This window comes from Streptomyces sp. MUM 2J (genome assembly GCF_022414535.1).
Classification (GTDB): Bacteria; Actinomycetota; Actinomycetes; order Streptomycetales; family Streptomycetaceae; genus Streptomyces.
In genome coordinates this window covers 1-56,248 of the sequence record NZ_JADWYM010000040.1, presented here as the reverse complement: position 1 = coordinate 56,248, position 56,248 = coordinate 1, and the positions used below count along the sequence as shown (strand labels likewise).

50 protein-coding genes and 3 pseudogenes (1 of these 53 cut by a window edge) are annotated in these 56,248 nt (G+C 73.7%); 34 read left to right on the top strand and 19 right to left on the bottom strand.

Annotation, left to right across the window (positions count from 1 at the left end):
• A protein-coding gene (locus I3F54_RS25975) for a trypsin-like serine protease (RefSeq protein WP_240121334.1) crosses the window boundary here: on the top strand, positions 1–741 show its 3' portion. The gene continues 132 nt to the left of window position 1, outside the view; only the last 741 of its 873 coding nucleotides appear in the window; its start codon lies beyond the left edge, outside the window; its stop codon occupies positions 739–741.
• Between the two features lie 573 nt (positions 742–1,314).
• Complete coding sequence (locus tag I3F54_RS25970) at positions 1,315–1,764, top strand: hypothetical protein (RefSeq protein ID WP_240121333.1); 450 nt, start codon at positions 1,315–1,317, stop codon at positions 1,762–1,764.
• A 12-nt stretch (positions 1,765–1,776) separates the two neighbouring features.
• Here the strand turns inward: I3F54_RS25970 and I3F54_RS25965 are convergent, their stop codons facing one another.
• On the bottom strand, positions 1,777–3,498 hold the full coding sequence (locus I3F54_RS25965; protein WP_240121332.1) for a hypothetical protein: 1,722 nt from the start codon (positions 3,496–3,498) through the stop codon (positions 1,777–1,779).
• 530 nt (positions 3,499–4,028) lie between these two features.
• Here I3F54_RS25965 and I3F54_RS25960 point away from each other — a divergent pair.
• On the top strand, positions 4,029–4,382 hold the full coding sequence (locus tag I3F54_RS25960) for an ArsR family transcriptional regulator (protein ID WP_240121331.1): 354 nt from the start codon (positions 4,029–4,031) through the stop codon (positions 4,380–4,382).
• A 342-nt stretch (positions 4,383–4,724) separates the two neighbouring features.
• Positions 4,725–6,074, top strand: coding sequence for a C40 family peptidase (locus I3F54_RS25955; RefSeq protein ID WP_240121330.1), 1,350 nt, complete (start codon positions 4,725–4,727; stop codon positions 6,072–6,074).
• Between the two features lie 161 nt (positions 6,075–6,235).
• Here I3F54_RS25955 and rpmG read toward each other — a convergent pair whose 3' ends face one another.
• Together rpmG and I3F54_RS25945 are read right to left on the bottom strand one after the other, a co-directional pair.
• Entirely contained in the window at positions 6,236–6,400 is a 165-nt protein-coding gene (gene rpmG, locus I3F54_RS25950) for a 50S ribosomal protein L33 (protein WP_240121329.1), read from the bottom strand.
• Positions 6,401–6,701: 301 nt separating this feature from the next.
• Complete coding sequence (locus I3F54_RS25945; protein ID WP_240121328.1) at positions 6,702–7,376, bottom strand: TetR/AcrR family transcriptional regulator; 675 nt, start codon at positions 7,374–7,376, stop codon at positions 6,702–6,704.
• 74 nt (positions 7,377–7,450) lie between these two features.
• Here I3F54_RS25945 and I3F54_RS25940 point away from each other — a divergent pair, with 74 nt between their 5' ends.
• Positions 7,451–8,470 (top strand): aldo/keto reductase, encoded by a 1,020-nt coding sequence (locus tag I3F54_RS25940; protein ID WP_240121327.1) that lies wholly within the window; start codon positions 7,451–7,453, stop codon positions 8,468–8,470.
• A gap of 351 nt (positions 8,471–8,821) precedes the next feature.
• A complete protein-coding gene (locus I3F54_RS25930) occupies positions 8,822–11,464 on the top strand; it encodes a SpoIIE family protein phosphatase (RefSeq protein ID WP_240121326.1) in 2,643 nt (880 codons plus the stop codon).
• Between the two features lie 69 nt (positions 11,465–11,533).
• Here the strand turns inward: I3F54_RS25930 and I3F54_RS25925 are convergent, their stop codons facing one another.
• Positions 11,534–12,010, bottom strand: coding sequence for a DUF3761 domain-containing protein (locus tag I3F54_RS25925; RefSeq protein ID WP_240121325.1), 477 nt, complete (start codon positions 12,008–12,010; stop codon positions 11,534–11,536).
• A 421-nt stretch (positions 12,011–12,431) separates the two neighbouring features.
• On the opposite strand from I3F54_RS25925, the pseudogene I3F54_RS32610 reads away from it, so the two are divergent.
• The 5 genes and pseudogenes from I3F54_RS32610 to I3F54_RS25905 all read left to right on the top strand — a co-directional run.
• Positions 12,432–12,587, top strand: a pseudogene (locus I3F54_RS32610) (DUF6415 family natural product biosynthesis protein); the annotation flags it as partial.
• 465 nt (positions 12,588–13,052) lie between these two features.
• Positions 13,053–15,848 (top strand): SpoIIE family protein phosphatase/ATP-binding protein, encoded by a 2,796-nt coding sequence (locus tag I3F54_RS25920; RefSeq protein ID WP_240121324.1) that lies wholly within the window; start codon positions 13,053–13,055, stop codon positions 15,846–15,848.
• 140 nt (positions 15,849–15,988) lie between these two features.
• Positions 15,989–17,353 (top strand): FAD-dependent oxidoreductase, encoded by a 1,365-nt coding sequence (locus I3F54_RS25915; protein WP_240121323.1) that lies wholly within the window; start codon positions 15,989–15,991, stop codon positions 17,351–17,353.
• A 205-nt stretch (positions 17,354–17,558) separates the two neighbouring features.
• A complete protein-coding gene (locus I3F54_RS25910) occupies positions 17,559–18,134 on the top strand; it encodes a hypothetical protein (RefSeq protein ID WP_240121322.1) in 576 nt (191 codons plus the stop codon).
• A 448-nt stretch (positions 18,135–18,582) separates the two neighbouring features.
• Positions 18,583–19,743, top strand: a complete 1,161-nt coding sequence (locus I3F54_RS25905; RefSeq protein WP_240121321.1) for a hypothetical protein — start codon at positions 18,583–18,585, stop codon at positions 19,741–19,743.
• A 438-nt stretch (positions 19,744–20,181) separates the two neighbouring features.
• Here the strand turns inward: I3F54_RS25905 and I3F54_RS25900 are convergent, their stop codons facing one another.
• Positions 20,182–21,291 carry a hypothetical protein gene (locus tag I3F54_RS25900; protein WP_240121320.1) on the bottom strand — a complete coding sequence of 370 codons (1,110 nt, stop codon included), beginning with the start codon at positions 21,289–21,291 and terminating at the stop codon, positions 20,182–20,184.
• A 578-nt stretch (positions 21,292–21,869) separates the two neighbouring features.
• On the opposite strand from I3F54_RS25900, the gene tgmA reads away from it, so the two are divergent.
• Positions 21,870–22,061, top strand: a complete 192-nt coding sequence (tgmA, locus tag I3F54_RS25895; RefSeq protein ID WP_240121319.1) for a putative ATP-grasp-modified RiPP — start codon at positions 21,870–21,872, stop codon at positions 22,059–22,061.
• Between the two features lie 17 nt (positions 22,062–22,078).
• Entirely contained in the window at positions 22,079–23,065 is a 987-nt protein-coding gene (gene tgmB / locus I3F54_RS25890; protein WP_240121318.1) for an ATP-grasp ribosomal peptide maturase, read from the top strand.
• A gap of 30 nt (positions 23,066–23,095) precedes the next feature.
• Here tgmB and I3F54_RS25885 read toward each other — a convergent pair whose 3' ends face one another.
• Together I3F54_RS25885 and I3F54_RS25880 are read right to left on the bottom strand one after the other, a co-directional pair.
• Positions 23,096–23,314: a hypothetical protein gene (locus I3F54_RS25885; RefSeq protein WP_240121317.1), complete on the bottom strand. Its 219-nt coding sequence runs from the start codon at positions 23,312–23,314 to the stop codon at positions 23,096–23,098.
• Positions 23,315–23,463: 149 nt separating this feature from the next.
• Entirely contained in the window at positions 23,464–23,742 is a 279-nt protein-coding gene (locus I3F54_RS25880; protein ID WP_240121316.1) for a DUF5133 domain-containing protein, read from the bottom strand.
• Between the two features lie 252 nt (positions 23,743–23,994).
• Between I3F54_RS25880 and I3F54_RS25875 the strand changes: the two genes are divergently transcribed.
• Positions 23,995–24,366 carry a hypothetical protein gene (locus tag I3F54_RS25875; RefSeq protein ID WP_240121315.1) on the top strand — a complete coding sequence of 124 codons (372 nt, stop codon included), beginning with the start codon at positions 23,995–23,997 and terminating at the stop codon, positions 24,364–24,366.
• A 35-nt stretch (positions 24,367–24,401) separates the two neighbouring features.
• Here the strand turns inward: I3F54_RS25875 and I3F54_RS25870 are convergent, their stop codons facing one another.
• On the bottom strand, positions 24,402–24,923 hold the full coding sequence (locus I3F54_RS25870) for a hypothetical protein (protein WP_240121341.1): 522 nt from the start codon (positions 24,921–24,923) through the stop codon (positions 24,402–24,404).
• Between the two features lie 168 nt (positions 24,924–25,091).
• On the opposite strand from I3F54_RS25870, the gene I3F54_RS25865 reads away from it, so the two are divergent.
• Together I3F54_RS25865 and I3F54_RS25860 are read left to right on the top strand one after the other, a co-directional pair.
• Positions 25,092–25,322: a DUF397 domain-containing protein gene (locus I3F54_RS25865; RefSeq protein WP_240121314.1), complete on the top strand. Its 231-nt coding sequence runs from the start codon at positions 25,092–25,094 to the stop codon at positions 25,320–25,322.
• A gap of 114 nt (positions 25,323–25,436) precedes the next feature.
• Entirely contained in the window at positions 25,437–26,357 is a 921-nt protein-coding gene (locus tag I3F54_RS25860) for a helix-turn-helix transcriptional regulator (RefSeq protein WP_240121313.1), read from the top strand.
• 94 nt (positions 26,358–26,451) lie between these two features.
• Here the strand turns inward: I3F54_RS25860 and I3F54_RS25855 are convergent, their stop codons facing one another.
• A complete protein-coding gene (locus I3F54_RS25855) occupies positions 26,452–27,270 on the bottom strand; it encodes an SAM-dependent methyltransferase (RefSeq protein WP_240121312.1) in 819 nt (272 codons plus the stop codon).
• Positions 27,271–27,816: 546 nt separating this feature from the next.
• Between I3F54_RS25855 and I3F54_RS25850 the strand changes: the two genes are divergently transcribed.
• Positions 27,817–28,917, top strand: a complete 1,101-nt coding sequence (locus I3F54_RS25850) for a PP2C family protein-serine/threonine phosphatase (RefSeq protein WP_374205966.1) — start codon at positions 27,817–27,819, stop codon at positions 28,915–28,917.
• Here the strand turns inward: I3F54_RS25850 and I3F54_RS25845 are convergent.
• Positions 28,883–31,168 (bottom strand): MMPL family transporter, encoded by a 2,286-nt coding sequence (locus I3F54_RS25845; RefSeq protein ID WP_240121311.1) that lies wholly within the window; start codon positions 31,166–31,168, stop codon positions 28,883–28,885. The two genes, I3F54_RS25850 and I3F54_RS25845, sit on opposite strands and share 35 nt — an antisense overlap.
• Before the next feature lie 249 nt (positions 31,169–31,417).
• On the opposite strand from I3F54_RS25845, the gene I3F54_RS25840 reads away from it, so the two are divergent.
• The gene (locus I3F54_RS25840) at positions 31,418–31,624 is read left to right on the top strand and encodes a hypothetical protein (RefSeq protein WP_240121310.1); all 207 of its coding nucleotides are present in this window, start codon (positions 31,418–31,420) and stop codon (positions 31,622–31,624) included.
• Between the two features lie 247 nt (positions 31,625–31,871).
• Here I3F54_RS25840 and I3F54_RS25835 read toward each other — a convergent pair whose 3' ends face one another.
• Positions 31,872–33,056: a sulfite oxidase gene (locus tag I3F54_RS25835; RefSeq protein WP_240121309.1), complete on the bottom strand. Its 1,185-nt coding sequence runs from the start codon at positions 33,054–33,056 to the stop codon at positions 31,872–31,874.
• 350 nt (positions 33,057–33,406) lie between these two features.
• On the opposite strand from I3F54_RS25835, the gene I3F54_RS25830 reads away from it, so the two are divergent.
• Together I3F54_RS25830 and I3F54_RS25825 are read left to right on the top strand one after the other, a co-directional pair.
• The gene (locus tag I3F54_RS25830) at positions 33,407–33,931 is read left to right on the top strand and encodes a hypothetical protein (protein WP_240121308.1); all 525 of its coding nucleotides are present in this window, start codon (positions 33,407–33,409) and stop codon (positions 33,929–33,931) included.
• On the top strand, positions 33,909–34,877 hold the full coding sequence (locus I3F54_RS25825; RefSeq protein ID WP_240121307.1) for a hypothetical protein: 969 nt from the start codon (positions 33,909–33,911) through the stop codon (positions 34,875–34,877). The genes I3F54_RS25830 and I3F54_RS25825 overlap by 23 nt, the downstream gene beginning before the upstream one ends.
• A gap of 17 nt (positions 34,878–34,894) precedes the next feature.
• On the opposite strand, the gene I3F54_RS25820 is transcribed toward I3F54_RS25825, so the two are convergent.
• On the bottom strand, positions 34,895–35,647 hold the full coding sequence (locus tag I3F54_RS25820) for a beta-phosphoglucomutase family hydrolase (RefSeq protein WP_240121306.1): 753 nt from the start codon (positions 35,645–35,647) through the stop codon (positions 34,895–34,897).
• A 60-nt stretch (positions 35,648–35,707) separates the two neighbouring features.
• Here I3F54_RS25820 and I3F54_RS25815 point away from each other — a divergent pair, with 60 nt between their 5' ends.
• From I3F54_RS25815 to I3F54_RS25790, 6 genes are all read left to right on the top strand, one after another.
• Positions 35,708–36,421 carry a nucleoside/nucleotide kinase family protein gene (locus I3F54_RS25815; protein WP_240121305.1) on the top strand — a complete coding sequence of 238 codons (714 nt, stop codon included), beginning with the start codon at positions 35,708–35,710 and terminating at the stop codon, positions 36,419–36,421.
• 209 nt (positions 36,422–36,630) lie between these two features.
• Entirely contained in the window at positions 36,631–38,268 is a 1,638-nt protein-coding gene (locus I3F54_RS25810) for a phospholipid carrier-dependent glycosyltransferase (protein WP_374205965.1), read from the top strand.
• Between the two features lie 300 nt (positions 38,269–38,568).
• Positions 38,569–39,516 carry a MurR/RpiR family transcriptional regulator gene (locus tag I3F54_RS25805; RefSeq protein ID WP_240121304.1) on the top strand — a complete coding sequence of 316 codons (948 nt, stop codon included), beginning with the start codon at positions 38,569–38,571 and terminating at the stop codon, positions 39,514–39,516.
• Between the two features lie 254 nt (positions 39,517–39,770).
• Positions 39,771–40,145: a hypothetical protein gene (locus I3F54_RS25800; protein WP_240121303.1), complete on the top strand. Its 375-nt coding sequence runs from the start codon at positions 39,771–39,773 to the stop codon at positions 40,143–40,145.
• Between the two features lie 685 nt (positions 40,146–40,830).
• The gene (locus tag I3F54_RS25795) at positions 40,831–41,649 is read left to right on the top strand and encodes a TetR family transcriptional regulator (RefSeq protein WP_240121302.1); all 819 of its coding nucleotides are present in this window, start codon (positions 40,831–40,833) and stop codon (positions 41,647–41,649) included.
• A gap of 158 nt (positions 41,650–41,807) precedes the next feature.
• Positions 41,808–42,221 carry a Zn-ribbon domain-containing OB-fold protein gene (locus I3F54_RS25790; protein ID WP_240121301.1) on the top strand — a complete coding sequence of 138 codons (414 nt, stop codon included), beginning with the start codon at positions 41,808–41,810 and terminating at the stop codon, positions 42,219–42,221.
• Between the two features lie 42 nt (positions 42,222–42,263).
• Here the strand turns inward: I3F54_RS25790 and I3F54_RS25785 are convergent, their stop codons facing one another.
• A complete protein-coding gene (locus I3F54_RS25785) occupies positions 42,264–42,647 on the bottom strand; it encodes a PPOX class F420-dependent oxidoreductase (RefSeq protein WP_240121300.1) in 384 nt (127 codons plus the stop codon).
• Between the two features lie 222 nt (positions 42,648–42,869).
• On the opposite strand from I3F54_RS25785, the gene I3F54_RS25780 reads away from it, so the two are divergent.
• The gene (locus tag I3F54_RS25780) at positions 42,870–44,243 is read left to right on the top strand and encodes a S1 family peptidase (protein ID WP_240121299.1); all 1,374 of its coding nucleotides are present in this window, start codon (positions 42,870–42,872) and stop codon (positions 44,241–44,243) included.
• A 132-nt stretch (positions 44,244–44,375) separates the two neighbouring features.
• Here I3F54_RS25780 and I3F54_RS25775 read toward each other — a convergent pair whose 3' ends face one another.
• The 5 genes and pseudogenes from I3F54_RS25775 to I3F54_RS25755 form a co-directional block, all read right to left on the bottom strand.
• A complete protein-coding gene (locus tag I3F54_RS25775) occupies positions 44,376–44,552 on the bottom strand; it encodes a hypothetical protein (RefSeq protein WP_240121298.1) in 177 nt (58 codons plus the stop codon).
• Between the two features lie 126 nt (positions 44,553–44,678).
• Complete coding sequence (locus I3F54_RS25770; protein ID WP_240121297.1) at positions 44,679–45,377, bottom strand: L,D-transpeptidase family protein; 699 nt, start codon at positions 45,375–45,377, stop codon at positions 44,679–44,681.
• 339 nt (positions 45,378–45,716) lie between these two features.
• Positions 45,717–46,348, bottom strand: a pseudogene (locus tag I3F54_RS25765) (MBL fold metallo-hydrolase).
• Positions 46,345–47,430, bottom strand: a complete 1,086-nt coding sequence (locus I3F54_RS25760) for an S-(hydroxymethyl)mycothiol dehydrogenase (protein WP_240121296.1) — start codon at positions 47,428–47,430, stop codon at positions 46,345–46,347. Before I3F54_RS25760 ends, I3F54_RS25765 begins: the two are co-directional and overlap by 4 nt.
• Before the next feature lie 318 nt (positions 47,431–47,748).
• A complete protein-coding gene (locus I3F54_RS25755; RefSeq protein ID WP_240121295.1) occupies positions 47,749–48,051 on the bottom strand; it encodes a hypothetical protein in 303 nt (100 codons plus the stop codon).
• Positions 48,052–48,225: 174 nt separating this feature from the next.
• On the opposite strand from I3F54_RS25755, the gene I3F54_RS25750 reads away from it, so the two are divergent.
• Positions 48,226–48,591, top strand: a complete 366-nt coding sequence (locus I3F54_RS25750; protein WP_240121294.1) for a nuclear transport factor 2 family protein — start codon at positions 48,226–48,228, stop codon at positions 48,589–48,591.
• Between the two features lie 308 nt (positions 48,592–48,899).
• Here I3F54_RS25750 and I3F54_RS25745 read toward each other — a convergent pair whose 3' ends face one another.
• Positions 48,900–49,559: a TetR/AcrR family transcriptional regulator gene (locus I3F54_RS25745; RefSeq protein WP_240121293.1), complete on the bottom strand. Its 660-nt coding sequence runs from the start codon at positions 49,557–49,559 to the stop codon at positions 48,900–48,902.
• Between the two features lie 173 nt (positions 49,560–49,732).
• On the opposite strand from I3F54_RS25745, the gene I3F54_RS25740 reads away from it, so the two are divergent.
• The 6 genes and pseudogenes from I3F54_RS25740 to I3F54_RS25715 all read left to right on the top strand — a co-directional run.
• Complete coding sequence (locus I3F54_RS25740; RefSeq protein WP_240121292.1) at positions 49,733–50,989, top strand: YncE family protein; 1,257 nt, start codon at positions 49,733–49,735, stop codon at positions 50,987–50,989.
• Positions 50,990–51,209: 220 nt separating this feature from the next.
• Positions 51,210–51,680 (top strand): (2Fe-2S)-binding protein, encoded by a 471-nt coding sequence (locus I3F54_RS25735; RefSeq protein ID WP_240121291.1) that lies wholly within the window; start codon positions 51,210–51,212, stop codon positions 51,678–51,680.
• The gene (locus I3F54_RS25730; RefSeq protein ID WP_240121290.1) at positions 51,677–54,037 is read left to right on the top strand and encodes a xanthine dehydrogenase family protein molybdopterin-binding subunit; all 2,361 of its coding nucleotides are present in this window, start codon (positions 51,677–51,679) and stop codon (positions 54,035–54,037) included. Before I3F54_RS25735 ends, I3F54_RS25730 begins: the two co-directional genes overlap by 4 nt.
• Positions 54,034–54,888: a xanthine dehydrogenase family protein subunit M gene (locus tag I3F54_RS25725; RefSeq protein ID WP_240121289.1), complete on the top strand. Its 855-nt coding sequence runs from the start codon at positions 54,034–54,036 to the stop codon at positions 54,886–54,888. The genes I3F54_RS25730 and I3F54_RS25725 overlap by 4 nt, the downstream gene beginning before the upstream one ends.
• A 24-nt stretch (positions 54,889–54,912) precedes the next feature.
• Positions 54,913–55,788, top strand: a complete 876-nt coding sequence (locus I3F54_RS25720) for a MoxR family ATPase (protein WP_240121288.1) — start codon at positions 54,913–54,915, stop codon at positions 55,786–55,788.
• A gap of 5 nt (positions 55,789–55,793) precedes the next feature.
• A pseudogene (locus I3F54_RS25715) lies at positions 55,794–56,248 on the top strand (hypothetical protein); the annotation flags it as partial.

The following is a 56,248-nucleotide window of genomic DNA, read 5'->3' as shown; positions in this document are numbered from 1 at the left end:
GTGGCCACCTGGGACGACGACTCCGATCCGGCCACCCCGGACCGCGTCGACTGGGTCTGCTCCGGCACGATGATCGACGCCGACACCTTCCTGACCGCCGCGCACTGCACCACGGACTGGCCGGACGGGGTGCGGTTCTACGTCTCCCTCGACCAGGACGTGCAGGCCGGGCTGGACGCCGCCGCACGGCAGCACCCCGGCGACCCTGCCGCCCAGGCGGGCGCCGTCGGCGTCCAGGGCACGGCGCACAGCCACCCCGACTACCCGGGGCCCGCCTCCGATCCGCACGACATCTCGGTGATCGAACTGCCCGCGCAGCAGGTCGCGGCCCGCTGGTCGTTCACCCCGGCCGCCCTGCCGACCGCGGGCCGGCTGAACGCCCTCGGCCCGCAGGGCCTGAACGCGACGGACTGGTCCGTCGCCGGGTACGGCACGCAGGAGGCCGTCAACGGCCCCGGTGGGCAGACGCATCCGGGCGGCGGCGTGCGGATGAAGGCGCCGGTCTCCTTCGACGCCCTCAACAAGTCCTGGGTGCGCCTGGCCATGACCGCCCCGCAGGGCAACGGCGGCGCATGCTACGGCGATTCGGGCGGCCCGAACTTCGCGGTGATCGACGGCCGGAGCGTCCTCGCGGCAACCACGATCACCGGTGACGGCCCGTGCTACGCCACCAACGTGTCCTACCGGCTGGACGCCCCGGGTGCGCGTGCCTTCCTGGCGCCGTTCGTCGCGCTGCCCTAGGGGGTGTTCCGAACGTCCGGTGCGGTGCCCGCGGTGTCCGGTGCGTGCTCTCGGCGTGCCGGACGAAAGACCTCGTACCGGATGTACCCGGGCTTACGGCCGGTGCGGCGAGAGTGCGTGCCGGGCGCCGCGGGTGCCGTGCGGGACTTTCGAAACACCCCCCAGGCCCGTACCGGGCGGCGTCCGCCGCCTGCCTCGGCCACCGGTCCCCTCGCCGCGCCGCCGCCGCGGCGAGGGGGGAGCCCGTACGACGGGCCGGAGGCCTGTCGGTGCCCGGCCGTGGTGAGGGCGAACCGGCGAACCCCGGTCACGGTGCGGGCCCACTGCGCCAGCGTCCGGCGTGCGGGGCACTCAGGGTGGTGCGCGGGGGCGCACTGCCCGGCCAACGGGCGGTATCCGTTCCTGCGCACGACGTGATGTGCCCGGAAGGGCGAGGAAGGTTCGCTCTGTCACACACGTTCGGCTTCGTGCGGCTGCGCTGTTCGAGTGGTGCGGTGCCGCGGGCGGTCGTAGCTTCGTGGGCAGGACGACCGCAACAGCAGGGGTGCGGGACAGGGCCGCCGGGGAGCAGCCATGCGTGGACACACGGTCAGGACGGCGATCGCGCTGGGCGCGGTCGCCTCGCTCGCGGCGGCGACGGGCCCGGTCGCGGCCTCCGCGCGGACGGACAGCCGGGCCGCCGCGCCGCCCCCGGTCCTCGTGGACTGCCTCTGGCACGCGCAGGTGCGCCCCGCGAACTTCGTCCTCGCCTGCGGGGACGGCAACAGCCGGCTGGTGTCGCTGCACTGGTCGCGCTGGGACGCGCGGTCGGCGGTCGCCGACGGGGTGAACACGGTCAACGACTGCAAGCCGTACTGCGCGGCCGGCCGCTTCCACGCCTACGCCGTGTCCGTGCGGCTGGACCACCCACAAACCTGGAAGAAGGACCCGAAGCTGCGGCACTACACGCGGATGACGCTCACCTACAAGAACGCCCGTCCCGAGCGCCTGGCACAGTCGGTCACCTACCCCCTGTGGAACTGAGCGCCCGGCCGGTCACCGGAACCGGTCCGCCGGCCCGGTCGGTCCGTCCGAGGAGTCGCAGCAGCCGTCCGCGGCGGTCCCGGTGGGCGGGACCGTCTCCAGACGGCAGAAGCAGGAGGACTCGATGGGCACGTCCGCAAGAGCGGTCGCGATCCTCAGCTGCTGGGCGACGATCTGTGCCTCCCCCGTCCTGCCGAGGCGGACCAGGCACTCGTGGAGACCGTGCAGGGCCCAGACGTTGCCGGGGTGCTGCAGCGGGCGCGGCAGGGCCCCGTCCAGGCCCAGGTCGGCGCGGTAGACCGCCTCGGCGTCCCGGACCCGGCCCTGTTCCAGCAGCAGGGCGCCCAGGGCGTGTCGGGTGGGCTGCATCCAGCCCCAGGGCTCGTCGTAGGGCAGGGTGTCGTCCAGTTCGACCGAGTGGGCGAGCGCGGCGAAGGCCGCCTCGTGGTCGCCCTTGCGGTACTCCAGCTCGCCGTCGAGCATCGCGGAGGCGATCGCGAGGATGTCGGCGCAGGTGTTGTTGAAGAGCATGCGCGTGGCCGGGACGCGGGCGACCGCGGCACGGAACAGGACGCGCTCCTCCTCCGCCTCCTCGATACGGCCGGTCGCCGCGAGGGCGACGCCGCGGGCGTAGTGGAGCATCGCGGTGGTCGTGCAGTACAGGGCGGGGTCGGCGGGCAGCGGCAGGCGGAGGATGTCGTCCCAGTGGCCGAAGCGGATCAGTACGTGGACGCGCATGGCGCCGAACGCCTCCAGCCAGTCGGCCATCGGAGGGCTCTGCACCCGCAGCAACTCCTCCGGAATACAATCCTCCAACTGTGCGGCGGCCTCCAGGGCGACCCGGGAGGCTCCCAGGAACATGGCGCCGTAGATCCTGAAGTGGTGGTTGTGCGCCCGGTAGAGGGTGTAGAAGTTCATCGCCCCCGAACGCGCGAGGTAGGTGGCGTCGGCGGCGACCGCGGCGGTGTTGTCGGAGACGACACGGCGGTAGTCACCGCACAGCACCTCCAGGTGCGAGGGCATGTGGAGCAGGTGACCGGCGTCGGGGACCAGACCGCGCAACCGGTCCGCGACGGGCAGGGCCACCTCGGGCGACGGGGACATCTCCATGAGATGGATGTACAGGTGCAGCGCACCCGGGTGGCGCAGACCTGCGTCGGTGGCCAGCACGCGGTCGAGGACCTCCTTCGCCTCCAGCGTCCTGGCTCCCTCCGCTGGCTCGCCGGTGCGCAGGTCCCACAGTTGCCATGGAGTGAGGTTCATCAGCGCGTCGGCGAACAGGGCGGCGATGTCCGGGTCGTCGGGGGCGAGGTCGTGGACGGCGCGCATCCGGTCGGCGTAGGGCGCGTTCCACACCGAGCAGTCCGGTGCGGGGCGAGCCTGCGGGTAGCGGGCCCTCAGCGCCTCGATCAGGGCACGCTCCACGGGGGTGGCACGCAGCGCCGCCGTGTGGGCGCGTTCGACCGCGGCGTGGGTGCGGTCGACGGTACGGGCCAGATCCTGTTCGTCGAAGAAGTCCCAGGGCTTGTTGTAGTTGGGGCCGAGTGCGTAGGCGATGCCCCAGTGGGCCATGGCGCAGTCGGGGTCGGCCGCTGCGGCGGCCTCGAAGCAGGCGACGGCCTCCTCGTGGTGGAAGGCGTACGTCCACACCAGCCCGCGGTCGAACCAGGTCTGGGCCTGCGGTGACGAGGTCGTCACCGGGCGGGTGTGGGTGCCGAGGTCGTAGTAGTCCATGCGTCCCTCCTGGCCGTGCTGCCGTGCTGCCGTGCTGCCGTGCTGCCGTGCTGCCGTGCTGCCGTGCTGCCGTGCTGCCGTGCTGCCGTGCTGCCGTGCTGCCGTGCTGCCGTGCTGCACATATACCGTGCGGACGGCGGGGAACGGGGCGGGCGCCGGGAACGCGCCGGGGTTTCGCTCCCGTGCCCTACGGGCGCGACCCGCACCGCCGAGGGAGACCTGAACGGCGGCGGCACCGGCCGACGGTCACCGCCTGCCGCGCAGGAGTGCGCGCGTCATGTCGGAGCAACGACGTCCGGCGTGACCGTGGACCACGTCCGCCGCCCCGGTCACGCCCCGATCCCGTGACGGTCCCGCAGTTGTCCGCCGCTGTCGCGGTCGGCGGCGCCGTCAAGCGCCTTCGGCGCCGCCCGGGCCGCTCGCGGCACGCTCACCCGCCCCGGTGTCCGCCCCGGGCTGTCACGTCCAGCGATACACCAGATCCACTGCGGGCTTTTGTTCACACGAACACCGGACCGTAGACTCGCCGCATGGAGGGAGTGCCGGTGTCGCACACGGGGTGGACGTTCCTCACCAATCACGCCCGGGTCCTGGCGACGATCGCCGACGACCACACCGCACGCATCCGCGACATCGCCGTGCACTGCCGCCTCACCGAGCGCGCGGTGCAGAAGATCATTGTCGATCTGGAGCGGGACGGGTACCTCTCGCACACCCGCGAGGGGCGCGGCAACGCCTACCGGATCGACCCGACCAAGGTTCTGCGCCATCCGGCCGAAGCCGGTCTCGGCCTCACCGTCGCCTCCCTCCTGTCGCTCCTCGTCCTCGACGAGGCGGACCGCAACCGGCGGGCCGCGCCGGGCCGGTCCGCCGGCACCGGCTGAAGGTTCGCGCCCACAACGCGACCGACCGTCACCGCATCTGTACGGCAACGCAAACATCACGAATACGTATCGGACATTCCTCGCCTCAACCTTCACACGAGGTACACACGTTGGCTAGGTTGACGCTCGGGTCGCACGGGAGACTCCGGCGAACTGCGCCGGGCCGCGCGGCCTCCGCCGAATCCGGCCCGCCACAGCGGGCGCCGCAGCCGGGGCTCGCCCCCCTGGCCTGCGTTCGGCCGACTGCCCGAGCGGCAGGTCAGCACGGCTAGTCCGTCCATGCGACCACTGCCGGGCCGACGGCCGGTACGGCAGGCGGAGCATGGGAGGAGCACGGCAGCGATGGCGCCGGAACGCAACTTGATCCCCACCGCCGGGCCCGCTCAGGGGCACGACACGCGTCTCGATCAGGCCGCCCCCTCCCGCGCGGCGCTCTCCGGGGACACCACCCCGATCGCGGAGGACGGCGGGCCCAGCCGGGAGGAGGTCCAGCAGCGCATCGCCGCCCTGTACAACCTCGCGGAGAACGACACCGGCACCTTCAACGCCACCCGCGCGAGGGCCGCGTCACAGACCCGGTCGGGCAAGGACCCGGGCGGGCGGTCCGCCTCGGCGCCGGGGGCATCGACCCGCCAGTGGTTCGACGTGGCGCGTGCCAAGCTGGGCCCGACGGTGCCGGCCGTACGGCCCGCGGAACGGACGCCGGCCGCTCCGGCCCGGCGTCGCGCGCTCCGGCCCGGGACCGACGCCCCGGAGCCGGCCCCGTCGCAGCCCGCGGAACGCCCCGGCCGCGGTCGGGCGGCCGCCCTCACGGGCGAAGCCGCCGCCGCGCTTCCGGCGGCGTCGCCCGGGCCCGGTCCGGAGCAGTCGCAGAGCCTGCCGGCCGTGGCCGCGCCCCCGGTGCTCCCGGAAGGCAGGACGGGGCGGCCCGGAACGGGCGCCGCGGAACAGCGGCAGCGCCGCTCTCCCGAGGAGGCCAAGGAGCGCACGCAGACCGGTCTCGCCGCCGCCCGCGCCCTGCTGTCCCGTCAGGTGGCGCAGGCTCAGGCACCGTTCGGTGACACCGGGTTCACCCGACTCGGGGGCTTCGACACGGCACCGGCCACCCCGGCGCCGCTCCCGACGTCCGATCTCGACACAGCGCGCCACGCCCCGAGCACACTGCCGCCCGCCGTGTCACCGCTGCCGCCCGGGACCGGCGTGTCCCTACTGCCCGAGACCGCCGTGGCCCTGCCGCCCGCCGTGTCACCGCTGCCGCCCGGGACCGGCATGCCCCTGCCGCCGGAGGTGCCCTCCGCGGCCCCGCTCCCGCAGGTCACCACCGCGGAGGCGACCCCGGACGGCAAGGCCGCGCCCGCCGTCGTCTTCGCCCGGGCACAGGCGGGCAAGCCCTGCGTGTGGGGCGCGACGGGGCCCGATTCCTACGACGGGGCCAGTCTGGTGCGCGCGGCGTGGCTGGCGGCCGGAGTCCTCCTGCCGCGGTCCGCGCACGACCAGGCGCTCGCCGGAGCGCCGGTCTCCCTGAGCTCCGCCCGCCCGGGGGACCTGGTGTTCTTCCAGGACACCCCCGACCACGTCGGCCTGTGCACCGGCGACGGCACGGTCGTGCACGCGCCCGGCCCGGGGGCGTTCATACGCGAGGAGCCGCTGCATCAGGCCGGCCCGGTCGACGGCGTCGTACGGCCGGGCTGACGGTCCGGCGCGGTGCGGCCGCGTCCCGTGGGAAGGTCCGGACTCGTCCGGATCCCTCCCTGCGCCTCGGTCGGCCGCGGGCCGCTCCGGGCCGGCCGTAACGTCGGTGGAAACGCTCCCGTGGGCGCCCGCGGTGTCCGCGACGCGCGTCGTGCCGGGGGTCAGCGTTCCTCACGGAAGAGCACGTGCTGCCCGGCCACGGGGTCGTACTTGCGCAGGACCAGCCGGCCGGGGTCGCTGAGACGGTTCTTGCGCGTCACATAGGTGACGCCGGTTCCGGCCGTCGACTTCAGCCGGACGACGGGGCGCGCGGTGCTGTGTGCCACGGGATCTCCTTTCGCGGACCGGCACCACCTGGTTGATCGGCGCATGCCAGTCACAGGCCCCTCAACGGCACTGCTCGCGAGGACATTCCCGCACCCGTGCGGACGCGGGCGCCACGGAGGACAGGGGGCGGGGGCCGGGTGCGTCCGGTGGCGCCGGGCACGGAGCCCGCGGTGCCGCGCAGGGCATCGCCCAACCGGCCAGGACCGGCATCCGACCGCCCTGCCCGCCGACCCGTGGACGGCCCTCACACCCCGGGCACCCGCTCCGGGCGCCCGGCAGGGCCCGCCGCCCGGAGCGGCACTACAGCGGCGGCGTCCGGAGCCCCGCGACGAGCGCCGCGACCAGTCGGCGGGCGTCGTAGCGGGGGTCGCTGTCGGCACCGATGCAAAGGTTTCCGACGCCGCGCATCAACTCGTACGCCCCCAGGTCGGAGCGGACCTCACCGGCATCGGCCGCGGCGTCGAGCAGGCGGGTGCACACGGGCACGAGCCGGTCGAGGAAGTACGCGTGCAGCGCCTCGAATCCGGCGTCGTCGGACCGCAGTACCGCGGCGAGGCCGTGCTTGGTGACCAGGAAGTCGACGAAGAGGTCGATCCACTGCGCCAGTGCGGCAGCGGGCGACGTGCTGCTCTCCAGCAGGTCCGGGCCGGCCTCGGCGCAGGCGTCGACCTGGTGCCGGTAGACGGCGATGATCAGGTCGGCCCGCGTCGGGAAGTGCCGGTAGATCGTGCCGAGCCCGACGCCCGCCCTGGCCGCGATGTCGCGCACGGGCGCATCGACGCCCGACGTGACGAAGACCGCGGCGGCGGCATCGAGCAACGCCTCCTTGTTGCGCCGGGCGTCCTTCCGCCCGGACGGAGCCGCTCGCCCCACACCCTCCGCGCCGTCCTTCACCACGCACCCCTTCCACACCGCCTTGCCGAAACGGAACAACGTTCCGTATCGTCGTTCCGGAACGAGGTTCCGTTTGCTCATGATGCCAGAGCGGGATCCGGCCACCAAGCCGTGCCCGTGATCGAGAGCCCCCTTCACGACGGAGGAGCACAGCCATGCAGTACCGCCCTATGGGCCGCACCGGCGTACAGGTCAGCACGCTCGCGCTCGGCGCGATGAACTTCGGCCGCATCGGCCGCACCACCCAGGACGAGGCGACCGCCCTCGTCGATGCCTCGCTGGAGGCGGGGATCAACCTCATCGACACGGCCGACTGGTACAGCGCCGGCGAGTCCGAGGAGATGGTCGGCAAGGCCTTGGCCGGGCGCCGCGACGACGTCGTCCTGGCCACGAAGGCGACCATGCCGATGGGCGACGAGCGCAACCACCGGGGCAGCTCCCGCCGCTGGCTGGTCACCGCTCTGGAGGACAGCCTCCGCCGCCTCGGCGTTGACCACGTCGACCTCTACCAGATCCACCGGTGGGACCCGGACACCAGCGACGAGGAGACCCTGTCGGCCCTGACCGACCTGCAGCGCGCCGGTAAGATCCGCTACTTCGGCTCTTCGACCTTCCCGGCTCACCGCATCGTGCAGGCGCAGTGGGCCGCCCGCGACCACCACCTGAGCCGCTACGTCACCGAACAGCCGAGCTACTCGATCCTGCAGCGGGGAGTGGAGGCGCACGTCCTGCCCGTGGCCGAGCAGTACGGGCTCGGGGTGCTGGCGTGGAGCCCGCTGGCGTCGGGATGGCTGACCGGCGCGGTCCGCCGGGGCCGGGATGTCGCCACCCACCGGTCGGCGCTCCTTCCGGAACGCTTCGACATGACCCTTGCGCACAACCGGGCCCGGCTCGACGCCGTCGAGCGGCTGGCCGGGGTGGCGGAGGAGGCCGGCCTGACGCTCATCGAGCTCGCCCTGGGTTTCGTGACCGCACACCCCGCCGTGACCGGCGCGCTGATCGGACCCCGCACCCCGGAGCACCTGCGCTCGCAGCTCGCCGCCGCCGACACGGTGCTCTCCGCGGACGTCCTCGACGCGATCGACGCGGTCGTCGCCCCGGGCACCGACCTGGCCCCGCACGAGAAGCACGACACGCCGCCCGCGCTGCTCGACGCGTCGCTGCGGCGCCGCTGACCGAGCCGGTCGTCCGGCCTCTGCCCGGCAGTGGTCCCGCTGTCCCAGGGGCACGCAGCGGTCCCTGGGACAGGCACCGGGGCCCCGGACCACCGCGGGGCCCGCCGGCCGGAGGGCAGCCCCCACCCCTCCGGCCCCGGCCCACCCTGAAAACGCCCAGGTGGGCCGGGCAGGGAGCACCGCTCGGGGACCTGTCCCCCCGTTCGGCCCATCGCGCCGGACCGGGCGGTGTCCCAGGTCGCGGACCGCCCGCCCGGGTGCCGGCACGCCGTCGAGCGGATGCGCGGCGGGGCGCGCCTGGCGCATCCTTGCTGTGTCGCCCACGCGGCGGCGCACGGACGAGGTAGGGCGATGACTGGGAGCGCCGGGGACGGTCCGGGGACACCCGGGCGGCTGGCCACGCTGCTGGCCGAGGCCGCGACGGACGCGGCCCGCGCGGCAAGCGGGCGCGCCGCGGGCGTCTACCTGTGCTCGCGCACGCCGGGGCTGCTGCGGCTGGCCACCCTGGCGGGGCTGCCGGGCGAACTCTTCCAGCCCTGGTGGCGGGTGCACACCGACCGTCCCTTCCCGATCGCCGACGCGCACCGGCTGGGCGTGGCCGTGGTGCTGCCGAACGCCACCGAGGCGATGCGCCGCTACCCCCAGTTCGCCGCCGGGCTGCCGTTCCCCTTCGGGTCGCTGAGCGTGCCGGTCGCGACGCCGCTGCGGTCCTTCGGCGTGCTGACGGTACTGCGGCCGTCCGCCCAGGACGTCACGGAGATCGTGGCGGACCGGGAAGGACTGACACGCGTCGCCCACGACCTGGCGAAGGCGCTGGTCGGTCTGGAACGCGGGGAACCCGTCGTCTGGGACGAGCCGCCACTGTGCGTGCACGCACCACCGGTGGACCCTCAGACCGGACGTGTCGGCTGCTTCGGCTGGGAACCGGAGACCGACCACCTCACCGCGGACCTCCGCGCCCGCAGCATGCTGGGCCTGCCGCGGACCGGGGAGCCCGGCACCCTGGACACGCTGGTGTCGGCGGTCGCCCCGGAGGACGCCGAGCGGCTCTCCGTGGTCCTGCACGAAGCGGCACACGGCATTCCCCCGATCGTGCCGGTGCCGGTGCACACCGCGGACGGCGCCCTGCGGCTGCTGGACGTGTGGAACCCGCGCACCACGGGTTCCGGCCACGGCCCGCTCCACGTCAGCGGAGCGGTGCTCGAACCCGTCTCGCCGGCCCACGCGGCTGCCGAGCTGCTGCCCGAGGGCGTGTTCTGCGTGGACCGACTCGGAGTGGTCGTCTACGCCAACCCGCGCGCCGCGCTCCTGCTGGGTGTGGCCCGCGACCGGCTGCTGGGCCGCTCGCTGTGGGAGACCGTGCCGTGGCTGGGGAGCCCCGGCAACGAGGACCATCTGCGCGGCGCCCTCCTGGCGCCCGAACCGGTGCACTTCCACACCCGGCGCCCCACCCGCGACGAGGACGGCCCGCCGGGACCCGCCCGCGGATCACAGCCCCGGGACGCCGAGGACGCGGTGCGGCCTGCCGGCACCGTCCGGCCGCCCGAGCCGGCCGCTGGACCGGGACCGGAAGCGGCCGCCGGTGCCCCGCCCCCCGCGTCCGGGCAGCGCGCCGCCTCGCCCGATACCGGCGCCGGCCCTCATCCTCCGCCGTACGAGGGCGACTGGCTCGCCCTCTCCCTCTACCCCGGGGAGGACCTGCTGACCTGCACGGTCGCCCCGGCCGGCCGGGTCTCGGACACCCCGGTGGCCGACGCGGCCGCGCCGCCGGGGCCGGACCCGGAGTCCCTGCCCTACCGGCCGATCGTCCTGGCCATCGCGCTCAACGAGGCGGTGACGGCGCGGCAGGTGTCGGCGGTGGTGATGCAGGAGCTGCTGCCCGCGTTCGGCGGCCGGAGGCTCGCCATCTACCTCCTGCAGGACCGGCATCTGTACCTGGCGTGGGAGACCGGCTTCCCGGATGGTTTCCTGTCCCCGTTCGAGGGCGTCGGGCTGGACGCCCGGCTGCCGGGCGTGGAGACGCTCACCACGGGCCGCCCGCTGTTCTTCGACTCCATGCAGCAGCTCCAGGCCGCCTATCCGGGCATCCCGCTCGACGCGACGGAGGGCGCCCGCGCCTTCCTGCCGCTGATCGCCTCCGGCCGCCCCGTGGGCTCGTGCATCCTCGGCTTCGACCGGCCGCGCAGCTTCAGCACCGAGGAGCGCACGGTACTCACCGCGCTGGCCGGTCTGATCGCCCACGCGATGGAGAAGGCCCAGCGCTACGACACCGAGGCCGCCCTCGCCCGCGGGCTGCAGCGCGCCCTGCTCCCCCAACGGCTGGCCACGCACCCGCAGGTCGAGGCAGCCGGCCGCTATCTGCCCGGCACCGAGGGAATGGACGTGGGCGGGGACTGGTACGACGTCGTGGAGGCCGGGGACGGGCTGGCCCTGGTCATCGGGGACGTGCAGGGGCACGGGGTGCAGGCCGCGGCCACCATGGGGCAGCTGCGCAGCGCCGTACGGGCGTTCGCGCTGGGGGACCGGCCGCCCGAGGAGGTCATCAGCGGCACGAACCACCTCCTCATCGACCTCGACCCGGGCCAGTTCGCGAGCTGCTGCTACGTCCGGCTGGACCCGGCCACCGGGCGGGCCCGAGTGGTGCGCGCGGGGCATCCGCCCCCGCTGCTGCGTCACGCGGACGGCCGTACGGAGGTCGTGGACCTGCCCGGCGGTGTCGTGCTCGGTGTCGACGCGCGCGCCCACTATCCGGTGGCCGAACTGGAGCTGGAGGCGGGTGCGGTGCTCGCCCTGTACACAGACGGTCTGGTCGAGCGGCCCGGCACCGACATCGACGACGGAATCACCGCCCTGCGTCACGCCCTGGCCGGGTCGGACGGGCCGCCGGACACTCCGCTGGCCGATCTCGCCGACAAGCTCACCGCCACCGCGCGGCAGGCCGTCGACCGCCCCGACGACATCGCCCTCCTCCTCGCCGCGCGCCACTGCGTGTGACGGGCGGGTGCGACCCGCCTTCGCGCGCACACGAGGCAGGTGTCTCCCGGCAGACGGCCGGCCTCCCGTCTACCTGTAGAACACGGCCACACCCCCGTGGTGCGAACATGCGCCCTGATGATGTGCCGCGTACGAGAGGGTGCCGTCGTTGCACAGCGCGGTGGCACCACTGCCGCTGCTCGAACCGCCCGACGAGCCAGAACCGCCACCGCCCGACGAGCCGCCACTGCTCCCCGAGCCGGCGGCAGCCGCTTGCGCCGTCACGGTCACCCTGACCTTCACCGTCTCCGTCTCCGTCACCGTCACCGTCGGCGCGGGCTCCGGCTCCGGGGTCTCCGTGACCGTGGCCGTCGCGGTGACCGTCGCTGTCGGCCGTACCGTCTGGGCTGCGGGCTTCGCGCTGCTTCCGTCGTCCGGGTCGCCGGCGCCGGCGCCGATGCCCAGGAAGAAGGCCAGGCCGATCGCAGGCAGCACGTACCGCTTCCGCCCCCACTTCGGCGTCCTCGGCGCGGGCGGCTGCGGCGGTATGGCATACGGGTTGCTCATCTGTCCCCCCAAGGTGCTGGAAGGCACGACCGTAGCGCCGGGTGTGACTGAACGTCAGAGGAATCGTGCGGCGGTCACCTGTTCGTGACGTCGACCACGCTGCCCCCCTCACCACGATCGTCCAGACCGTGGGCCGCTGCCACGACTCCAGAGGGCCGCAGGAACCGGATGCTGCGGCCGCCGGCTTCGGAACTGGCGCGGCTGGGGGAGCAACACGGGCTTCGGCGGCGTCAAGGGCACGCTCGGTGTCATGGCGGGGCGCACGAATCGCACCGGCACGGACGTGCTCCGGCGGCACGCCGGCTGCCCTGTTCCGCAAGCCACGCGTGCGGTGGTGCGACCCACCCGCATGCCAACGGCCTTGCCCCTGCTCTGGCCGTGACGAAGCTGCCAGGAGGGGCAACGCCGTGATGTCTCAAGATGCCACCTCGCCTGCCTGGGCGAGGCCCGTGACCGGCAGCGCACGGAGCCCAGCACCCGGTACGGCGGCGCCCCGGGCCACGCGCGGCGACTGGCCCGCGTGCTGAACGCGCTGTGCGACCACCACGACGGCATCACGCTGGGGACCGTGCCGTGAGGGCACCCCCGGTCTGCACGCGTACGTCGCGGCCGCGACCGCCCCGGTCCTCGCCCTGGTGGTGGCGCGGGCGCGCCCTCCTGCCGGACGCGCCTCAGGCGACCGCGGGGTCAGGGTCGCACCCCCGGATGTCCCTGCCGTCGGATGCCCGGCGCATGTCCGGATGTCAGCACCGGCCCCGACACCCATTGTGACGGCCCATCGGGTATGCGGGCCGTCCGGGGCTCAAACGATCAGCCGCTCCGCCGGAGGTCCGGATGCCTCCGGCGGAGCAGACCCTTTTGTGCCGGTTGGGGCACGGGGAGTGACCTGAACGGGCGCGCCGCTCACCCGGACGGGCGCCTACCCGTCTCACAGACGTCTCACATCCCTGGTGGGCGAGGGTGACTCATGCGGCCCTGACCTGGTCTTTTCCGCGCCGCCTACACCTCACGACCCTGTACGTACGACCTGTAGGGTAGGCACATGGTCCGACTTCTGGGTCGATCCGGGACCCGGTCGCCTCGTCCCGGCGGCACGCGCTCCGCGGCCGCACACGACCGGGTCCGGCGCTCGTCCGCGGGACGGGCGCCCGGCGGGGCGCATGACAAGGGACGTGCGGTGCCGCGGGACGGCGGGGGCCGAAGGCGGTGGAGCGCGGCGCTGCGGGCGGCGCTGGGCGGGCGCAGCCTGGCGGGACAGGTGTTCGTCTTCCAAGTCGTCATCGTCCTGCTGCTGGTGCTGGCCGCGGTGATCGCCCTGCTGCTGCAGTCGCGCAGCGACACGACACGGGAGGCCCGTGGCCGTTCGCTCGCGGTCGCCGAGACGTTCGCCAACTCTCCCGGCATCGTGGCCGCGCTGCGCAGCCCGGATCCCACGGCGGTGCTCCAGCCGAGCGCGGAGGCGGCCCGCATGGCGGCGGGCGTCGACTTCATCGTGGTCACCGACACCGAGGGGATCCGCTACACGCACCCGAAGCCGGACCGCATCGGCAAGAAGTTCGTGGGGACCATCGCGCCCGCGCTGGCCGGGGGGACCGTCGTCGAGGAGATCAACGGGACCATCGGCCGACTGGTGCAGGCGACGGTGCCGGTCAAGACGCCCGACGGCACCGTGGTGGGGCTGGTGTCGTCCGGCATCACCACCAAGCACGTGGGCGGTGTCGCCGACCGGCAGCTGCCGCTGCTGCTCGGGGCCGCGGGTGTGGCCCTGGCCCTGGCCACGGCGGGCACCGCGCTGGTCAGCAGGCGGCTGCTGCGCCAGACCCACGGCCTGGGGCCGCGCGAGATGACCCGGATGTACGAGCACCACGACGCCGTACTGCACTCGGTGCGGGAGGGCGTGATCATCATCGGCGGCGAGGGGGAGCTGCTGCTCGCCAACGACGAGGCGCACCGGCTGCTGCACCTGCCCGACGACGCCGAGCGGCGGCAGGTCCGGGAGCTGGGCCTGGACCCGGAGACGGCGGCCCTGCTGGCCTCCGGCCGCGTCGCCACGGACGAGGTGCATCTGGTCGGTGACCGGCTGCTGGCCATCAACCAGCGGCCCACCGACCTGGCGGGCGGCCCGTCCGGCAGCGTCGCCACGCTGCGGGACTCCACCGAGCTGCGGGCCCTGTCCGGCCGGGCGGAGGCGGCCCGTGAACGGTTGCACCTGCTGTACGACGCCGGGGTGACCGTCGGCACGGGGCTGGACGTCGGCCGCACCGCCGAGGAGCTGGCCGAGCTCGCCGTGCCGCGGTTCGCCGACTTCGCCACCGTGGATCTGTTCGACGCCGTGCTCGCCGGTGAGGAGCCCGAGGTCGGCAGTTCGCTGCGGCGCACGGCGCTGAGCGGGATCAGCAAGGACGCGCCGCTGTATCCGCTGGGCGAGCAGATCCGGTTCGTCGACTCCTCACCGCAGGCACGCAGCCTGCGCACCGGGCTGCCCGTCACCGAGCCCGACCTGGCCGCCGCTTCGGGCTGGCAGGTGCAGGACCGGGAGCGCTCGGCACAGATCGTGGACTTCGGGATCCACTCCCTGATCACCGTGCCGGTGCGGGCGGGCGCGCTGGTTCTGGGCGTGGTCACGTTCTGGCGCTCGGAGCGGCCCGAGCCCTTCGACGCCGACGAGGTGGCGCTGGCCGAGGAGCTGGTGGCGCGCGCGGCCGTGTCCATCGACAACGCCCGCCGCTACACGCGCGAGCACGGTCTGGCGGTGACTCTGCAGCGCAGCCTGCTGCCACGCAGCCTGCCCGCGCAGAACGCCCTGGACATCGCCTACCGCTATCTGCCGGCGCAGGCCGGGGTGGGCGGGGACTGGTTCGACGTCCTGCCGCTGTCCGGGGCCAGGGTGGCGCTCGTCGTGGGCGACGTGGTGGGGCACGGGCTGCACGCGGCGGCCACGATGGGGCGACTGCGCACGGCGGTGCACAACTTCTCCGCCCTCGACCTGGCGCCGGACGAGTTGCTCACGCTGCTGGACGAGCTCGTCGGCCGGATCGACCAGGACGAGGCCTCCGACGGCACCGCCGCTCCCGTCACCGGTGCGACCTGCCTGTACGCCGTCTACGACCCGGTGACGCGTCGCTGCACCATGGCCCGGGCCGGCCATCCGCCGCCGGCGGTGGTCGCACCGGACGGCACGGTGGCGTTCTCCGACGCGCCGGCCGGGCCGCCGCTCGGCGTGGGCGGGCTGCCGTTCGAGGCGACGGAGCTGCAGCTGGCGGAAGGCAGCCGGCTGGTGCTGTACACCGACGGCCTGGTCGAGGACCGGGAACGGGACATAGACACCGGCCTGGAACTGCTGCGCGGCGCGCTGGTCCGGGCGGACTCGCCCGAGGACACCTGCCAGGCGGTGCTCGACGCGCTCCTGCCGGCCCGCCCGAACGACGACATCGCCCTCCTCGTCGCCCGCACCCGGGCGCTGGGTGCCGACCGGGTCGCCGAGCGGGAGGTGCCGATGGATCCGGCAGCGGTGCGGCAGGTCAGGGCGCTCGTCGGGCGGCAGCTGGCCGAGTGGGGCCTGGAAGAGCTGGAGTTCACCACGGAGCTGATCCTGAGCGAGCTGGTGACCAACGCGATCCGCTACGGCAGTGCGCCGGTGCGGGTGCGGCTGCTCCTGGACCGCACGCTGATCTGCGAGGTGTTCGACAGCAGCAGCACCTCGCCGCACCTGCGCTATGCGGCCCTGTCGGACGAGGGCGGGCGGGGCCTGTTCCTGGTGGCGCAGCTCGCCGAGCGCTGGGGCACGCGGTACACGCCGAACGGCAAGATCATCTGGACGGAGCAGCCGCTACCGTAGGCCACACCCCCAGCGACCTCTTTGACATCCCATAAGCGGCCCTTATGACGTCATAGACCGGACCCCCGTACCGACTTAGGTTTGCCTCAGTTTAGGCTTCCCGTCGAGTTGATCCATTGCCGCTCGAAGGGAACCTGATCATGCCCCGCCCCCTGCGGGTAGCCATTGTCGGAGCCGGCCCCGCCGGGATCTACGCCGCCGACGCGCTGCTCAAGTCCGCCGTGGCCGCCGACCCCGGTGTCTCCATCGACCTCTTCGAGCGCATGCCGGCGCCCTTCGGCCTGATCCGCTACGGTGTCGCCCCCGACCACCCCCGCATCAAGGGCATCGTCACCGCGCTCCACCAGGTCCTCGACAAGCCGCAGATCCGTCTCTTCGGCAACGTCGACTACCCGACCGACATCAGCCTGGACGACCTGCGCGCGTTCTACGACGCGGTGGTGTTCTCCACCGGCGCGACGGCCGACCGGTCCCTGCCCGTCCCCGGGATCGACCTCGACGGCTCGTACGGCGCCGCCGACTTCGTCTCCTGGTACGACGGCCACCCGGACGTGCCCCGCACCTGGCCCCTGGAGGCGGAGAAGGTCGCCGTGCTCGGCGTCGGCAACGTCGCCCTCGACGTCGCCCGCATCCTCGCCAAGACGGCGGACGAGCTGCTGCCCACGGAGATCCCGGCGAACGTCCACGACGGCCTCAGGGCCAACGGGGCCAAGGAGATCCACGTCTTCGGCCGCCGCGGCCCCGCTCAGGCGAAGTTCAGCCCGATGGAACTGCGCGAGCTCGACCACTCCCCCAGCATCGAGGTCATCGTCGATCCCGAGGACATCGACTACGACGACGGCTCGATCGCGACGCGGCGCGGCAACAAGCAGGCCGACATGGTCGCCAAGACGCTGGAGAACTGGGCGATCCGGGACACCGGCGACCGCCCCCACAAGCTGTTCCTGCACTTCTTCGAGTCGCCGACCGAGATCCTCGGCGAGGACGGCAGGGTCGTCGGGCTGCGCACCGAGCGCACGGAGCTGGACGGCACCGGGAACGTGAAGGGCACCGGCCGGTTCACGGACTGGGACGTCAGCGCGGTCTACCGCGCCGTGGGCTACCTCTCGGACCGGCTCCCCAAGCTGCCCTGGGACATGGAGTCGGGCACGGTCCCGGACGAAGGCGGCCGGGTCATCGAGGACAGCGGCGCGCACCTGCAGTCGGTCTACGTCACCGGCTGGATCCGCCGGGGCCCGATCGGCCTGATCGGCCACACCAAGGGGGACGCGAACGAGACGGTGGCCAACCTCCTCGACGACCACGCGAACGGACGCCTGCACACGCCCGCCGCGCCCGATCCCGCAGCCGTGGACGCCTTCCTCACTGACCGGAACGTACGCTTCACCACCTGGGAGGGCTGGTACCGGCTGGATGCCGCCGAACGCGCCCTGGGCGAACCGCAGGGGCGCGAACGGGTGAAGATCGTCGAGCGTGAGGACATGCTGCGGGAGAGCGGGGCGTAGGCCCTTCGCCGCCGCCCGGGGGGCTCCTCCGGGCGGCGGCACACCTCCGCTCGGGGGAAGCCGGATGCGGTGAAGGAGCGGGCAACCGGAATGCTTCGGCAGGTCACGGGCATGCTGTGAACGGGGTCACTCCCGATGGACGGGGGGTCCTCCTCCGTGGCCGCCCCTGTTCCTGCCCTCCGCCTCCCCGAAGGACGTGTCGCTGTTGGCTCTCACGTACCCTCATGCACCGCCGGCCCGCAGGCCCGGCCGCTCGTGGACGATCCGGATCGTCGGTCACCGCGACCGCACCGCCTCCGTCACCTGCTCCTCGACGTGCGCCATGCCGACACGTTCCCACGACATCCCAGCACTGCGCCGGTTCGCAGAGGCACACGCCGCCGCCCACGCGAAGGCCGCGGCGGTGCGGGCGGACGCCTCCTGCTGGTGCAGGCAGCAGCGGTGCGCCGCGCACGAGGGCACACGGGTCGGCTGCGCGGGCCCGGTCGTCCTCCTCCTGCGCCACGACCCCGCCGTCGGCCGGGTCTGGACCCTGTGCGAGGTGTGCACCTCGTGCGCCCCGCTGATCACTCACGCCCGGGTGGTCGCGCGCGCCACGCCGGCGGAGCGGAGCCGGGTGCCGGACCAGCCCGGTCCGCGACCGGCCGCCGTACCTTCGGGGTCAGTGGCCGGTCCCGCACCACTCGTTCCGGGCGGCTTCAGCGCACCCCCGGGCACGGACAGCCCGCCGCAGGTGTCCCGCCGGCGCCGACGGGGCCGCGAGCGGCGCAGCGGCCCCTGAGACGGCACCCGAAACGGACAGGACCTGCCCCGATGCGGATGACGGGCCGGCCCTGTCCGCCCGGACGATTCTCGGGCGGCGGCCGGCCCAGGACCACGTGTGAACCGAACCGGCCGTCGTGAACGGCGCACACCCCGAGTGCGCCGCACGCCTCCCGTGCGATTCCCCGGGCGACGGAACCGCACGCGCGGCGCATCCTCCGGCGCGGACGTACGGCGTCACCCCGGTCGGCCCCGGGACGGGGGACGCCTGCGGCGCGGAGTCGGCGGCGACCGTCACGGTCACGGGTCTGTGCCTCGGCCGGCGCGGAGGGGCGCGTGCCCGGCCCGCCGCGCCGCCGGAGCGCTCCGGGTGCCTCCCGCCCACCCCGGCCCCGCTTGATCACCGGTGGCCGGCGGCGGCGATACTGGCAGCCGTACCCCGTCGGCCCCTCATCGCGAATGGACCCATGTCGAGCTCCCCCGAGGACCGCACCGACCCTTCCCGCACCCTCTGGACGGCCCGTGGCCGCCACCTCGGGTACGCGGCGGCAGGGGTCGTCCGCGCCCGTCTCCAGACGCTCAAGGACACCGGGACCCTGCAGGACTTCCTGGAACTGCCCGAGGACGAGTGCCCGCCGGGCCGCCGGGGGTTCGAGGCCCGCTGGCAGGTGGAGGGGACCGTCACGGTGCGGGCCGGGCTCACGGTCGCGGAAGGTGCGGACCACGGGCAGGAGTGGACGCTGATCGCGCAGGCCGACCAGCCCTGGGACCTGCACTGGCCGGCGCCGTCCGAGATGTTCTGGCCGCATGAGCCGGACGGGACGTGGGCCCACGAGTCCCCCACCGGTCTGGGTCACCTCCGGCCCAACGCGCTGCCCGAGGACGACAAGGCGATGCGCCGCGTCCTCCGGGACGCCGTGCGTGACAGCTGGAACGTCCACGTCGTCGTCCACGAGGCCATGACACCCGACGAGCGGGGCCGTGCACCGCTGACGCCGTATCTGCCGCCCGGACTGCACCACCGGGTCGTCGAGCACCGCGCCGCGCCCCACCAGTTGCGGGCGGTCAACTGGGCGCTGCGCGAGTTCGGCGTCGAGGTGCCGCGCGGAGGTGCGCTCGTGCTGCCCGGCATCCCGGCACCGTCCGGCTCGGACACCGGAGCCCTCACGGTGCGCACCGTCTTCCTCGACGGTTCCGAACCCGTCGAGCTCATCGACGCGGTGACACGTTTCGCCGCCCTGTCACGCCCGCTGCCGGAGGGCGCCGGCGAAGCCCTGGCCACGCTCCAGGAGCACTGGCACCTGTTCACCGTGGAGGAGGAACTGGAGCGCCAGCGCAGGCTCGTGACGATGTACGCGGAGGCACTGGAGGCGATGACCCACTCCCGTGACCTGTACCGGGAGGCAGCCGAGCGGGCTCACGAGGCGCTGGCCGCCCTCCGCGAGGCCGCGGGGAGCAGCCCGGCGCCGCCACTGCCGGCCGCGCGGGCCGGCAGCCCCTCCTTCCCTCAGCTGACGCGTACTCTGGAGCGGCTCAAGGGCACTGCCAAGTCCCTGCGCCCGCCCGCCGGACCGCGCCGGGCAGACGGCGGCGAGGTGGACGCCTCCGAGGGGCACGCGGCCCCGTAGGCGGCGCAGGCGCCCCCACGACACGAGGCGGAACCCGGTTCCCCGGACGTACCGTCAGATGCCCGATGACTCACGGGATCCCCGGCCGCACTGCGGAGGACCCTGTGGCGGAGGGGCCGCCCGGAGACGGAGTCGGCCCGACTTCCGCGGCGGCCACAGACGGGCCGGCGTCCGCGGCCCGCCGAAAGACGCAGCGGGCCCAGCAGGCGCCCAGGCGGCCCGCCCCGGTCGAGACCTCCCGGCGGATGCCCCTCCGAGAGACCGCTTCGGGCCGAGTGACAATCCTCACACGCTCCACGGCCGGATTCCGCTCGTCCTGCGGCCGGTGTCCGCTTCCGCGAACCGCCCGCCGGCCACGACCGGGTGCCCGAGGACGGCGGTGCCGGCCGCGTGCCGGGCCCGTGGGCACCGGCGCGCGGCCGATCGCGGCGCCGGGGGTCAGGGCGAGGTGGCTCCCGCCCGCCGTCGTGCCGGTGGCCGGACCAGCAGAGCCGCCAGGGCCACCGCCGCGGCGACCACGGCGGCCGGGCCGGCCAGCCACGGCGGTGCGAGGGTGAGGTCCAGGGACCGCACCAGACCGGCCGGGCCGAAACGCTCGGCGAGGACCTGGGCACCCGCCAGGGCCACCGGGACCGCGACGCACGCGCCCAACAGGGCGCGCGAGGGCTTCAGAGCCAGTAGCAGGGCCAGCGCCAGACAGGTCCCGGACAGGGCCAGGGCCAGCGCGTACACGTCCGCGGGTGCGCCGTGGCGGTGCAGCGGGAAGTACGCCGCACCGCACAGGGCGAGCAGCGCGGTGGCGAGCCGGGCGGTCCACGGTGCCGGGCCGGCCGGTCGTGGCCGGGCGCCCGCGGCGGGGGCGGAGCCGGCCGGTCGTGCGTCCCGGGAACCGGCGGAGGGGTGGGGGGTGGCGGGGCCCGTGGACGCGGGAGTGCCGGCGGAGGGTTCCGACCGCTCGCGGGAGAGTTGCTCTATGAGTTCGGCGAGTTCCTCGACCGGGCGTCCAGTGGCCGCCGCCCGCACGGCCTCGCAGCCGCGGCCCTGTTCCAGGGGCGGGCTGTGCAGGAGCGCCATCAGCCGCGTGACCTCCTCGACGGGGCGCTGCTCGGCGGCGGTGCGGATCATACGGTCCGCGTCTCCGGTGCGGTGCGGCGGCCCGGAGAGCAGGGCGGCCAGCCGGGACACGTCCTCCACGGACCGGTGGGTGCCGAGGGCGTGGAGCATGTCGGCCGCCGTGGCGGCGCAGTCCTCGGACTGTTCGAGCAGCGCGATGAGGCGGGCGACGTCCTCCAACGGCCGTTCGGCGGCGGCCACGTGGAGCAGGCCGGTGACGGGGTCCGCGTAGCCGCCGCTCGTCCCGTCCGCACCGGCCGGGGCGGGGGTGGGATCGGCGTCGTCTCCGGAACCGGGGCCGGGGTCGGCACCCGGATCGGCGCCCGGCGCGACCGGGTGCTCTGCGTCGGCGGGCTGTGGAGCGGGGTGGGCGGTGGCGTCGGAGCGGGTGATGACGGGTCGGTCCGGACCGGGCCGTGAAGAGCGGGTGATCATGCTTGGCTCTCTGTGAGGGGTGCGGTCGCTCCTGCGCCCCGAGCTGCGACACGCGACTTGACGCTGCCCATTACTACGGTCCCGGCGCCGTGATCGCCACTCGGGCGGCGCACACGTGTGAGGACGGGGTGGAAACGGGAATTCGTCCATCAGAAGCGGGGAACTTAAGACGCGACGCGGCGCACCGCGCAGGGGAGGACCCGTGGCTTCGACCACCACGCTCGTCGCCGTGCCCGCGGTCCCGGCAACCGCCCGTGGTGCGGCCGGCTGCACCCGGCAGGACCTCCTGAGAGCGGGCCGCAGGCCCCTCCTGCCGCCCGCACGGTCCGCACCCAGCACGACCGTCCGACCCCAGGCCACCTGCTGACGCGCACCCCGCAACTCCCCTGTCCCACGCCCCTCCTCCGCGCTGTGCGCGGCGGGCGCCGGGGCTCGACTCCGCGATGACTACGGAGAGTAAGGAAACCAATCACCCGTTCGATTCGTATAAGTGACTGGAGGTCGCAGGAACGCGCTGGGCCGAGTGGTGCCGTTCAGCGGCTCCGCTTGTTCGAGGCAGTACCGAAGAGGGAGAGACGATGCAACCGTTCGCGCTCAACTACGCACGCCCCGCGGCGGAGTTGGAGTTCGCCACGCCCTACACATACGACTCCGGACTGCAGCTGAACGTGCTCCTGGACGGTGGGATAGCGGCGCGCGACCATGTCTTGCTCAGAGAACTGGGGACCACCACCTCGACCGCGGGCTCGAAGACCCACTTCGACGACTGAACACGGAACCTACGACGATGACCGTGTTGATCCTGACCTCTGAAGAGGACGTCACAGCGGACATGGTGGTGGTCCACCTGCACGCCCTGGGCGCCCCGGTGGTCCGGCTCGATCCCGCCGACCTGACGAGCGGCGTCGCCCTCTCCGGGGAGTACGTCCACGGCGCCTTCCGCGGACACCTGTCGTCCGCCGGGCGCCTGGTGAGCCTCGACGGCCTGCGGTCCGTGTGGATGCGCAGACCCGGGGCCGCCGCGACGCGGGCGGCCGCCCCCTCCCCCTGGCTGACCGAGGAGTCCGAGCAGGCGCTCTACGGCATGCTCCGCGGCGCGCAGGTCCGCTGGATGAACCATCCGGACGCGGCCCGCCGTGCCCGGCACAAGCCGTGGCAACTGCGGCTCGCCCAGCGCAGCGGGCTACCCGTGCCGGCCACGCTGATCACGACGTTTCCCCAGGCCGCCCGCGAGTTCGCGGAGCGCTACCCGGACCTGGTCGTCAAGCCGGTCTCCGGAGCGCATCCACAGGACCCGCCCCAGGCGGTGCCGACGAGCCGGGTCGCCCCCGACGTCGACTTCACGGCCGTCGCCTACGGCCCGACGCTGCTCCAGCGCCGGGTCGCCAAGGGGGCGGACGTACGGTTGACGGCCGTGGGCGGCTCCCTGCTCGCGGCACGCAAGCCCACCGCCCCGGACGCCGATCCCGACCAGGTCGACGTCCGCTTCGCGCCGTCCTCCGGCCCGTGGCTGCCCGCCGAGGTGCCGCCACGCATCGCCGACGCCGTTCGCGCCTACCTGACCGAGGCGGAACTGGCGTACGGCGCATTCGACTTCGCCGAGGACGCCGACGGAACCTGGTGGTTCCTGGAGTGCAACCAGTCGGGCCAGTTCGGCTTCGTGGAGGTGGACACCGGCCAGCCGATCTCCCGGGCGATCGCCGAGTGGCTGAGCAGGCCGGCGCCGGGCGAGCTGCCGCAGCAGGCTGACCGCACGGGGACCAGGCTCCCCTGAGGCCGTATCAGTTTCCGCCGCGCCGGGTCGTCACTGGGGCCGCGGGCCGGGCAGCAGCGCCGTGCGCTGCCACCCGGTTCCCGGCTGCGGAGTACGGCCGCCGGAGGATTCCTGGAATCCGGGCGTTTGCAGGGGACGCAGAACGAGTTCCAGCTCCCTGTTGACTCGCTCGGCCTCCCGGCGCACCTCGGCGGGCACGTCGCCGCACTCCTCGATCAGTCGGTCATAGATGGGGGAATCGTGGAACACCCGGCAACGCGCCTTTCATCTCATCCGTCCATGTGCCTTGAGCACGGCTGCCGAGTCTAGGCGCCCCGGCAACCCGGGACACGCAATCCGCCGGAGTGCTTGCGCCGTCGGAGGGAACTGTGCCCGCGCCCACAGGGCGCACACAAGGCTCAAACGGCCAGTGACAGACCGGTCTCACCCTCCTTCCCGACGACCGTACCGCCGGCGCCGCCGGCCGTGTCGGTGCCGCCGCGCCCCGCTTCGAGCAGGGCGTCCGCCTTGGCGATCGCGTCCTGCAGGCTCGTCGTGCCCATCAGGACGCACAGGGTGTAGCTCACGTCCTCCAGTTCCCGGGCGGCCGTCGCCCTCTCCCTCTCCGCCTGAGCGATCTTCAGTGTGGCGTACCGCGTCAGCAGGATCCTGACGGTCTTCGGGTCCGGCATGAGCAACGGAGTTCCCCTCTCTGCATTTTTTGCTCCGTATGCCCGCCCTGGACCGGACTATGCGAGCTTTTCACGCACCCTTGCAGGAAATTCCGCGTAAAGCCCGGGTCTGCGCACACAACACCGCACCCCCGGCCGGAATCCGGACACGGCACCACGATTCACCCGAACCGTCGTCACCGAGCCGTGGACCGCTTCCCGCGGCGCCCGCACGCGTTGGACAGGGCACGTGTCCCCGGCTACGAACGGTGCCCGCCCATGACTTGGTCCAGCCGCCTGCTGAACACGCTCTACGCCACCACCAGCACCGGTCTCGCCTGGACGGCCGAACTCCAGTTCCGCTACGGCCTCGCCTGGGCCGGCTGCCTGTTCGGCGCGGCCTGCGTGGTGCCGGTCATCGCCGTGGTGCGCGAGAGCGTGCTGTGCGATCTGCGCCGGGAGACGGCGGCACACGCCGCCGGCCGGACGAGGCCGCCCCGGGCGTCCACCGACCGGGCGCGGGGCTGCGCCACCGAGGCGACGGTCCGGACCGAACTCGGCGCCGCCTGCTGCGAACGCTGGTGGACCAGCCTGGGCACCGACCACGACACGGCCTGCCGGGCACAATCCCGTCGCAGCAGCGCCGCCTGACCGCACCCGCCCCCGCCAGCTGGGCGGTGCGGGGTCTACTCGCCCAGGGTACGGGCGAGTTCCGTGGTGGCGCGGGCGATCTCGGTGTCGTCGTCGGCGAGCAGGCGGTGCAGCGCGCCACGGCGGGCGTGGACGGCCTGCCGGGCGTCGCGCTCCCAGGTGACGTGGTTCTCGCGGCGGTTGAGCAGTTTGGGGTAGATCGCGGCGGTCCGCTCCCACTGCCGTGCGTCGGCGATGTTCTTCAGCAACCGGATGATGCGGGCGCGACAGGTGACGTGCGGGAGCTGCGCCAGTTCCCACAGGAAGGGAACGGTGGCCGCGGTGGCCTGCTCGACGACGAAGCCGTACTGGCAGATCCGCATGCGCAGTTCGTCGAGAGCCGCCCGGGCGGTCTCGGCGTCGCCCCTGGCGACGCTGTCCAGCAGGACGGGAATGGCCGCGGCCGAACCGGTGGAGTCCTTGATCTCACCCCACGGAACCTGGTCGAGCGCGGCGAGGGCCGTGCCCCGGGACGCCGGCGCTCCGGCGGGCGCGTGGCGATGCGCGTGCGTGCCGATCCCGCTGGACTTGCGTGACGCCCGCTGGGCTGATGAGGACACGGCTTCTCCCTGAGACGGCGTCAGGTCCGGGCGCCCACGGCAGTGTTGACGCCGCGGCCATTATCCACGTCGATGGTGCTAGCGTGCAATTGCACGCGAAATTGCGCGAACAGCGAGGAGGCTGCGGTGTCACCTGTTCGGAACGGAGTGCGGGCCAGTTCGCTCCAGGTCCGCTGGTCCAAGAGCCGTCACAGCAATGCCGAGGGAAACTGCGTGGAGATCGCCACGCTGCCTGACGGTGGCGTTGCCCTGCGCAACTCCCGTGATCCGGACGGGCCCGCGCTCGTCTACACACCCGCCGAGGTGGCGGCGTTCCTGGCCGGCGCGCGGGACGGCGAATTCGACCACCTGGTGTGAGTCGGGCCGCGACGCGGCTCCCCGACCTCAGCGCATGTGCGCGGGAACAGGGCCTGGGAGCCGACGCGGTGCGGTACCCTGGGCTCCACGTCTGCCGGTTCCCAGGGAGTCAGGATGTCCGCCGAACCGCATCGCATCTCCCGCCTGGAATCCTATCTGGACCGGCCCGAGCCCGCTCCCACTCTGCTGAAGATGCTGGTCGGTGTGCAGTTGGCCGGCTTCCGGGAGGACGCCGGGCTCTCCCAGGACCAAGCCGCCCGCGCGGCGGGGTTCAGCGGGGCCAAGCTCTCCCGCATCGAGTCGGGCAAGGGCCGCCGCCCGCCCTCGGAGGGCGACGTCCGCGCGCTGCTGGACCTCTACCGCACCGATGCGTACGAAGCCTCGGTGCTGCTGAAGCTGTTGCAGCGAGCCGGTGAACCGGGATGGTGGCAGCGCTACGACAAGCGGCTCATGCCCGAGTGGTTCGACCGGCTCGTGGGGTTGCAGGAGGCGGCGGCCACCATCCGCACTTTCGAGATCCAGTACGTTCCGGGCCTGCTGCAGACCCCGGCCTATGCCCGGGCCGTGGTGGAGCGCGGGCTGCCCAACGCGCCGTCCGGCGAGGTGCAGCGCCGGGTGGAGCTGCGCACGCGCCGCGCCGAGCTGCTGCACCGCGCGGACGCCCCGCGGTTGTGGGCGATCGTGGACGAGTCGGTGCTGCTGCGGGTGCTGGGTGGCAAGGACGTCATGCGGGAGCAGCTCACCCAACTGATCGCCATGGCGCAACGCCCCCATGTCACCGTACAGGTGGTGCCGTTGGACGCCACGAACGCCTCGGCACCCGCCATTCCGGTCACGTACCTGCGCTTCGGCGGCCTGGACCTGCCGGACGTGGTCTACCTGGAACACATCCGCAGCGCCAACTTCCTGGAGGACCGGGACGAGACGGAGGAGTACCGGCTCGCCCTGGACCGGCTGGCCGACGAGGCACTCCAGCCGCGCGCGTCGCTGAGTCTGCTGCGGGAGACGCTGGAGCAGCGCTACCCCGCTCCGTGAGGCACCGCGCCGGTCGGAGCGCCACCGAGACGGGAGGTCGCAGTGCCGCGGGACCCGGTCCTGCGGACGGCGGGCGCTCCCGTCGAACCCCTCCCTAGCGCAGTCGCCCGACACCGCCGAACTCGATCCATTCCTGGGTGAGCTGACGGGGCGCCACCTCGCTGTCGGGGCGCCAGGTGGAGACCTCCACCAGGCCGGGTTCGAGGATCTCCATCCCCTCGAACCACGCCGCGACGTCCTTCTCCTCGCGGACACGGCCCCAGTGTCCCTCGGTCGCCTGCTCCATGAAGTCGGTCACGAAGCGCCGGACCTCGGCATCCTCGCTGACGAGCTGACACATCACCATGAAGCTTCCGGGCGCCAGCCGTTCGGCGACCCGGCGGACCACCGCGGGCGGACCGTCGGTCCCGCTGTCCGGAATGCAGTGGAAGACGGAGTTGAACAGCACGGCCACGGGCTGCGAGAAGTCGATCAGCCGCTGCGTGTCGGGGTGACCGACAATGGCGTCGGTCTCCCGCAGGTCCGCGTGGATGACGGTGGTGCGCTCGTCCTGCTCCAGCAGGGCGCGACCGTGGACCAGGACCATGGGGTCGTTGTCGACGTAGACGACGTGGCTGCCGGGGTCGACGCGCTGGGCGACCTGGTGCACGTTGTCCTGGGTGGGCAGGCCCGAACCATGGTCCAGGAACTGGCGGATTCCGTACTCGGCGGCGAGGGTGCGCACCACACGCTGTAAGAAACGCCGGTTGTTCAGCGCCAGGGCACGCGTACTGGGGACGACCTTGTCGAGTTCCTCGCATGCCGCGCGGTCGGCCGCGTAGTTGTCCTTGCCGCCAAGATAGTGGTCGTACATGCGCGCGGCTGTCGGCACACTCGCGTCGATCTTCGTGGACAGCTGCTTACCGGTGTGCATCGCTCCCCCAGCTCGGTGCCGACCCAACTCGTGCGGTGTGACAGAGAGTACAGCGTCGGATGCTTGCGCTCGACCGATCCGGGGACTTCCGTCGGCGGCGTGCCCGGCACGCCGGGCAGGTCGGAGCGGACGGCGGTACGGAGACCTGGGTGGACAGGTCGGTGCCGGCCGCTTCGCTCTTCTGCGGGAAGATCTTCGTTCCCGCCTTCCACGCGGCCGAGGTCGAGCCCTGGCGGGCGTCGGCACGCTCACTGACGGCGCCGGTGGGACCGAGGCGGGTGCGGGGCGTGCAGCGTCCCGCGACGCGCCACTCCCCCGGGTCCCCCTCGTGCACCGGCCCCGGCGGACCGCGCGGCGCAGCGCCCTCGCAGCGCCCGGACAGGCACCGGCGTCCCGGCCCCCTCGCCCCGTCCCCGGCGCCGTCCCCCACCCCCGCCCGGGCCGGGCCGACGGTGACAGCTCACGGTCCGGCCGTGCACGCCGGGGACACCCGGCACCGGCTGTCCCCGGCGTGCACGGCCGGGCCCGACGTAGGAGCGTGGTCGTGTGGCCGGTGTGCGCGTTCTGTCACCGCGCCGGGCGGGTGACCGGCGCGGCTGGCTGCACGGCGCGCCCCCGCCCTGGTGGGTGCGGGCGCTGCCGATCGCGCTGGTGGCCGCCGTGTGTGCGGCCACGCTGGCGAGCAGCGAGCCGCTGGACATCGGGTTCCTGCTGAGCGCGATCCCGCCGCTGGCCGTCCTGTCGTACGGGCCGCTGGGGACCGCCGTGCTGGGCGGTGTGGTGATCGCGGTGCTCAATCTGCCCGCGTTCCAGCTCGACAAGCCCGGCCAGACCGACCTGTCGACCATCGGCTTCGTGGCCCTGCTGAGCGTCTTCGTGTCGTTCGTGCGCAGCCGCCGCGACGCCCAGCTGGACCTGGAGAGGACGGTGGCCGTTGCGGCGCAGCGGGCCATCGTCCAGCCGGTGCCCGAGCGGGTGGGTCCGGTGCGCTGCGCGGGGCTGTACCGGGCTGCCGAACGGGGGACGCTCGTCGGCGGTGACTTCTTCGACGTGCGCGGCGGCCCCTACGGGGTGCGGGCCGTGCTGGGGGATGTGCAGGGACACGGGCTGGCGGCCGTGGCCACGGTGGCGTCCCTGCTGGGGGCCTTCCGGGAGGCGGCGCTGGACCAGCCTGACCTGGAGTCGGTGGCCGCCCGGCTGGACCGCAGGCTGGTGACGGACTCGGCCCACACGCCGAACGCCGAGCTGTTCGCGACGGCCGTCCTGCTGGAGTTCGGCGCAGACGGACGGACGGTGCGCGCCGTGTCCTGCGGCCATCCCGCGCCGTTGCTGCTGCGTGCGGGGAAGGCGACGGAGGTGGCGGTCGAGCCGTGGCTGCCGCTCGGTCTGGGGCTCCCGGAACGCGCGCCGCCGTGCGCGAGCACGGTGGTCCTGCGAACCGGGGACCGGTTGCTGCTGGTGTCGGACGGTGTCATCGAGGCGCGGGACGCCTCCGGTGCCTTCTATCCGCTCGCCGAACGGCTCGCACCTCTCACCGACGTCCCCCTCCCGGCGCTCACCGCGCTGCTGTGGGCCGACCTGGAGCGCTACAGCCCGAACGTGGCGGACGACGTCACGATGCTTGCCCTCGCTCCGGAGGCCCGCTGACGCCCGCCGGTGCCGCCTCGTGGTCTCCCTCGGCGTCGACGTGCGGCAGGATCCGGTCGAGCAGGCGGGGTGTCCACCAGGCGTGGGGGCCGAGAAGGGTCATCACCGCGGGCACCATCAGCAGGCGGACGACGCTGGCGTCCAGGAGCACGCTGACGGCGAGGCCCAGACCCAGCATCTTGACCACGATGCTGTCGCTGATGATGAACGCCGCGAAGACGCTGGCCATGATCAGTGCGGCGCAGGTGATGACCCGGGCGGTGATCTCCAGCGCGTGGGCGACGGAGTCCTCGGCGTCTCCGGTGCGCAGCCAGTTCTCGTGCACCCGGGACAGCAGGAAGATCTCGTAGTCCATGCTGAGCCCGAAGATGATGGCGAACATCATCATGGGCACGTAGCTCTCGATGGGCACGGTGCCGTTGACGCCGAGGGCGGGGCCGCCCCAGCCCCACTGGAAGACGGCCACGACGACGCCGTAGGAGGCGGCGATCGACAGCACGTTGAGGACGGCCGCCTTGACCGCGACGAGCAGGCCGCGGAAGACCACCAGAATGATCAGGAAGGCCAGACCCACCACGACGGCGATGATGATGGGCAGCCGGTCCGCGACGATGTCCCGGAAGTCGACCTGGGCGGCGGTGGTGCCGGTGACGTAGCCGTGGGCCTCCGTCCCGGAGACGGCCTGCGGGAGCGTGTCGTCACCGAGACGGTTGACCAGGTCGGTGGTGGCGGCGTTCTGCGGGGACTGCTGCGAGTAGACGGTGGAGATGAGGACGTCCCCGTCCTGGGTGGGCGTCAGCGGTGTCACCGTGGCGGCTCCCGGTACGGCGTCCAGCGTCTTCTGCGCCTGCGAGGCGAGGGCGGAGCGGTCGGACTGCGGTACGGAGGTCTGGTCGATGACGACGGTGATGGGGCCGTTGGAGCCGGGCCCGAAGGCGTCCGTCATCAGGTCGTAGGCCCGCCGGTCGGTGAACGAGGTCGGGTCGGCGCCGTCCCCGATGTGGCCGAGCTGGATGGAGAACAGGGGGATGGCGAGCACCGCGACGATCGTGACGCCCGCGGCCAGGTACTGCCAGGGCCGCCGCTCGACCCGCTTGGCGTACCGGTGCCAGGTGCCCTGGGGCTCGGAGCCCGGCTCCCCGCCCGTCTCGGCGACGGCTCGGCGCACCGTGAACCGGTCGATGCGCTTGCCGAGCAGGCCGAGCAGCGCCGGCATCAGGGTCAGGGCGCCGGTGACGGCGGAGACGACGGTGACGGCGGCGGCGACGCCCAGCTTGCCGATGAAGGACACCCCGGAGGCGTACAGGCCGCACAGTGCGACGATCACCGTGCAGCCGGAGACCAGGACGGCCCGGCCGCTGGTGGCGGCGGCGTGCCCCGCCGCCCCGACGGGTTCCGCGCCGTTCATCAGGTCCTGCCGGTGGCGGGTGAGCAGGAACAGGGAGTAGTCGATGCCGACGCCGAGGCCGATCATCGTGGCCAGGGTCGGCGAGACCGTGGCGAAGGTGGAGGCGGCGGCGAGCAGGCCCAGCAGGGCGAGCCCGCCGACGACGGCGACGAGGGCGGACAGCAGCGGCAGCAGTGCGGCGATGACGCTGCCGAAGCCGATCAGCAGCACCACGATGGCCACGCCGAAGCCGATCGCCTCGCTGAGCCGATCCTTGGGGGTCGGGCGTGCCAGTTCGCCGAGCGGGCCGCCGTACTCGACCTCCACGCCGGCCTGCCGCAACGGGCTGACCGCCCGGTCGACCCCGTTCAGGTAGTCGCTGCCGAGGGTGGAGGGCTGCACGTCGAAGCGGACGGTGATGTAGGCGGTCTTGCCGTCGGACGACAGGGGGCCGACGTCACTGCTCTGCTGCGTCTGCTGGGACGTGCCGCCGGGTGGCGTGAGCGGGTTCTGCACGGACAGGACGTGCGGCAGCTTCTGGAGGTCGGCGACGGTGTCGGCCATGGGGGTGCCGAGGGCGGTGAGGGACTGGCCGGCGTCGTGCAGCACGATCTGGCTGCTGTAGCCGCCGGCCTGCGGGTCGTGCTGCTTGAGCACGTCCAGTCCCTGCTGCGACTGGGTACCGGGAAGGGCGAAGTTGTCCGAGTAGTCCCCGCCGAAGGCGCGGTTGAGTCCCTGGAACGCCACGAGGGCGACGAGCCAGGAGATGATGACGATCAGGTAGTGCCGGGCGCACCATTCCCCGAGCCGTCTCAGGGCCCCTCGTGCGGTCCGTCCCCCGGCCTGCTCTTGGGTGGGTGACATGGCCTCGGTTTCTCCGCTGGGTGGGTCTCCGGCCTTCCCATTCCACGCCGGCCCGACCGGGCCGGCATCCCGGAGTGCGCCGTTCGGGAACGCGGCTCGGGAGCGGCGACCGCCGCGGCGCGGCGGGGACGGCTCCGGCGGCCCGCGTCCTCCGGATGCAGGGTGCGCCGCCTCGGGGAATGGTGTTAGTGGACCCGATGACCACACCGGGCCGCCGCATCCTTCCGCACCGGAGGAGGAGCTCGAACCATGTCGCCGTCACAGCCCGAAGGGTCCCGGTCGCCCCGGGACAGCACCACTCCCGACCGACTGCTCCATGCGCGCACCGGCACCGACGTCACGCCCGAGGACGTGGTGCTGGCCGCGGGCCGGGACCTCACACCGCGCAACCTGGAATGGGCCAGGCAGAAGCTGGCGCAGGAGGGCCCCGCCGCCCTGGACAAGCTGCTGCCCTAGGTGTGGCGCAAGCGGCGCCGGCCGCCCGGGGGCGGGCCCCGCGGGGTCCGGTGCGTGCGATCGCCAGGAGGGGGGTCGCCCTCGTACGAGGCGTACGTGGGCGATCCCGGCAGCACGGGCCCGCACGGGTGAGACCGAGAGCGGGAGAGCGCGTGCCAGGCGCCGCGGGTCGGGCCGGACCTTCGCCACACGCCCCGGGCGGACTGTACCCGGCGACCGGACCGCCCCCGCCGGGCCCGGCCGGGTCTCAGTCGCCCCGGCTCTCCGTCCGGCCCGGACGGTCGCCGCCTTCGCGGTCCCGTCCGTCCCGGTCCTCCGGTTCGAGGCAGAGGACCGGCACCCTCTGGACGAGGTTGTTGGCGAAGCCGCCGCGGTTCCAGGACTGCTCCAGGGGCTGCGCCGCGCCCTCGGCGTCCGTGGCGCGCACCGCGAGGACGTGGGCGCCGGGCGTGGCCGTCCAGGTGTGCCGCCAGCCGCGCCAGGCCCAGGGGTGGCCGGTGTCCGGTTCCTGCGCGGCGTCCCGCCAGCCGGCACCGTCGTCCGTGCTGACCTCGACGCGCGTCACCGGTGCCCGCCCCGACCAGGCACGTCCTTCGAGGACCACCGGGCCGGGCCGTACGACACGGGTGCGGGACATGAAGTCGGGGAAGCCGGGCGGCACCATCAGCGCGCGGGGGGCGATACGGGTCACGGCCTCGCCCTCGTCCTCGGGGTCCTGCCGCAACCGGTACGCCACGGACTGCTGGAACCCGGTGAAGGGCGTGTCGGTGACGGTGATGTCGCGCAACCACTTCACATGGGCCATGCCGTACCAGCCGGGGACGATCAGACGCAGCGGGTGGCCGTGCTGCGGCGGCAGCGGGGCGCCGTTCATGCCGAGTGCGAGCAGCACCTCGGGACGGGGACCGGTGGCCACGTCCACGGGCAGGGCGCGCCGGTAGTCCTGTTCGACGCCGCGTTCCACTCCGTGGTCGGCACCGGTGAAGACCACGTCGGCGGCGTCCGCTTCGACGGCGGCCTCGGTGAGCAGCAGCCGCAGCGGTACGCCGGTCCACTCGGCGGTTCCGACCGCCTCGACCAGCCAGGGCTGGCTGACCGGGCGGGGGCTGAGCAGGGCGCGTCCGTTGCCCGCGCACTCCAGCGTCACCCGGGTGGTGACCTGTGGGAAGGCCCTGAGGTCGGCGAGGTCCAGACGGAGCGGACGGCGGACGCGGCCGCCCACGGTCAGGGTCCAGGGGGTGTCCGGGGGCACGTACGGGACGTCGTAGTGCGTCAGGACGTAGTGCAGGCCCGGCGGGGTGATCTCGTGGCGCAGAGCCTCAAGGGGCAGTCCGTGGTTGCGGGTGGCGAGCGCCAGCTCGTCGCGGCCGATGCCCTCGTCCGGGGCGGCCAGCCGGGCGGGCGCGCTCGCGTCGGCGAGTCGATGGCCCATGGGGGAATTATCGCTCCGCCGAGCCCGCCCGGCACGGCACGACGTGCGGGCGCCCTCCGTACGGGACCGGCCGCGGCGATGCCTCCGCCCTCGGTGACGGGGCTCGGCCACGGTCCGTGACGCCCGGTGCACGGACTTTCGTCCCGGCAGGGTGCCACCCGGGGCTATCATCGCTCGCACACTCCGTGTGACCGTCCGTCAACGCAGCGGTGGCACGGACCCACCAGCGCTTGCGCGCCGCCCGGCCGGAGGTCACCCCCGAACCGGCACGTGGCGGCCGCCACCCCCACATCCCTACGCCGCCGGGGATCTCACGCCCTTGCGTCGTGCAGACGGAAAGCAGCGCAACCATGAGCCACAGCAGGGGCAGGGGTCTGCAGCCGGGCGCCCCGAGCATGTTCGACACCGTGGTGACGGCGGTCGCGGGCAACGCCCCGGCCCACTCGCTGGCCGGCACCACGGCCGTCCCGGTCGGCGCGGTCCAAGTCGCGGGCCCTGGCGCGTTGCCTTACCGCGTGCTGGCCGTGGTGCTCGGCGGTGACCGGGGTGGCGTGCGCGCGCAACTACCGCTGCCGGGGGTGGAGTCGGCGATCCTGGTCCTGTTCGCGGCACTCGCCTGGGTCCCCGCCGGGTCACCGGGCGACTCCGGCGGCACGGCGACCGCGATCGGCCCGGGCGGGCTGGCCGCCGGCCCGGTGCCGATGTCCTGGTACCGCCGCGGCGGCGAACATCACCGCCCGGAGCGCCCGGATGCCGCTCGCACCGTGGAGAGCGGCCACGACCCGGGCAGGCGATCTCCGGCCCGCGTACGGGACCCTGAGGGTTCCCCCACCGATTCCCGAGGGGCGCGAGATGGCACGGCACCACGCCTCTGACGGATTCACCCTCGACTTCGACCCCGACGGCGGGGACACCGCACTGACCACAGCCCGTCGGGACATCGTCATCGGCCGCTGGCAGGGCCTGCGGGCAGTGCTGCGCGCCTCCGGCACGGACTGGGCGGTGCGCGGGCGCCGGGTCAGGGCGCTGGCCCGGACCTGTGCGGAGTGTTCGGCGGTGGAGAGCTGGCTGGCCGCCGAGCCGCACAGCGCCGACGCACGGGTGCTGCGGGCGGCGACGGAGGCGACCCGCGCCTTCCACCTCGCCGCCGCTGCCGGTCGCGGCGTGCCCGTCGACCCGCACCACGTCGATGCCGCGGCGCTGGCGTGCCTGGCCGCGGCCGAGGCGTACCCCGAGGATCCGACACCGTGGATCTCGCTGATCTCCGTGGCACGGCTGTACCCGGCGGGGGTGCGCCGCCGGGATCTGGCCCGCTGGTGGGACGAGTTGCACCGCCGCGACCCGTACAGCGTGGACGGCCATCTGCAGGTGCTGCGCTACTACTCCGCCCGCTGGCACGGCACGCACGGTCTGATGTACGACTTCGCCCGCGACGCCGCCGAGGTGGCGCCGGTGGGGTGCCCACTGCCGGTGCTGGTGCAGTACGCGCGTGTGGAGGAGTACCGCTACGCGCGCGACGCGGCCCAGGGCACCCGCGGGGTGCCGGAGCCGGGACGGCACCTGGGCCACGACGGGGCGGCGCACGACGTACGGCGCACCTGGCAGCGGTGGATCACGGCCCGCCCCGAGGGTACGGTGTCCCCCCTCGAGTTACGGGACGTCAACTGCCTCGCCCACGCCGCCTGCTGGGCCGGGGTCGCGGAGGTCGCGGCCCCGCTGCTCCGGATGCTGGGGCGGCGGGCGACCCTCACGCCGTGGTCCTGCACCGGCGATCCGGTGCGGCAGATCGTCAGATGGCGGGCGGAACTGGGGGTGCGATGAGCCGGCCGTACGCGCCGTCAGCCCCGTGGCCGGTCGGACAGCAGTTCGGACAGGTCGGCCACCACGCGGTCGGCACCGTGCGCGTACAGGGCGTCCCGCTGCCCGGCCCGGTCGACGCCGACGACGTAGCCGAACCGGCCGGCACGGCCCGCGTCCATCCCCGCCAGCGCGTCCTCGAAGACGGCGGCCCGGGCGGGCGGCACACCGAGGTCGGCGGCCGCCGCGAGGAAGGTGTCGGGGCGCGGCTTGCCGGGAAGTCTCCGCTCGGCCGCCACCACCCCGTCGATCCGGACGTCGAACAGGCCCTCTGCACCGATCGACCGCAGCACGTCGAGGGTGTTGGCACTGGAGGAGACGACGGCCGTGGCCAGTCCGCGGGCGCGGGCCGCCACGACGTACCGCACGCTGCCGTCGTAGGCCTCGGCACCCTCGGTGCGGATCCTCTCCAGCAGCAGGGCGTTCTTGCGGTTGCCGAGGCCGTGCACCGTGTCGGCGTCCGGCGGATCATCGCTCTCCCCCTCGGGCAGTTCGATGCCCCGGGAGCAGAGGAAGGTGCGCACGCCGTCGGCGCGGGGGCGTCCGTCGACGTATTCGTCGTAGTCGGCCGCGTCGAACGGGCGCAGGGGCGTCGCGCCCTCCCTCTCCTCCAGGAAGGCGTCGAACGTCTCCTTCCAGGCCGCCGCGTGCAGCGTGGCCGTGCGGGTGACGACCCCGTCGAGGTCGAAGAGGCAGGCCCGGATGTCGTCGGGCAGTCCGAGTTCCGTCGTCATACCCGCAAGGTTCCCCGATCGTGCCTCCCCGCGGCCCGGGCGGCTGCCAGACTCTCCTGTGTGCCGATCGACTTCGCCGCTCTCCTCGCCCGTGCCCGCGCCCTCGCCGGGGGCCGGCGGCGTGCCGTCCTGGGGATCACCGGCTGCCCCGGCGCGGGCAAGTCGTCACTCGCGCAGGCCCTGGTGCGCGCGCTCGACGCGGACGGGCCGCCCTGGGCCGCCCACGTGCCCATGGACGGCTTCCACCTGGCCGACGCCGAACTCGAACGGCTCGGACGGCGAGACCGCAAGGGGGCTCCCGACACCTTCGACGCCGCCGGGTACGCGGCGCTGCTGCGGCGGCTGCGTGAGGAGACGCACGGGGACGTGGTGTACGCACCCGGTTTCGCACGCGTGTGGGAGCAGCCGATCGCCGGCGCCGTCCCGGTGCCGCCGGACGTCCGGCTGGTGGTGACCGAGGGGAACTACCTGCTGCTGGACACCGGGGCGTGGGCGCGGGTGCGGGCCCAGCTGGACGAGGTGTGGTTCTGCGAGCTGGACGAGCCGGAGCGGCTCCGGCGGCTGATCGCCCGTCACGAGGAGTTCGGCAAGGGCCACGAGGAGGCCGTGGCCTGGGCCCTCGGCAGCGACCGGCGCAACGCCGAGCTGGTGGCGACGACGCGGGAGCGGGCCGACCTGGTGGTGCGGGACGTCGACGTGGGCCGGCCCAAGGACCCCGGGTCTCTGCAAGGCGACGCCGGACCGGACGGGGTGGGCGCGGACGGCGGACGCTGACCGGGCCGTCCGGGCGCGCCGCGCCGGGTGCCGCGCGCCGGGACGGTGGGCGCCGGGGCGCGACCGGACCCGGTGCGGGGGGTACGGCGGGGCGTCGAGGTGAACTCCGGCGCGCTGCGGTCCGTACCCCTTGACGCGGCGGACGGTCCGTCGCGGCGACCGGTGAGGGGGTGCCGCCCGGTGCGGCGGGCGGCACCGTGGGACGGACGATGACGAACGACCAGATCGGGGGGCTCGCCCCGGACCCGCCCGGTCCCGGCTTCCGGCTGCCGAGGTGGCTGCTGCCGCTGGTCGTGGCCGCGCTGCTCGGACAGATGGCCGTGGCCATGGTGACCACCGCCGTGCAGCAGACCCCGACCGTGGACGAGCCCGTGTACGTGGGCACGGCCGCCGTCTACCTGCGCGAGCACAGCCTGCGCCTCAACCCCGAGCATCCGCCGCTGGGCAAGCTGGTCGTCGCCGTGGGGGTGGCCTCGGCCGGCCCGCGGTTCGACGCGTCCTTCCGGGGCGACCAGGGGCAGGTGGGGCGGCATCTGCTGTACGGGTCGGGCAACGATCCGGGGCGGTTGATGTTGTGGGCCCGGCTGCCGGTGATCGCGCTGACGCTGCTGTTCGGGCTGGTCGTGTTCGCCTTCGCCCGCGATCTGGCCGGCCCGGCGGGCGGTCTGGTGGCGCTCGCCCTGTACGTCTTCACGCCGGACGTGATCGCGCACGGCTCGCTGGCGACGCTGGACGTGCCGACAGCCGGCTTCCTGCTGACCTCCGTCTGGCTGCTGTGGCGGGCCCGGCGCCGCCCCGGCCGGTACCTGGCGCCGGCCGGGGCGGCGCTGGGAGCGGCGCTGGCGACGAAGATGAGCGCGCTGCCGGCGGTTCCGGTGCTGCTCGTGCTGGCGGGGGTGGCGGCGGGGTCGTGGCGGCCGGGAGGCCGGCGGCGGGCGGTGACAGGTGCCGCGGCGGTGGCCGCGGTGGCCGTCGCCGTCGTGTGGGCGGCGTATCTGGTCGTCGATCCGCGGCTGCGCCGGCCCCCGCCGGAGTCGGTGCCCGCCGTGCACGGGCTGCGGGCCCTGCTGGTGCGGGCGATGCCGTTCCCGGGCGCCTACCGGGACGGCATGCGCATCCAGTTCGCCTTCGAGGACCGGCCCTGGCAGGGCTTCCTCTTCGGCGACCTGTACACCGGGTCCCGCTGGTACTACCTGCCGGCCGCGCTGCTGGTGAAGACCCCGCTCGGGCTGATGCTGCTGGCGGCGGCGGGTGCGGGCGCGCTCCTGGCCGTGCGTCGGCTGCGGCCGGCGGCGGTGTACGTGCTGGCGCCGGCGGCCGTGGTGCTGGTGGCGGCGATGCAGGGGTCCCGGGACCTCGGCACCCGGTACGCGCTGTGCGTCCCGGTGTTCGGGGCGGTGGCGGCGGGGTGCGCGGTCGTGCCGAGGGGCCGCTGGGCACCGGCCGTGGCGGGGGCGCTGGCGCTCTGGGTGGCGGTCGGTTCGGGGCGGACGTTCCCGTACTACCTGCCGTACGCCAACGAGGCGTTCGGCGGGCCGTCCCGCACGCATCTGCTGCTGCACGACTCGAACGTGGACTGGGGTCAGGACCTGGGCCGGCTGGCGGCCCGGCTGCACGGGCGCTACGCGGGCCAGCAGGTCTGGCTCGTGTACAAGGGGAGCGGTGTGCCGTCGTACTACGGCATTCGCGCGCGGGATCCGCGCACGGTGCCGCCCGGCCGGGTGCACGGGCTGCTGGTCGTCTCGGATTCGGCCGCCGCCAAGGCCCGGGGGCGGCTGGCCGTGCTGCTGGCCGGCAGTCGTGCGGTCGACGACGTGGGCCACTCGATCACGATCTACCGGCGGTGAGGACCAGTGGCCGGGCGGGGCCACCGCTCCCCGGAACGGCCGGGCGGAACCTCGGCCGCGTCCCGTGCCTGCCGCCGGGCAGGGCCGGTGGCGGCCGCCTGCCCGGCCTGGCAGGGAGCGCTCTCGCGGCTCCCCGGCCGGATGGTCGTCCGGGAGGCGCGTCACGGCGCACCCGTCGTTCGCGCAGGTCGTGCGCGTGCGGTTCCGGTGCGGCCGAGGCGGTTCCCGAGATGTCCGAGGTGTGCGAACGGCGACCGGCCGGCCCTGGTCACCGCGGTGGGTGAGCTATGTTGAAACACCGTGGGAGACAAAGGAAGCGCATCCGTGCCATCGCTGCAGCAGGCACGCGCGCAGGCATCGGCGATCACCTCGGGGAAGACGGCGCCGGAGGTGGAGGCATCCCCGACCTCCCAGCTCAGGACGCTCTTCGACAAACCCCGGCTGTCCCCGGGGCAGCGGCGCATCGCCCAGTACCTGATCGAGCACATCACCGAGGCGGCGTTCCTGTCGATCACCGACCTCGCCGACCGGGTGGGGGTGAGCCAGCCGTCGGTGACGCGGTTCGCGGCGGCGGTCGGTTTCAGCGGGTACCCCGCGCTGCGCGAGAGGCTCCAGGCGATCACGCTCGGCAGCCGCGGCGGCAGTGCGGCCGCGGACGAGGCCAACCGAAGCAACGAGCTCCAGGCCGCGGTGGACGCGGAGATCGAGAACCTGGAGAACCTCCGCCGCGACTTCGCCGACCCCGACCAGGTCATCGACATCGGCCGCAGGCTGACGCAGTCGGCGCCGCTGACCGTCCTGGGGCTGCGCATCTCCGCGTCCCTGGCGGAGTACTTCGCCTACGCGGCGCGCCGTATCCATCCGGACGTGCGGCTGGTGACGCTCGGCGGCAGCGTGGCCTACGACGCGCTGCTGCAGTCCCGGGAGGCGGGCGGCTCGTGGGTGCTGGCGTTCTCGCTGCCGCGGCACGCCAGGGAGACGCTCACGGCCGTCCGGGTGGCGCGCAGCGCGGGGCTGAAGGTGGCCCTGATCACCGATCTCGCCCTGGGGCCGGTCGCCGACGAGGCCGACGTGGTGTTCGCGACGGGCACCGGCTCCCGGCTCGTCTTCGACTCCTACGCCGCCCCGGGGCTCATGGCCGCGGCGCTGCTCCAAGCGATGACCGACGCAGGTCCGGAGCGTGTTCAGGCGCGGCTGGAGGAGTACGAGCAGATCGCCGACAAGCACCACTTCTTCCTGCGCGACTGATCGCGTGGCAGGCTTGACCGCCCGGCTTTCAACCCCAGCACGCATGAATGTTTTCATACGTCTTGCAAAGGCGACGGCATATATAAATACTGCTCACGGCCGCACCAGCCGCAGTCGCCGTCCCCTACCCGCGTCGGCGGCCGGAAGGTTCGGTCGGGTCTCGCGAGGGCGAGCGCCCGTGGCGGCCCCGGTCATCCCCTAGACCGGGGCCGCCCCAAACCGTCGGACACCACTCGACGCCGGAAGCGATCACCATGCCTCTCACCACGACGCGCACCAGCCCGGACTGGCCGTGCCAGGTCAAGACCCCCGGCTCCTACGACTGGGAGCGCTCGGCGGCCAAGTGGCTGCGCGAGCTGGTGCCGGCGCGCTACGCCAGCTACCCGGCGCTGCTGCGCCACCCGGTCCTGCTCGCCCGGCACGCCGACATCCAGGTGCAGCACGAGATCCGCATCGCCCGTACCGCCCTGCAGACCGCCCGCGCCGACCTCCCCCGCCTCGGCCTGCCGGAGTCGGTCATCGAGCACACGATCAAGATGTACGCCGCCGAGGTCATGCAGCTGCAGCACATCGCCCGCAGCGTGCGCGCCGTCACCCAGGCGCTCGTGGAGCGCAACGCCGCACGCTGACCGTCCGCCGCCCGACGGGCCGACTCGTCCGCCGCCCGACGGCCGAGTGCACGACGCCGACACGCCACCCCGGCTGCACCATGCTCACGACGCTGCCGGTGAACCCGCCACTTCCGGCGGAATCCGGTGCCACGCCCGATCCGGCGGCACCGACCAGGACCGTGGCGCTGCAGCCAGCCGAGTCGGACCGGCCGCACGACCCAGCGGCGACCCAGGCGGTACCGGAACGCACCGCGGGCGCCCTGATGACGCCCGGAACGGCTCCTCCCCGGACGCCGGCGCCGAGGAGCCCGCGCGGCGCTCCTCCAGCGGCGCCGCCGGGGGAACACCGACTCACGCTCGGCGATCCGATCCCGCCGCCGCCCCGGCCGGCCCGCACCCGGGCGGAGCCGAGCGGGACCGCCGCCCGCGAACAGGGCGGATCGGGGCACCGGAGCATCCCCGGCGGACCAGTACACCGGCCCGATCGCCCGGCTCGTCCGGCCCCTGGTCCGGGTCCGCCCGCCGCACGACTTCGCCGCACCGCTGCTGACGCGCCCGCACCGTGACGCTCGCCCGGTGTCAGCCGAGGGCCGGCGGGTGGCGTCACCCGGGTTCGGCCGGCGTGGCGGACGGCACCGGCACTCAGTTCCCCGACAGAGGGTACTGAGTGCCATCGTGGCGATCCGGATGCTACGTTCCGTGCATGAGCACCACCAGTGCGGGATCCGGGCGCGACGACAGGACCGACGCGGCGCGCGCCAGGCCGCCCATGCGGGAGGCGCTGGTCGCGGCCGCCTTCCAGCTGTTCCTGGAGCGCGGGTACGAGCAGACCACCGTGGACGACATCGTGGCGCTCGCCGGTGTGGGACGGCGCTCGTTCTTCCGGTACTTCCCCTCCAAGGAGGACGTGGTCTTTCCCGACCACGAGCGGTGCCTCTCCGACATGACCGCGTTCCTCGCCGCGAGCGGCGAGGAACAGGAGCCCGTGCGCCGGGTGTGCGACGCGGCCCGGCTGGTGCTGCGCATGTACGCGGAGAACCCGGCCTTCTCGGTCCAGCGCTACCGGCTCACCAAGCAGGTGCCGGGCCTGCGGGCGTACGAACTGTCGGTGGTGTGGCGCTACGAGCGCGCGCTCGCCGCGTATCTGCGCGGGCGTTTCGCGGGCCAGCACGACGGCACCCTGAGGGCGGACGTGATCGCGGCGGCGGTGGTCGCCGCCCACAACAACGCGCTGCGCTCCTGGCTGCGCTCGGACGGGCAGGGCGACGCCGGCGCCGCGGTCGACCACGCCCTGGGACACGTGCAGGCCGTCTTCGGCTCGGCCGCCGCGCCGGAGCCGACGGCACGGAGCACGGAACCCGGCGGGGCTCCCGGGCCCACCGTGCCGGCCGGGCCCGACGGCGCGACCGGGGCCCGGGAGACCACCGCTGACGCCGGGGACGTGGTGGTCGTGGTGGCCCGGCGCGGGGCCCCACTGTGGCGGGTGGTCCAGGAGGTCGAGGCCGCCGTCGGCCGGGGCTGATCCGCGCTCTTCCCTTTCTGGGGTACGGAGTACCTTTACGTGTGGCACTGAGTGCCATACGCTGAGCCCGTGCACGGTCGCACGGTGAACCGCGCACGGGCGTGCACGGGTGCCCCGCGCACGAGGGTTTTCCGGCCGAGCGCAGGGAGTTGACCAGCGTGTACCACCGCTCAGGAATCGCCGTTCAGCAGGCGTCCGGCTCCGCAGCCGGCGTTCTCCAGCCCCGGAACGAGGACACGGACGCCCTCCTCTTCCAGCGCTGCACCTGGTGCGGCACGGCCATGTACCACCGGCTGCTGTGTCCGGTCTGCCGGGGCAGCGAACTCAGGACGGAGCGCAGCGAGGGCGCCGGTACGGTCCGCCATTCCACCGTGGTACACCGCAACACACCCGCCGCACGCAACGTGTCCCTGGTCGAGATGGCCGAGGGGTTCGTGGTCCGCGGCCGGGTGATGGGCCCGCCGATCGGCATCCACAGCGGTGACCGCGTGCGGCTGTCCACGGCCAAGGACCCGGTGCGCGGCGAGCCGGTGTTCCAGCTGCTCGACGAGCCCTACCGCGCCTGGAGCTGACACCGGCCCCCGGGCGGCTGCCGCGGGCCCGCCCGGAGATCGTCAGCCGAGCGTGATGCGGATCCCGACGGCACCGTCCTGCCCTCGGCGCAGCCGGCTGCCGAACAACGTCAGCCGCCCGGCGAGGCCGTACTTGCGGGCGATCAGTCGGCGGTAGCGGGCCGTGGCCTCCGCGTCGCACAGTTCGGCCGTCGCCGGCACCTGCTCACCGGTGGGCCTGCCCCGCATGTCGCAAGGCCCCACGAGGATGTCGCCACGGGCCCGGATCCGCTTCACCTTCCACGAGTCGGCCGCCGTCCACACGCCGAGCGCCTCGCCGTCGCGCACCACCCACACCGGGGTGGCGACCCCGCTGCCGTTCTTGCGGTAGCTGGTGATCAGCAGGTACTTGCCGGCACCGAGCCGGTCGACCGAGGGGGAGTCCATGCCGGAAGTGTAGGCAGGGGCGCGCGGTACGAGCGGCGCCGGGCCCCGCAGTACGCCGGCTTCCACGGCGCACCGCACCGGAAGGCCGGGGCGTTCCGCGTGGCCTTGATCCTCTTCGGCTGAACGCGGTCGGCCCCGGGCGCGTATCCAGGGTGGGCGCCCGGCAACCGGAGGGCCCCGCGGTGCGGAGGCCGCCCGCGCGTTCGGTTTCGGGAGCCATGCATGAGGCACGCACGACGACGGATCGTCCGGCGGGTTGCGCGACTGGCGGCCGTAGGCGGACTCCTCGCGGGAGGGGCCATGGTGGGGCAGGCGGCGATGGCGGACGAGGCGCCGCCCGCCGCCGGCGGCACCCGCACGACCGCCGGTCCGGCCGGGCAGGCCGGGGCGGCGCTCGTGGCGCGGCTCGGCACGGACCGCACGGCGGGCAACTGGATCGGCGCGGACGGCCGGCCGGTCGTCGCCGTCACGGACCGGGGCTCGGCCGCCGCAGTGCGCGCGGCGGGCGCCGAGGCGAAGGTCGTCCCGCACAGCATGAGCGAACTGCGAGCGGCCACGGCGAAGCTGCGTTCGGCGCCGCGGGTGCCCGGCACGGCCTGGATGGTCGACTACCGCAGCAACGAGGTCGTCGTACAGGGCGACCGCACGGTCTCGGCCGCCGACTGGTCCCGGCTGACCCGGGTCGCGGACGGCATCGGCGGCATCGTCCGCATGGAGCGGACCGGGGGCACCTTCACGCCCCGGCTGAACGGGGCGCTGCCGATCCTGTCGACCGGCGGACGCTGCTCGGCGGGGTTCAACGTCACCGACGGCACCCGCGACTTCGTCCTGACGGCCGGACACTGCGGGCCGAACGGCACCGTGTGGTTCGCGGACGCAGCCGGAACCCGGAGGATCGGGCAGACCGTGAACGGCAGCTTCCCGGGCGGCGACTTCTCCCTGGTGCAGTACGCGACGGGCCGGGCGGGCGACGGCGCCGACGTCGTGGCGCTCGGCAACGGCAGCGGCGTACGCATCACCGGCGCGGCCGACGCCTCGGTCGGGCAGCGGGTGTTCCGCAGCGGGAGCACGAGCGGGCTGCGCGACGGCCGGGTGACCGGACTCGACGCGACGGTCAACTACCCCGAGGGCACTGTCACCGGCCTGATCCAGACCGACGTGTGCGCCGAGCCCGGCGACAGTGGGGGGCCACTGTTCTCCGAGGGCATCGCCCTCGGCGTGACCTCGGGCGGCAGCGGTGACTGCACGACGGGCGGCACCACGTTCTTCCAGCCGGTGACGAAGGCGCTCCAGGCCCTCGGGGTGAAACTGATCGTCTCGGGGCGGACCGGCGGGAGCGGGGCCGGTGCCGCACCGTCCGGGCCTCCCATGCAGAACGCGATCGCCCCGGGAGCCGCGTCCCCGGGCTCTTCCGCCCCGGTCGGCGGGGGGACCGAGGCCACGGCACTGCTGTCCCGGCTGGCGGACAGCCGCAACGCCGGACCGGGTCTGCTGGTCGCCGCCGGGAGCCTGGTGGCGCTCGTGGCGACGCGGTACATCAGGGTGGAGCAGGATCGGAAGGCCTACCGCCGCGCCTATTCGGCGACGTGGGGCTGAGCAGGGGGCACCGGGCCGGGACCGAACCGAGTGCCCGCGCACGGGGCGGGTGGCCCGGGACCGGAGCCGCGCCCGGCGGTGCGGGCGCGGTGATTCGGCGGTCGGGGTGCGGCGGTCGGGGGAGAGCCGGGGTCAGGCCGCTCTGGCAGACTGCTGCGGGTCCGCGGCGGCCCACTCCAGGACGAGACGCCGGTACTCCTCGCGCTGCTCGCCCGTCAGTGTCCCGCCGGACCGGAACCACAGGGCCCGGATCTCCTCGTTGACCTCGGACGCCGATCGCTCGGAGGCGGGTTCAACAGTGGTGGGCATGCCGTGAAGCTTACGGGGGTAGGAGTGATGACCCTGCGAGCAATCGCACATCATTCAGACAAACAGGACAGTGTTGATGGTCACGTGACCTGCGCCTCCCGCCGCGCCGGCCACGGGCCGGGTCCTTCACGTGCCCGGCTTGCGCCCGTAGACGAAGACGTCGTCACCCGACCGCAGCAGCGACCAGTAGGCCCTGGCGTCGGCCCTGGTCATGTTGACGCAGCCGTGCGAGCCCGGCGGGTTCCACATGCTGACGCCGACCGAGTGGAAGGCCTGGCCCCCGTCGAAGAACTGGCTGTACGGCATCGGCACGTGGTAGATCGTCGAGACGTGGTCGATGTGCCGCCAGGAGATCCTCTTCAGCCCGGTGCGGGTCTCGTACCCGTCACGCCCGGTGCGCACCGGCACCGGGCCGTAGACGAGCTTGCGGCCGTCCTGGATCCAGCTCAGCTGGAGGGTGAGGTTCACACAGGCGATGCGCCCCTTGTCCACGGGGCACTTGCCGTCCCTGCCGGGGTTCTTCCCGACAGCCCGCTGCTTGGTCATGAGGTCCATCACGCCCCAGGTGACGGGCCCGGCGTAGCCGATGTCCGGGGTGATGCCGTGCCGGGTCTGGAAGGCCTTGACGGCCTTGCAGTCGGCCGTGGACTGCCGGCCGTCCACGGGCCGACCGAGGAACTTCTCGACCCGTTTCTGGTAGGGGCCCGCCACGGTGGTGCAGTCGGCCGCCGCCTGGGCGGTGCCGGCACCGAGTGTGAGCGTGACGGGTGCCACCAGCGCCGTGATCCCGAGTGCGACGGCGCCCCTTCGGCGTATGTCCCCCATGGCGTGCCTCTCCTCTGCGCGAGCCGTGGTCTCGGCTGGTTGGACCGGTGAGCGGGCCCTGTGGTTGTGCGGGCGGGCACGCTGTGACCGAACGGTGAACTGTACCGGCACCCGACGTCGGCTCCGTGCCCTCGGATCCCCCTGCGTCCTGGCGGGCCCCGGCGGGAGGCAGCCCCGGCTCCCGCATCCCGGCGGGGGCCCTGCGGGCCGCGGGCGGCCCCACGCAGGTGACCAGGACGTGTCCGTCGACGGTGCCGTGGAAACCGGACACCTGCCCTCGGGTCCTGTCGGGTCTTGCGGGCATTCACCCGGCGGGCCGGGGGAGCCTGTCCTTACGGGTCAGTGCCCGCGGTCGAACCACTCCTGGAGGTGGGGGCCTCCGCCCCGATCCTCGTCGCGTCACCGTGCCCGGTGAGGACCTTGGTCCCGGACGGCAGGGTGAGCAGGCGGTCGCGGATCGAGGCGACGATGGCCGGGAAGTGGGAGTAGGAGCGGCCGGTGGCGCCGGGGCCGCCCCGGAACAGGGTGTCGCCGGTGAAGGCGGTCCCGAGTCCCGGTGCGTACAGGCACACCGCGCCCGGTGTGTGGCCGGGTGTGTGCAGCACGGTGAGATCGACGCCGGCGGCCTCGATGACCTGCCCGTCGCGCAGAGGCGCGTCGGGCTCGCGGTCGGGATGGGTGAGCTTCCACAGTGGCAGGTCGTCGGGGTGGAGCCAGATCACGGCGCCGGTCGCGTCCGCGAGCGCGGGGGCGGCGTCGATGTGGTCGTTGTGGGCGTGGGAGCACACGATCGCGGTCAGGCGCCGGTCGCCGACGGCGGCGGCGATGGCCGCGGCGTCGTGGGCGGCGTCGATGACGATCACCTCGTGGTCGTCGCCGACGATCCACACGTTGTTGTCGACGTCCCAGGTACCGCCGTCGAGGGTGAACTGCCCCGAGGTGACGAGTCGTTCGATGCGGGCGTGCGTCACAGCACCACCACCGAGCGCAGCACGTCTCCGTGCTCCATGCGTTCGAAGGCCTTCTCGACCTCGTCCAGTGCGATCGTCTCGGTGACGAACTTGTCCAGGTCCAGGCGCCCTTGGAGGTGCAGGTCGACGAGCATCGGGAAGTCCCGGGAGGGCAGGCAGTCCCCGTACCACGACGACCTGAGCGCGCCGCCGCGCCCGAAGACGTCCGGCAGCGGGAGTTCGAGCGTCATGTCCGGGGTGGGGACGCCGACGAGGACGACGGTGCCGGCCAGGTCGCGGGCGTAGAACGCCTGCTTGTACGTCTCGGGGCGGCCGACGGCCTCGATGACGACGTCGGCGCCGAATCCGCCGGTCAGTTCACGGATCGCCTCGACGGGGTCGGATGTACGGGAATCGACCGTGTGGGTGGCGCCCATGGTGCGGGCGGTGGCCAGCTTCCGGTCGTCGATGTCGACGGCGATGACCTTCGCCGCGCCGGCCAGGCGCGCTCCGACGATCGCCGCGTCGCCGACGCCGCCGCAGCCGATGACCGCGACGGTGTCACCGCGGCCGACGTCGCCGGTGTTGAGGGCGGCGCCGATGCCGGCCATCACCCCGCAGCCCAGCAGTCCGGCCGCCTGCGGGGAGACGGCAGGGTCGACCTTGGTGCACTGCCCGGCCGCGACGAGGGTCTTCTCCGCGAACGCGCCGATGCCGAGGGCGGGTGCGAGGACGGTGCCGTCGGTGAGGGTCATCTTCTGGCGGGCGTTGCGCGTGTCGAAGCAGTACCAGGGCCTGCCGCGCCGACAGGCCCGGCAACGGCCGCAGACGGCACGCCAGTTGAGGATCACGAAGTCGCCGGGCGCGACGTCGGTGACGCCCTCGCCGACGGACTCCACGACGCCCGCCGCCTCGTGGCCGAGCAGGAAGGGGAACTCGTCGGTGATGCCGCCCTGCCGGTAGTGCAGGTCGGTGTGGCAGACGCCGCACGCCTGGATCTCGACCACCGCCTCGCCCGGCCCCGGGTCGGGCACCAGGACCGTGTCCACGCGCACCGGCTGGTTCTTGCCCGGTGCGATCACGCCGCGTACTTCCTGCGCCATGCGCTGATCCCCTTTCCGCCGTCGGCGGGGCCGGTGTCCGTCCCCGGCCCGACCCTACGTGCGAGGCGGCTGCGCGGAGGTGCGGCAGCGCCGGAGGCGCGCGGTTCCGGCCACGTCGGAGCGCAGGTGGCGGGACGGGCACGCGGCCGGGCTCGTGGGGGCCGGGGGAAGTGGGACCTCGTGCGGGAGCGGCTGCCGTGTCCCGGGGCCCCGGGACACGGCAGGGCCCGGTTCCCGTGAGGCGGAGGCGGGGGTGTCCGCGGGACACACGAAGGGCCGCCTCCGTGGAGACGGCCCTTCTCAGGTGCGCGGAGGCTGCTACTGGACGGCCGGGAGCAGGCCGGTCACCGGTGCTGCCAGGTCGGTCACCTGGTGCAGTTCGTTGAGCTTGTTCAGCTCGTTCACCCGGTTCAGCGCCGCGAGCTGCTGGGAGACCCGCGGCATCTCCGCCTGGTGCTCCGCGGGGATGTCGCTCGTCGCGAGCGAGTCGAGCACGTGGACCGGGTTGAGCTGACCGGTGCCCTGGGCGCCGGCGCCGGCTGCGTTCGCGGCCGGCGCGGCGAAGCCGGCGACTCCGGCGGCGAGGCAGGCGGCGGCGACGATGCGTCGAGTGGAGATCATGCCCTCAGCAACGGCGCAGGGCGCCCCGCGGACACGGGCACGTCGCGCCGCTCACCCGTCAGGCGCAGCACGCGGACTGCGCTTGCCGAGCCCGGAGGGGCGGAGGACGCTCGAAGGTGAGGCCGGCGCCGCCCGTAATTCCCTTGCGGACCACGGCCCCCGAAGGAGGTCATCATGGGCACCACCGCATCCGCCGCCTTCGACACCGAGACCTTGCGCCGAGGCGTCGAAGGACAGACTGCGGCGACACTCGTGTCGCTCTACACGGACGACGCGACGCTGCGCATCGTGAACCGCAACAGCCAGCCCAGCCACCCCCGGGTGCTGCAGGGTCGTGGCGAGATAGCCGAACTGCTGGAGGACGTGTACGGCCGGGACATGAAGCACACGTTCGAGGGGTGCGTGATCCAGGGAGACCACGCGGCCTACAGCGAGTCCTGCCGCTACTCGGACGGAACCCGTGTGCTGTCCGAGTCGATGATCACGCTGCGCGACGGCAAGATCTCCGAGCAGATCATGATCGAGGCGTGGGACGAGTGACGGCCGCCCCCCACGCACAGCCGACGCGGACGCGGCGCACACGCGCCGAGGAAGTGGTACGCGCGGCCGACCGGTGACACGCGGCACACGACGACGGTCCGGACCCTCCACGCTCCGGACCGTCCGTGCGGGGCGCCCGGACCACCGGTCACCCTGTTCCGGGCCACGGCCGGTGTCCTGGACGGACCCGCCGGTTCCCACCGCCCGGACGCTCTCGGCGCGGACGGATGCGGCCCGGCCCCGGGCCACCCCTGCCGCCGGGCGGCGCCCGGTGCGCCCTCCCCCGCCCCGCCGCGCTCTCCCCTCCGTCAGCCGGCCGCGTGCCGGGCAGGCTGCCGGAGCATGCCCAGGAGCTGCCGGACCAGTTCGTCGACGACCTCGTCGAGGGTGGCGTCGACCCAGCCGGCGCTCCAGTCGTGCAGGAGGCCGTTGACACTGCCGATGAACGCCGCCGCCGCCAGACGGTAGTCCCGGTCGTCGGCCTCCCCGCGGGCGGCGGCCGCACCGGCCTCGGCGCAGATGAGGTCGACCCAGCGGGCGCGTCGGGCCAGGCGCTGCTCCTCCAGGCGCTCGCTGACGCCGACGATCTCCACGAAGGTGATGCGGACGCGGCGCCGGTCGGCGGTGACGTTGTCGGCGTAGGCGCGGAAGAACACGGTCACGCGTTCCGCGAGCGGCAGGTCGCCCGCGGTGGCGGACGCCGCCCGGACGGCCTCCTCCGCCCAGCCGTTGACCTGGAGGTGCAGGGCGGCCAGGACGTCCTCCAGGGTACGGAACTCCTCGTAGAACTGCCGGGTGGACAGGCCCGCGGCCTCGCTGAGTGCGGCGACCGTCGTCGCCCGGTAGCCGGGCGCGCCGCCGAAGAGTTCCAGTGCCGCCGTCAGGAAGCGGCGCCGGCGCTCGGCCTGTCGCTCCGCGGCCGTCCTGCCGCCATAGCGACCTGTCGGTGCCCTCAGCCTGCCCGCCACGCTCCCTCGCGCCTCCCTCGTCGTCCCCGGGACGCCGTCAATTTTGTCGTGTACGCGGTCTTGTCGAGAAGGCCCCCCCTCCTTACTTTCGAGTAAGTCCACTGTGAAAGCACGCGTGTTCAGATTCCGCGCGCCCTTCCCCCACACTCCCCACTCCAGAGGAGAGAGCACTCATGCCTGCTGTCGGAACCAGGCGCCTCTGCTCCGTCGCCGCCGCCCTCGTCCTGGCCGTGACCGCCCCGGCGACCGCCGCCACCGCCTCGGCCGGACCCGCCCCGGGTGCCGGCCTGCGCGAGGTGCTGTTCGTCGGCAACAACTGGGACGGCACCGCCGACGCCCTCCGGTCCTCCGGCGACTACGCGAAGTTCGGCCGGATCGACGTCGTCCCCGACCGGGCCGAGCGGATGGCGGAGATCAACGCCGACCCGATCAAGTGGATCTACTTCATGGCGATCCGCAACAGCGTAGGTGAGGGACACGACCAGTTCGCCGACGACATGTACTCCACGCCGGACGGCACCTCGGTGGTGGTCTCGCGGCCCAGCCTCGCCGACGTGGTCTCGATCGACCTGGCCGGCGGGGGCGTCAACTGGCGCTTCCGCGTGTCTGGTTACCGTGCCGACCACATGGCCGTCTCCCCCGACGGCGCCCGGGTCGCGGTGTCCGCCTCGACGTCGAACACCGTGCACGTGCTGGACATCGCCACCGGAAGGGAGCTGGGCCGGTTCGCCACCGGCGACAAGCCGCACGAGAACATCTTCAGCGCGGACGGCAGATACCTGTACAACATGTCGATCGGTGAGGTGAACACCGCCGCCGACGCCCCCTGGCTGGACTGGACGAAGGGCGACCGGCACATCACCGTCGTCGACGCGACCACGTACCGGCCGGTGCGGATCGTCGACATGCGCGAACGACTGGACGCGATCGGCCTCAGGGACTTCTCCGACGCGGTGCGGCCCGCGGTGTTCTCTCCGGACGGGGCGAAGCTGTACTTCCAGGTGTCGTTCTTCAACGGCTTCTTCGAGTACGACCTCGCCGCCGACCGGATCACCCGGACGAAGACGCTGCCGAAGAACCCGGCGACGAGCGACGACCGCACCACGTTCGTCAACGACTCGCGCCACCACGGACTGGCGATGAAGCCGGACGGCAGCAAGCTGTGTGCTGCGGGCACCATGGACGACTACGCCACGGTCGTGGACCGCGCCACGCTCCGGGAGGGGCCGCTCGTCACCGCCGTCAAGCCGTACTGGGCCACGGTCAGCGGTGACGGCCGTGACTGCGTGGTCTCGGAGAGCGGTGCCGACCGGGTGACGGCGATCGACTTCGCCACCGGCGAGAAGCGGCTGTCGGTGCCCGTGGGCGACCACCCGCAACGCGTCCGGCTGGGTCACGTACCCGCGGACTGGACGGGCCCGGACGCCTGAGCGCTGCGCACGGGGTCCACGGTCCGTTCCCCCGCCCCTTCCACGCTCCCGGCCGCCCCCGCAGGCGCGCGGCGGCCACCGTGGCGCCGACACGCCCCGATCCGTGCCGTGCACTCGCCGCCGTCCCGGCGCGGCCATAGAGTGCGGTCATGGAGTGACGAACATCACGCCCGGCCGTTGACTGTCCCTCTCATCCGCCCGCATGCCCTCTGGAGGGCCCATGACCCACATCTCGGTGAAGGTGGACGGCACGACGTACGAGGACGAGGTCGAGCCCCGCCTTCTGCTGGTGCACTACCTGCGCGACCGGCTCGGCCTGACCGGCACACCGATCGGCTGCGACACCTCCAACTGCGGTGCCTGCACGGTCGATCTGGACGGCGAGAGCGTCAAGAGCTGCGCCGTGCTCGCCGTCCAGGCGGACGGCGGCGAGGTGACCACCGTCCAGGGACTGGCCCGCGACGGGCAGTGGACGGCGCTCCAGCGGGCCTTCCACGAGCGCCATGCGCTCCAGTGCGGCTACTGCACCCCCGGCATGATCATGGCAGCGCGCGACCTGCTGCGTGACAACCCGCGCCCCACGCCGGAGGAGGTGCGGCAGGGCCTGGAGGGCAACCTGTGCCGCTGCACCGGCTACCAGAACATCGTCCGGGCCGTCCTGGCCGCCTCCGGGCAGGAGGTCACGGCATGACCCCGACGGCGGAACGCGAGGTCGGCCGGGCCCGGCCCCGCAAGGAGGACGCGCACCTGGTCACCGGCCAGACCAACTGGACCGACAACATCCAGGCCGGCGGCCTGCTGTACATGGCGTTCCTGCGCAGCCCGCTGGCGCACGCCCGCATCGAGCGGATCGACGTCGCGCCCGCCCTGCAACGCCCCGGCGTGGTCGCCGCGTTCACGGGTGCGGACCTCGCCGACGAGCTCGGGTCGATGCCCTGCGTGTGGCCGGTCACGGAGGACATCGTGATGCCCGCCCACCCGCCGGTCGCGGCCGACGAGGTGCGGTACGCGGGCGACCCGGTGGCCGTCGTCGTGGCCCGCGACCGGTACGCCGCCGCCGACGCGCTGGAGGCGATCGAGGTCGACTACGAGCCGCTGCCCGCGGTACTGGACCTGGAGGGCGCGCTCGCCGAGGACGCCCCGCTGGTCCACGCCGACAAGGGCACCAACCGCTGCTACGTCTGGCCGCTGAGGACGGGCGAGGAGTTCGGCGCCGTGCGGGAGCGCGCCGAGGTCACGCTGAAGCGCCGCTACCACCAGCAGCGGCTCATCGCCAACGCCATGGAACCACGCGCGGTCGTCGTCACACCGGTCGCCGCGTCCGGCGAGTACACGCTGTACTCCTCCACCCAGGTCCCGCACATCGCGCGGCTGCTGCTGGCCGGGGTGACCGGCATCCCCGAGCACAAGCTGCGGGTCGTCGCCCCCGACGTCGGCGGCGGCTTCGGCTCCAAACTCCAGGTGTACGGCGAGGAGGCCGTCGCCCTCGCCGTCGCGCGCCGCCTGGGGCGGCCGGTGAAGTGGACGGAGTCCCGCTCCGAGGGCTACCTGGCGACCCACCAGGGCCGCGGCATGATCCAGGACGTGGAGATCGCGGCGACCCGTGAGGGGCGGCTCCTGGGCCTCAAGGTCGACCTGCTGGCCGACATGGGCGCCTACCTGATGCTCATCACGCCGGGCACCCCGCTCCTGGGCGCCTTCATGTACCCGGCGATCTACAAGATGGACTCCTACGACTTCACCTGCACCGGCGTCTTCACCACCCGTACCCCCACCGACGCCTACCGTGGTGCCGGACGCCCGGAGGCCACGTTCGCCATCGAGCGGATCATGGACGACCTGGCGGCGGAACTCGGTGTGGACCCGCTGGAGCTGCGGCGGCGCAACTGGATCCGGCACGAGGAGTTCCCGTACACGACGGTCGCCGGCCTGACCTACGACAGCGGCAACTACGAGGCCGCCACCGACCGGGCGCTGGCGCTGTTCGGGTACGACGGGCTCCGCGCCGAGCAGCGCAAGCGCGCCGAGCGCCAGGACACCGTCCGCCTCGGCATCGGCGTGTCGACGTACACGGAGATGTGCGGTCTGGCACCCAGCAGGGTGCTGCGGGACCTGCGCTACGCGGCCGGTGGGTGGGAGGCGGCGAGCATCCGCATGCTGCCGACCGGCAAGGTCGAGGTGGTCACCGGCACCAGCCCGCACGGTCAGGGGCACGTCACCAGCTGGAGCCAGATCGCCGCCGACGTGCTGGGGGTGCCCTTCGAGGACGTGGAGGTCGTGCACGGCGACACCCAGGCGGCGCCGCAGGGCATGGACACCTACGGTTCCCGGTCGCTGGTCGTCGGCGGGTCGGCCGTGCACCACGCGGCGGTGAAGGTGGTGGACAGGGCCCGCAGGGTGGCCGCCCATCTGCTGGAGGCCAGCGAGCAGGACCTGGACTTCGCGGACGGGGTGTTCTCGGTCAAGGGCTCCCCCGAGGCCCGCAGGACCATCCAGGAGGTCGCGTTCGAGACGTTCACCTCCCACGACCTGCCCGAGGGCCTGGAGCCGACCATCAACGCCGAGCACCTGCTGGACCCGGACACGTTCTCCTACCCGCACGGCACCCACCTGTGCGCCGTGGAGGTCGACACCGAGACCGGGCAGACCCGGATCCGCTCCTACGTGTGCGTCGACGACGTCGGCCGGGTGGTCAACCCGGTGATCGTCGAGGGGCAGGTGCACGGCGGGGTCGCCCAGGGCATCGCGCAGGCCCTGTACGAGGAGGCGGTGTACGACGACGAGGGCAACCTGGTCTCCGGCACCATGGCCGACTACCTGGTGCCGTCCGCGGCCGACCTGCCCGACTTCGTCACCGACCGGACGCAGACACCGGCCACCTCCAACCCGCTGGGCGTCAAGGGCGTGGGCGAGGCGGGGACCATCGCCTCGACACCGGCCGTGGTGAACGCGGTGGTGGACGCGCTGCGGCCGCTGGGCGTCGGCGACGTCCGGATGCCCTGCACACCCGAACGGATCTGGCAGGCACTGAGGGAGGCGCGCTCATGATTCCCCCGGCGTTCGACTACGTCCGCCCGGCCAGTGTCGAGGAGGCCGTACGAAGCCTCGCCGAGGCGGGCGAGGAGGCGAAGGTCCTGGCCGGCGGGCAGAGCCTGCTGCCGCTGCTGAGGCTGCGGCTGGCCTTCCCGGAACTGGTCGTGGACGTCGGCCGGGTGGCGGAGCTGCGCGGGGTGCGCGAGGACGGCGACACGCTGGTCATCGGCGCGCTGACCACGCACCACGACGTGCTGCGCGATCCGCTGGTCCGCCGTCACGCCGGGCTGCTGGCCGCCGCCACCGCCACCGTCGCCGACCCGGCGGTGCGGCACCGGGGCACCCTCGGCGGGTCCCTCGCGCACGCCGACCCGGCCGGCGACCTGCCCGCGGTGGCGCTGGCGCTCGACGCGGAGCTGGTCGCGGCGGGGCCGGGCGGGCGGCGGACGATCCCGGCGCGCGACTTCTTCGTCGACTACCTCCAGTCGGCGCTCGCGCCGGACGAACTCCTCGTCGAGATCCGTTTCCCCAAGGCGGACGGCTGGGGCTTCCACTACGAGAAGTTCCACCGGGTCGCCCAGGCCTGGGCGATCGTCGGGGTGGCCGCCCTGGTGCGGCGCGACGGCGGCCGGGTGACCGAGGCCCGGATCGGCCTGACCGGCATGGGCGCCACCCCGCTGCGGGCCGCCGCGGCCGAGGCGGCGCTCACCGGAGCCGGGGACGCGCAGACCGTGACGCGTGCCGCGGAGGCGGCGGCGGAGGGCACCCGGCCGACGCGGGACACGTCGGCCTCGCCGGAGTACCGGGAGCACCTCGCGCGGGTGCTGACGCGGCGGGCCGTGCTCGCCGCCACCGGAATGGGGTGAGGTCCGATCACGCACATCACCGGCATGGACGACCCGGAGCAGGTGCGGGCCCGCCTGGAGGAGACGGGGTATCTCCTCGACGACGGGCTGGCCGTCGCCTGCTTCCTGGTCCTGCGCCTGGGCCGGCCGCTGCTGTGCGAGGGCGACGCGGGCGTCGGCAAGACCGCGCTGGCCTCCGCCCTCGCCGAGGCGCTGGGCGCGCCGCTGATCCGGTTGCAGTGCCACGAGGGGATCGACGCCTCGCAAGCCCTGTACGACTGGGACTTCCCCCGCCAGCTGCTGCACCTGCGGGCGGCGGAGGCGGCGGGCGTCCGCGACGTGGAGCGGCTGGAGGGCGAGCTGTACGACCGGCGGTTCCTGATCGCGAGGCCGCTGCTGAAGGCGCTCCAGACACAGCCGTCGGTGCTGCTGGTGGACGAGATCGACCGGGCGGACGACGAGTTCGAGGCGTTCCTGCTGGAACTGCTGTCGGAGTACTCCGTCACCATTCCCGAGCTGGGGACCCTGCGCGCCGAGCAGCCCCCGGTGGTGGTGCTCACCTCCAACCGCACCCGCGAGGTGCACGACGCGCTGAAGCGCAGGTGCCTGTACCACTGGTTCGACCATCCTGACTTCGCCCGCGAGCTGGCGATCGTCCGCCGCCGGCTGCCCGGGGTGTCGGTGCGGCTGGCGGAGCAGGTCACCGCGCTGGTGCAGGCGCTGCGCGGACAGGAGCTGCTGAAGCCGCCCGGGGTGGCGGAGACCCTCGACTGGGCACGGGCCCTGGACGCGCTGGGGGCCGGCGAGGTGGACGCGGAGCTGGCTGTGGCGACGCTGGGCTCGGTGCTGAAGTACCGCGAGGACGCGGAACGGGCACGGCGGATGGACTTCGCGGCGGTGCTCGCGGCGCGGGGAGGGTGAGCGGCGTGCTCGCCGCCGACGCCACCCTGGTCGGCTTCGCCCGGGCGCTGCGCGCCGCCGGGGTGGACGCGAGCGCGGAGCGGTTGCAGGCCTTCCTGCGGGCGGTGGACGTGCTCGGGGCCGAGGCGCGGACGGACGTGTACTGGGCGGGCCGGCTGACGCTGTGCGGCGGACGGGACGACCTGGAGCGCTACGAGCGGGTCTTCGCCGCCTGGTTCGGCCCCGGCCCGCAGCCGCGTGCGGCGCGGCGGCCCGCTCCCCGGCCGCGGCCGCGGCTCGCGACCCGGGAGGGGACCGGCGCCACACCGGACACCGGCGGGAACGCCGCGCCCGACGCTCCGCCCGCCGCGGCGGCGGCCAGCCCGGTGGAGGTGCTGCGGCACCGGGACGTGGCCGGCCTGGACCCGGCGCAGCGCCAGCAGCTGCACCGGCTGCTGGCGGCGTTCGCGCTGCGCGGCGC

What these genes read in the sequence shown, in the direction of transcription:
- I3F54_RS25970 (WP_240121333.1), top strand. Translation starts at nt 1,315, where the DNA reads ATGCGTGGACACACGGTCAGGACGGCGATCGCGCTGGGCGCGGTCGCC.
- I3F54_RS25965 (WP_240121332.1), bottom strand. Translation starts at nt 3,498, where the DNA reads ATGGACTACTACGACCTCGGCACCCACACCCGCCCGGTGACGACCTCG.
- I3F54_RS25960 (WP_240121331.1), top strand. Translation starts at nt 4,029, where the DNA reads ATGGAGGGAGTGCCGGTGTCGCACACGGGGTGGACGTTCCTCACCAAT.
- I3F54_RS25955 (WP_240121330.1), top strand. Translation starts at nt 4,725, where the DNA reads ATGGCGCCGGAACGCAACTTGATCCCCACCGCCGGGCCCGCTCAGGGG.
- I3F54_RS25945 (WP_240121328.1), bottom strand. Translation starts at nt 7,376, where the DNA reads ATGAGCAAACGGAACCTCGTTCCGGAACGACGATACGGAACGTTGTTC.
- I3F54_RS25940 (WP_240121327.1), top strand. Translation starts at nt 7,451, where the DNA reads ATGCAGTACCGCCCTATGGGCCGCACCGGCGTACAGGTCAGCACGCTC.
- I3F54_RS25930 (WP_240121326.1), top strand. Translation starts at nt 8,822, where the DNA reads ATGACTGGGAGCGCCGGGGACGGTCCGGGGACACCCGGGCGGCTGGCC.
- I3F54_RS25925 (WP_240121325.1), bottom strand. Translation starts at nt 12,010, where the DNA reads ATGAGCAACCCGTATGCCATACCGCCGCAGCCGCCCGCGCCGAGGACG.
- I3F54_RS25920 (WP_240121324.1), top strand. Translation starts at nt 13,053, where the DNA reads ATGGTCCGACTTCTGGGTCGATCCGGGACCCGGTCGCCTCGTCCCGGC.
- I3F54_RS25915 (WP_240121323.1), top strand. Translation starts at nt 15,989, where the DNA reads ATGCCCCGCCCCCTGCGGGTAGCCATTGTCGGAGCCGGCCCCGCCGGG.
- I3F54_RS25905 (WP_240121321.1), top strand. Translation starts at nt 18,583, where the DNA reads ATGTCGAGCTCCCCCGAGGACCGCACCGACCCTTCCCGCACCCTCTGG.
- I3F54_RS25900 (WP_240121320.1), bottom strand. Translation starts at nt 21,291, where the DNA reads ATGATCACCCGCTCTTCACGGCCCGGTCCGGACCGACCCGTCATCACC.
- tgmA (WP_240121319.1), top strand. Translation starts at nt 21,870, where the DNA reads ATGCAACCGTTCGCGCTCAACTACGCACGCCCCGCGGCGGAGTTGGAG.
- tgmB (WP_240121318.1), top strand. Translation starts at nt 22,079, where the DNA reads ATGACCGTGTTGATCCTGACCTCTGAAGAGGACGTCACAGCGGACATG.
- I3F54_RS25875 (WP_240121315.1), top strand. Translation starts at nt 23,995, where the DNA reads ATGACTTGGTCCAGCCGCCTGCTGAACACGCTCTACGCCACCACCAGC.
- I3F54_RS25860 (WP_240121313.1), top strand. Translation starts at nt 25,437, where the DNA reads ATGTCCGCCGAACCGCATCGCATCTCCCGCCTGGAATCCTATCTGGAC.
- I3F54_RS25855 (WP_240121312.1), bottom strand. Translation starts at nt 27,270, where the DNA reads ATGCACACCGGTAAGCAGCTGTCCACGAAGATCGACGCGAGTGTGCCG.
- I3F54_RS25845 (WP_240121311.1), bottom strand. Translation starts at nt 31,168, where the DNA reads ATGTCACCCACCCAAGAGCAGGCCGGGGGACGGACCGCACGAGGGGCC.
- I3F54_RS25840 (WP_240121310.1), top strand. Translation starts at nt 31,418, where the DNA reads ATGTCGCCGTCACAGCCCGAAGGGTCCCGGTCGCCCCGGGACAGCACC.
- I3F54_RS25835 (WP_240121309.1), bottom strand. Translation starts at nt 33,056, where the DNA reads ATGGGCCATCGACTCGCCGACGCGAGCGCGCCCGCCCGGCTGGCCGCC.
- I3F54_RS25830 (WP_240121308.1), top strand. Translation starts at nt 33,407, where the DNA reads ATGAGCCACAGCAGGGGCAGGGGTCTGCAGCCGGGCGCCCCGAGCATG.
- I3F54_RS25825 (WP_240121307.1), top strand. Translation starts at nt 33,909, where the DNA reads ATGGCACGGCACCACGCCTCTGACGGATTCACCCTCGACTTCGACCCC.
- I3F54_RS25820 (WP_240121306.1), bottom strand. Translation starts at nt 35,647, where the DNA reads ATGACGACGGAACTCGGACTGCCCGACGACATCCGGGCCTGCCTCTTC.
- I3F54_RS25810 (WP_374205965.1), top strand. Translation starts at nt 36,631, where the DNA reads ATGACGAACGACCAGATCGGGGGGCTCGCCCCGGACCCGCCCGGTCCC.
- I3F54_RS25800 (WP_240121303.1), top strand. Translation starts at nt 39,771, where the DNA reads ATGCCTCTCACCACGACGCGCACCAGCCCGGACTGGCCGTGCCAGGTC.
- I3F54_RS25795 (WP_240121302.1), top strand. Translation starts at nt 40,831, where the DNA reads ATGAGCACCACCAGTGCGGGATCCGGGCGCGACGACAGGACCGACGCG.
- I3F54_RS25785 (WP_240121300.1), bottom strand. Translation starts at nt 42,647, where the DNA reads ATGGACTCCCCCTCGGTCGACCGGCTCGGTGCCGGCAAGTACCTGCTG.
- I3F54_RS25780 (WP_240121299.1), top strand. Translation starts at nt 42,870, where the DNA reads ATGAGGCACGCACGACGACGGATCGTCCGGCGGGTTGCGCGACTGGCG.
- I3F54_RS25775 (WP_240121298.1), bottom strand. Translation starts at nt 44,552, where the DNA reads ATGCCCACCACTGTTGAACCCGCCTCCGAGCGATCGGCGTCCGAGGTC.
- I3F54_RS25770 (WP_240121297.1), bottom strand. Translation starts at nt 45,377, where the DNA reads ATGGGGGACATACGCCGAAGGGGCGCCGTCGCACTCGGGATCACGGCG.
- I3F54_RS25760 (WP_240121296.1), bottom strand. Translation starts at nt 47,430, where the DNA reads ATGGCGCAGGAAGTACGCGGCGTGATCGCACCGGGCAAGAACCAGCCG.
- I3F54_RS25755 (WP_240121295.1), bottom strand. Translation starts at nt 48,051, where the DNA reads ATGATCTCCACTCGACGCATCGTCGCCGCCGCCTGCCTCGCCGCCGGA.
- I3F54_RS25750 (WP_240121294.1), top strand. Translation starts at nt 48,226, where the DNA reads ATGGGCACCACCGCATCCGCCGCCTTCGACACCGAGACCTTGCGCCGA.
- I3F54_RS25740 (WP_240121292.1), top strand. Translation starts at nt 49,733, where the DNA reads ATGCCTGCTGTCGGAACCAGGCGCCTCTGCTCCGTCGCCGCCGCCCTC.
- I3F54_RS25735 (WP_240121291.1), top strand. Translation starts at nt 51,210, where the DNA reads ATGACCCACATCTCGGTGAAGGTGGACGGCACGACGTACGAGGACGAG.
- I3F54_RS25730 (WP_240121290.1), top strand. Translation starts at nt 51,677, where the DNA reads ATGACCCCGACGGCGGAACGCGAGGTCGGCCGGGCCCGGCCCCGCAAG.
- I3F54_RS25725 (WP_240121289.1), top strand. Translation starts at nt 54,034, where the DNA reads ATGATTCCCCCGGCGTTCGACTACGTCCGCCCGGCCAGTGTCGAGGAG.
- I3F54_RS25720 (WP_240121288.1), top strand. Translation starts at nt 54,913, where the DNA reads ATGGACGACCCGGAGCAGGTGCGGGCCCGCCTGGAGGAGACGGGGTAT.